General features: G+C 70.9%; 40 protein-coding genes, 1 rRNA gene and 1 other annotated feature (2 of these 42 cut by a window edge). Of the genes, 17 read left to right on the forward strand and 24 right to left on the reverse strand.

Annotated features, from left to right (window positions below):
* Positions 1-1,395: a sequence feature (mutual gap in cmsearch alignment for this rRNA model is longer than 100), on the forward strand; it begins 1,619 nt to the left of the window's first position.
* 86 nt (positions 1,396-1,481) lie between these two features.
* Positions 1,482-1,598: ribosomal RNA gene (rrf, locus tag ABZ823_RS00010) — 5S ribosomal RNA — on the forward strand.
* A 119-nt stretch (positions 1,599-1,717) separates the two neighbouring features.
* Here the strand turns inward: rrf and ABZ823_RS00015 are convergent.
* The 5 genes from ABZ823_RS00015 to ABZ823_RS00035 are packed head-to-tail and all read right to left on the reverse strand — an operon-like array spanning position 1,718 to position 7,262.
* Complete coding sequence (locus ABZ823_RS00015) at positions 1,718-3,028, reverse strand: DUF58 domain-containing protein (RefSeq protein ID WP_361651931.1); 1,311 nt, start codon at positions 3,026-3,028, stop codon at positions 1,718-1,720.
* Positions 3,028-4,017, reverse strand: coding sequence for a MoxR family ATPase (locus ABZ823_RS00020; RefSeq protein ID WP_361651933.1), 990 nt, complete (start codon positions 4,015-4,017; stop codon positions 3,028-3,030). Before ABZ823_RS00020 ends, ABZ823_RS00015 begins: the two co-directional genes overlap by 1 nt.
* The gene (locus ABZ823_RS00025) at positions 4,017-5,210 is read right to left on the reverse strand and encodes a DUF4350 domain-containing protein (protein WP_361651935.1); all 1,194 of its coding nucleotides are present in this window, start codon (positions 5,208-5,210) and stop codon (positions 4,017-4,019) included. Before ABZ823_RS00025 ends, ABZ823_RS00020 begins: the two co-directional genes overlap by 1 nt.
* On the reverse strand, positions 5,207-5,923 hold the full coding sequence (locus ABZ823_RS00030) for a DUF4129 domain-containing protein (RefSeq protein WP_361651937.1): 717 nt from the start codon (positions 5,921-5,923) through the stop codon (positions 5,207-5,209). Before ABZ823_RS00030 ends, ABZ823_RS00025 begins: the two co-directional genes overlap by 4 nt.
* A 4-nt stretch (positions 5,924-5,927) precedes the next feature.
* Positions 5,928-7,262, reverse strand: coding sequence for a hypothetical protein (locus ABZ823_RS00035; protein ID WP_361651939.1), 1,335 nt, complete (start codon positions 7,260-7,262; stop codon positions 5,928-5,930).
* Positions 7,263-7,403: 141 nt separating this feature from the next.
* Between ABZ823_RS00035 and mtnA the strand changes: the two genes are divergently transcribed.
* From mtnA to ABZ823_RS00070, 7 genes are all read left to right on the forward strand, one after another.
* Positions 7,404-8,549, forward strand: coding sequence for an S-methyl-5-thioribose-1-phosphate isomerase (gene mtnA, locus ABZ823_RS00040; RefSeq protein WP_361651941.1), 1,146 nt, complete (start codon positions 7,404-7,406; stop codon positions 8,547-8,549).
* Between the two features lie 8 nt (positions 8,550-8,557).
* Positions 8,558-9,247: a two-component system response regulator MtrA gene (gene mtrA / locus ABZ823_RS00045; RefSeq protein ID WP_361651943.1), complete on the forward strand. Its 690-nt coding sequence runs from the start codon at positions 8,558-8,560 to the stop codon at positions 9,245-9,247.
* 1 nt (position 9,248) lies between these two features.
* Positions 9,249-11,261 carry an MtrAB system histidine kinase MtrB gene (mtrB, locus tag ABZ823_RS00050; protein WP_361651945.1) on the forward strand — a complete coding sequence of 671 codons (2,013 nt, stop codon included), beginning with the start codon at positions 9,249-9,251 and terminating at the stop codon, positions 11,259-11,261.
* A gap of 22 nt (positions 11,262-11,283) precedes the next feature.
* On the forward strand, positions 11,284-13,116 hold the full coding sequence (locus ABZ823_RS00055) for an LpqB family beta-propeller domain-containing protein (protein ID WP_361651947.1): 1,833 nt from the start codon (positions 11,284-11,286) through the stop codon (positions 13,114-13,116).
* Positions 13,117-13,193: 77 nt separating this feature from the next.
* Positions 13,194-14,051, forward strand: a complete 858-nt coding sequence (locus ABZ823_RS00060; RefSeq protein WP_361651949.1) for a ComF family protein — start codon at positions 13,194-13,196, stop codon at positions 14,049-14,051.
* A gap of 286 nt (positions 14,052-14,337) precedes the next feature.
* Positions 14,338-15,054, forward strand: coding sequence for a ribosome-associated translation inhibitor RaiA (raiA, locus tag ABZ823_RS00065; RefSeq protein WP_361651951.1), 717 nt, complete (start codon positions 14,338-14,340; stop codon positions 15,052-15,054).
* 206 nt (positions 15,055-15,260) lie between these two features.
* On the forward strand, positions 15,261-16,007 hold the full coding sequence (locus tag ABZ823_RS00070; protein WP_361651953.1) for a response regulator transcription factor: 747 nt from the start codon (positions 15,261-15,263) through the stop codon (positions 16,005-16,007).
* Between the two features lie 33 nt (positions 16,008-16,040).
* Here ABZ823_RS00070 and ABZ823_RS00075 read toward each other — a convergent pair whose 3' ends face one another.
* Complete coding sequence (locus ABZ823_RS00075; RefSeq protein WP_361651955.1) at positions 16,041-17,243, reverse strand: crosslink repair DNA glycosylase YcaQ family protein; 1,203 nt, start codon at positions 17,241-17,243, stop codon at positions 16,041-16,043.
* A 96-nt stretch (positions 17,244-17,339) separates the two neighbouring features.
* Complete coding sequence (locus tag ABZ823_RS00080; protein WP_361651957.1) at positions 17,340-17,918, reverse strand: GNAT family N-acetyltransferase; 579 nt, start codon at positions 17,916-17,918, stop codon at positions 17,340-17,342.
* Positions 17,919-18,215: 297 nt separating this feature from the next.
* Between ABZ823_RS00080 and secA the strand changes: the two genes are divergently transcribed.
* Positions 18,216-21,029, forward strand: coding sequence for a preprotein translocase subunit SecA (gene secA, locus ABZ823_RS00085; protein WP_361651959.1), 2,814 nt, complete (start codon positions 18,216-18,218; stop codon positions 21,027-21,029).
* A gap of 162 nt (positions 21,030-21,191) precedes the next feature.
* Here secA and ABZ823_RS00090 read toward each other — a convergent pair whose 3' ends face one another.
* A complete protein-coding gene (locus ABZ823_RS00090) occupies positions 21,192-21,800 on the reverse strand; it encodes an Rv3235 family protein (protein ID WP_361651961.1) in 609 nt (202 codons plus the stop codon).
* Positions 21,801-22,141: 341 nt separating this feature from the next.
* On the opposite strand from ABZ823_RS00090, the gene ABZ823_RS00095 reads away from it, so the two are divergent.
* Together ABZ823_RS00095 and ABZ823_RS00100 are read left to right on the forward strand one after the other, a co-directional pair.
* Positions 22,142-22,657, forward strand: coding sequence for a hypothetical protein (locus tag ABZ823_RS00095; RefSeq protein WP_361651963.1), 516 nt, complete (start codon positions 22,142-22,144; stop codon positions 22,655-22,657).
* A gap of 69 nt (positions 22,658-22,726) precedes the next feature.
* A complete protein-coding gene (locus tag ABZ823_RS00100) occupies positions 22,727-23,392 on the forward strand; it encodes an HAD family hydrolase (protein ID WP_361651965.1) in 666 nt (221 codons plus the stop codon).
* Positions 23,393-23,478: 86 nt separating this feature from the next.
* On the opposite strand, the gene ABZ823_RS00105 is transcribed toward ABZ823_RS00100, so the two are convergent.
* Positions 23,479-24,045 carry a DJ-1/PfpI family protein gene (locus ABZ823_RS00105; RefSeq protein WP_361651967.1) on the reverse strand — a complete coding sequence of 189 codons (567 nt, stop codon included), beginning with the start codon at positions 24,043-24,045 and terminating at the stop codon, positions 23,479-23,481.
* Positions 24,046-24,636: 591 nt separating this feature from the next.
* Between ABZ823_RS00105 and ABZ823_RS00110 the strand changes: the two genes are divergently transcribed.
* From ABZ823_RS00110 to ABZ823_RS00120, 3 genes are all read left to right on the forward strand, one after another.
* Positions 24,637-29,577 (forward strand): NAD-glutamate dehydrogenase, encoded by a 4,941-nt coding sequence (locus ABZ823_RS00110; protein ID WP_361651969.1) that lies wholly within the window; start codon positions 24,637-24,639, stop codon positions 29,575-29,577.
* Positions 29,578-29,797: 220 nt separating this feature from the next.
* The gene (locus tag ABZ823_RS00115) at positions 29,798-30,322 is read left to right on the forward strand and encodes a GtrA family protein (protein ID WP_361651971.1); all 525 of its coding nucleotides are present in this window, start codon (positions 29,798-29,800) and stop codon (positions 30,320-30,322) included.
* Complete coding sequence (locus ABZ823_RS00120; protein WP_361651973.1) at positions 30,319-31,878, forward strand: hypothetical protein; 1,560 nt, start codon at positions 30,319-30,321, stop codon at positions 31,876-31,878. The genes ABZ823_RS00115 and ABZ823_RS00120 overlap by 4 nt, the downstream gene beginning before the upstream one ends.
* Before the next feature lie 160 nt (positions 31,879-32,038).
* Here the strand turns inward: ABZ823_RS00120 and ABZ823_RS00125 are convergent, their stop codons facing one another.
* The 4 genes from ABZ823_RS00125 to ABZ823_RS00140 all read right to left on the reverse strand — a co-directional run bounded on the left by ABZ823_RS00125 (position 32,039) and on the right by ABZ823_RS00140 (position 37,828).
* On the reverse strand, positions 32,039-33,700 hold the full coding sequence (locus ABZ823_RS00125) for a glycosyltransferase family 2 protein (RefSeq protein WP_361651975.1): 1,662 nt from the start codon (positions 33,698-33,700) through the stop codon (positions 32,039-32,041).
* On the reverse strand, positions 33,697-35,931 hold the full coding sequence (locus tag ABZ823_RS00130) for a CDP-glycerol glycerophosphotransferase family protein (RefSeq protein ID WP_361651977.1): 2,235 nt from the start codon (positions 35,929-35,931) through the stop codon (positions 33,697-33,699). Before ABZ823_RS00130 ends, ABZ823_RS00125 begins: the two co-directional genes overlap by 4 nt.
* Before the next feature lie 138 nt (positions 35,932-36,069).
* Positions 36,070-36,921, reverse strand: coding sequence for an ABC transporter ATP-binding protein (locus ABZ823_RS00135; protein ID WP_361651979.1), 852 nt, complete (start codon positions 36,919-36,921; stop codon positions 36,070-36,072).
* Complete coding sequence (locus tag ABZ823_RS00140; RefSeq protein ID WP_361651981.1) at positions 36,914-37,828, reverse strand: ABC transporter permease; 915 nt, start codon at positions 37,826-37,828, stop codon at positions 36,914-36,916. Before ABZ823_RS00140 ends, ABZ823_RS00135 begins: the two co-directional genes overlap by 8 nt.
* Positions 37,829-38,075: 247 nt before the next feature.
* On the opposite strand from ABZ823_RS00140, the gene ABZ823_RS00145 reads away from it, so the two are divergent.
* A complete protein-coding gene (locus tag ABZ823_RS00145) occupies positions 38,076-38,714 on the forward strand; it encodes a TetR/AcrR family transcriptional regulator (protein ID WP_361651983.1) in 639 nt (212 codons plus the stop codon).
* A 32-nt stretch (positions 38,715-38,746) separates the two neighbouring features.
* On the opposite strand, the gene galE is transcribed toward ABZ823_RS00145, so the two are convergent.
* From galE to ABZ823_RS00160, 3 genes are read right to left on the reverse strand one after another with little or no spacing between them, the layout of a single operon-like run.
* Positions 38,747-39,727: a UDP-glucose 4-epimerase GalE gene (galE, locus tag ABZ823_RS00150; RefSeq protein ID WP_361651985.1), complete on the reverse strand. Its 981-nt coding sequence runs from the start codon at positions 39,725-39,727 to the stop codon at positions 38,747-38,749.
* Positions 39,728-39,770: 43 nt separating this feature from the next.
* Complete coding sequence (locus ABZ823_RS00155) at positions 39,771-41,372, reverse strand: glycosyltransferase family 2 protein (protein WP_361651987.1); 1,602 nt, start codon at positions 41,370-41,372, stop codon at positions 39,771-39,773.
* A 54-nt stretch (positions 41,373-41,426) separates the two neighbouring features.
* Positions 41,427-42,623 carry a glycosyltransferase family 87 protein gene (locus ABZ823_RS00160; protein ID WP_361652809.1) on the reverse strand — a complete coding sequence of 399 codons (1,197 nt, stop codon included), beginning with the start codon at positions 42,621-42,623 and terminating at the stop codon, positions 41,427-41,429.
* Between the two features lie 245 nt (positions 42,624-42,868).
* Here ABZ823_RS00160 and ABZ823_RS00165 point away from each other — a divergent pair, with 245 nt between their 5' ends.
* Positions 42,869-44,548 (forward strand): glycosyltransferase family 39 protein, encoded by a 1,680-nt coding sequence (locus tag ABZ823_RS00165; RefSeq protein WP_361651989.1) that lies wholly within the window; start codon positions 42,869-42,871, stop codon positions 44,546-44,548.
* Here the strand turns inward: ABZ823_RS00165 and ABZ823_RS00170 are convergent.
* The gene (locus ABZ823_RS00170) at positions 44,545-45,051 is read right to left on the reverse strand and encodes a MarR family transcriptional regulator (protein WP_361651991.1); all 507 of its coding nucleotides are present in this window, start codon (positions 45,049-45,051) and stop codon (positions 44,545-44,547) included. The genes ABZ823_RS00165 and ABZ823_RS00170 overlap by 4 nt on opposite strands.
* A 132-nt stretch (positions 45,052-45,183) precedes the next feature.
* On the opposite strand from ABZ823_RS00170, the gene ABZ823_RS00175 reads away from it, so the two are divergent.
* The gene (locus ABZ823_RS00175; RefSeq protein WP_361651993.1) at positions 45,184-45,597 is read left to right on the forward strand and encodes an organic hydroperoxide resistance protein; all 414 of its coding nucleotides are present in this window, start codon (positions 45,184-45,186) and stop codon (positions 45,595-45,597) included.
* A gap of 94 nt (positions 45,598-45,691) precedes the next feature.
* Here the strand turns inward: ABZ823_RS00175 and ABZ823_RS00180 are convergent, their stop codons facing one another.
* The 7 genes from ABZ823_RS00180 to ABZ823_RS00210 all read right to left on the reverse strand — a co-directional run.
* Positions 45,692-47,896, reverse strand: coding sequence for a CDP-glycerol glycerophosphotransferase family protein (locus ABZ823_RS00180; protein ID WP_361651995.1), 2,205 nt, complete (start codon positions 47,894-47,896; stop codon positions 45,692-45,694).
* A gap of 5 nt (positions 47,897-47,901) precedes the next feature.
* On the reverse strand, positions 47,902-50,094 hold the full coding sequence (locus ABZ823_RS00185; protein ID WP_361651997.1) for a CDP-glycerol glycerophosphotransferase family protein: 2,193 nt from the start codon (positions 50,092-50,094) through the stop codon (positions 47,902-47,904).
* Between the two features lie 158 nt (positions 50,095-50,252).
* Positions 50,253-52,508 (reverse strand): bifunctional glycosyltransferase family 2 protein/CDP-glycerol:glycerophosphate glycerophosphotransferase, encoded by a 2,256-nt coding sequence (locus ABZ823_RS00190; RefSeq protein ID WP_361651999.1) that lies wholly within the window; start codon positions 52,506-52,508, stop codon positions 50,253-50,255.
* Positions 52,509-52,673: 165 nt separating this feature from the next.
* Positions 52,674-53,582: a carbohydrate ABC transporter permease gene (locus ABZ823_RS00195; RefSeq protein WP_361652001.1), complete on the reverse strand. Its 909-nt coding sequence runs from the start codon at positions 53,580-53,582 to the stop codon at positions 52,674-52,676.
* Positions 53,579-54,922 (reverse strand): sugar ABC transporter permease, encoded by a 1,344-nt coding sequence (locus ABZ823_RS00200; RefSeq protein ID WP_361652003.1) that lies wholly within the window; start codon positions 54,920-54,922, stop codon positions 53,579-53,581. Before ABZ823_RS00200 ends, ABZ823_RS00195 begins: the two co-directional genes overlap by 4 nt.
* A 7-nt stretch (positions 54,923-54,929) precedes the next feature.
* Complete coding sequence (locus ABZ823_RS00205) at positions 54,930-56,318, reverse strand: ABC transporter substrate-binding protein (protein ID WP_361652004.1); 1,389 nt, start codon at positions 56,316-56,318, stop codon at positions 54,930-54,932.
* 159 nt (positions 56,319-56,477) lie between these two features.
* On the reverse strand, positions 56,478-57,671 hold the end of the coding sequence (locus tag ABZ823_RS00210; RefSeq protein WP_361652006.1) for an FHA domain-containing protein. 2,316 nt of this gene lie beyond the right edge of the window; only the last 1,194 of its 3,510 coding nucleotides appear in the window; its start codon lies beyond the right edge, outside the window — the gene reads right to left on this strand; its stop codon occupies positions 56,478-56,480.

Below are 57,671 nucleotides of genomic sequence, written 5' to 3' on the forward strand. Positions count from 1 at the left end.
CGGCTGAGACCTGATGCCGAGCCGATTGTGGCGAAGTGGATGATCCTATGCTGTCGAGAAAAGCCTCTAGCGAGTTTCATGGCGGCCCGTACCCTAAACCGACTCAGGTGGTCAGGTAGAGAATACCGAGGCGTTCGGGTGAACTATGGTTAAGGAACTCGGCAAAATGCCCCCGTAACTTCGGGAGAAGGGGGGCCATTCCTGGTGAGAGCACTTGCTGCTTGAGCTGGGGGTGGCCGCAGAGACCAGCGAGAAGCGACTGTTTACTAAAAACACAGGTCCGTGCGAAGCCGTAAGGCGATGTATACGGACTGACGCCTGCCCGGTGCTGGAACGTTAAGGGGACCGGTTAGCTCACTTTCGGGTGGGCGAAGCTGAGAACTTAAGCGCCAGTAAACGGCGGTGGTAACTATAACCATCCTAAGGTAGCGAAATTCCTTGTCGGGTAAGTTCCGACCTGCACGAATGGCGTAACGACTTCTCGACTGTCTCAACCATAGGCCCGGTGAAATTGCACTACGAGTAAAGATGCTCGTTTCGCGCAGCAGGACGGAAAGACCCCGGGACCTTTACTACAGTTTGATATTGGTGTTCGGTTCGGCTTGTGTAGGATAGCTGGGAGACTGTGAAGCTCGGACGCCAGTTCGGGTGGAGTCGTCGTTGAAATACCAGTCTGGTCGTGCTGGATGTCTAACCCGGGTCCGTGATCCGGATCGGGGACAGTGTCTGATGGGTAGTTTAACTGGGGCGGTTGCCTCCTAAAGGGTAACGGAGGCGCCCAAAGGTTCCCTCAGCCTGGTTGGCAATCAGGTGTTGAGTGTAAGTGCACAAGGGAGCTTGACTGTGAGACCGACGGGTCGAGCAGGGACGAAAGTCGGGACTAGTGATCCGGCGGTGGCTTGTGGAAGCGCCGTCGCTCAACGGATAAAAGGTACCCCGGGGATAACAGGCTGATCTTCCCCAAGAGTCCATATCGACGGGATGGTTTGGCACCTCGATGTCGGCTCGTCGCATCCTGGGGCTGGAGTCGGTCCCAAGGGTTGGGCTGTTCGCCCATTAAAGCGGTACGCGAGCTGGGTTTAGAACGTCGTGAGACAGTTCGGTCCCTATCCGCTGTGCGCGTAGGAGTCTTGAGAAGGGCTGTCCCTAGTACGAGAGGACCGGGACGGACGAACCTCTGGTGTGCCAGTTGTTCTGCCAAGGGCATGGCTGGTTGGCTACGTTCGGGAGGGATAACCGCTGAAAGCATCTAAGCGGGAAGCCTGCTTCGAGATGAGGACTCCCACCCACTTGATGGGGTAAGGCTCCCAGTAGACGACTGGGTTGATAGGCCAGATCTGGAAGCCCGGTAACGGGTGGAGGTGACTGGTACTAATAGGCCGAGGGCTTGTCCTCAGTTGCTCGCGTCCACTGTGTTGGTTCTGAAACCACGAACAACCTCGTGCAGGTTTCTGTGCGGCTGGTTGTGTGTTTCGTAGTGTTTCGGTGGTCATAGCGTGAGGGAAACGCCCGGTTACATTCCGAACCCGGAAGCTAAGCCTTACAGCGCCGATGGTACTGCAGGGGGGACCCTGTGGGAGAGTAGGACGCCGCCGAACAAAATTTGAGAAAGCCCCCGTGCCATTCGGCACGGGGGCTTTCTGCGTTCAGGGGCCTTGAAGCAAGGGCTCAGGAGTCGACCTGAGCCCTTGGATGATGGGCGCCTATCCGGCCCGGATCAGAGACGACCCGCCGCCTTGAGAGCCAGGTAGGCATCCGCCAGTGCAGGCGCCAGATCCTCCGGCGTCGCGTCCACGACGGTGACGCCGTGGCGGCGTAGCCGTTCCGCTGTGCGGGTGCGCTCCGCCTGGGCCCGCGCGGCCGCTGCGGCCTCGTACACCGCATCGGTGCTTCCTCGCGCTGTCGCCATGCGGGCGATGTGTGGATCGGCGACCGAGGCGAGCAGCACAGTATGGCGCTGGGTGAGGCGGGACAGTACCGGCAGCAGTTCCTCCTCCACGGGTGCCGTTTCCAGAGTGGTCAGCAGGACGATCAGGGAACGGCGCGGTGCGGTGCGCAGCGCTGCGGCCGTCAGCCCTCGTGCGTCCGTTTCGATGAGCTCCGGTTCCAGTGTCGCCATCGCGTCGACCAGGGCCGGCAGGACCTCACGTGCGGCGCGGCCCTGGACCAAGGCGCGCATCCGGCGGTCGTAGGCCAGCAGGTCCACCCGGTCACCGGCCCGGGAAGCCAGGGCGGCCAGCAGCAGCGCCGCGTCCATGGAAGCATCCAGGCGTGGCGCGTCACCGACCCGCCCGGCGGAAGTCCTCCCCGTGTCCAGTACCAGCAGGATGTGGCGGTCGCGTTCGGGCCGCCAGGTGCGTACGGCGACCGTGGTCTGGCGGGCGGTGGCGCGCCAGTCGATGGAACGGGTGTCGTCGCCGGGTACGTAGTCGCGCAGACTGTCGAACTCCGTGCCCTCACCGCGGGTCAACACGCTGGTCCTGCCGTCCAGTTCGCGGAGCCGTGCCAGCTTGGAGGGAAGGTGTTTGCGGCTGGCGAAGGGAGGCAGGACCCGTACCGTCCACGGGACCTGGTGGGTGCCCTGGCGGGCGAAGAGACCGAGAGGGCCGTAGGAACGGATCGTGACGCGGTCGGCGTGGCGGTCCCCTCGGCGGGTGGGAGTGAGACGGGTCGTGATCCGGCGCCGTTCGCCCGGAGGGACCGTCAGAATGTGGCGGGACGAGGCACCTTCGGTGCCCGGCCGCCAGCTGCTGGGCGGCCAGGCGTCGCGGAGGCGGGCACGCAGGGTACGGCCGGAAGGGTTGGCGACGGTGAGCGTCACGTCGGCGGCTTCGCCCAGACGCACGGAGGTGTCGCCGGACCGGGTCAGACCGAGGCGGCGTACGGGGGCGGCCAGGGCGAAGTCACAGGCGCAGGCCAGGGCGAGAGAGCCGTCGACGGCGAGGATGCCCGTCCAGTCGGGCGCCCAGATGCCGACGGGGAGGGTGCCGAGTGCCGCGAGGAGCGCGGCTCGTCCGGTGAGCGGCATCAGCGGGGCACGGGGACGTGGGCGAGGATCGCGTTGATGACGGAGTCCGCGGTCACGCCTTCCATCTCTGTCTCCGGGCGGAGTTGGACCCGGTGGCGGAGTGTCGGAAGAGCCAAGGCCTTCACGTCGTCGGGAGTGACGTAGTCACGGCCCGTCAGCCAGGCCCAGGCGCGGGAGGTGGCCAGGAGAGCGGTTGCGCCACGGGGCGAGACGCCCAGAGTGAGCGAGGGTGATTCACGGGTGGCGCGGCAGATGTCCACCACGTAGGCGGTGATTTCCGGAGACACGGTCGTCTTGGCGACTGCGGCGCGTGCCGCCTCGAGGTCTGCGGCGCTCGCCACCGGGCGTAGGCCGGCGGCGCGCAGGTCGCGAGGATTGAAGCCGGCGGCGTGCCGGGTGAGGACGTCGATCTCGTTTTGCCGGGACGGCAGAGGGATCGTCAGTTTGAGGAGAAAGCGGTCCAGTTGGGCTTCCGGCAGGGGATAGGTGCCCTCGTACTCGACCGGGTTCTGGGTCGCGGCGACCAGGAACGGCTCGGGGAGCGGGCGCGGAGTGCCGTCGACCGTGACCTGGCGCTCCTCCATGGCCTCGAGGAGGGACGACTGCGTCTTCGGCGGAGTTCGGTTGATCTCGTCCGCGAGGAGGAGGTTCGTGAAGACCGGGCCGGGCTGGAAGGAGAACTCTGCGGTCCGCGCGTCGTAGACGAGGGAGCCGGTGACATCGCTCGGCATCAGGTCCGGGGTGAACTGGACGCGCTTGGTGTCGAGTTCGAGGGCCGCGGAAAGGGCGCGGACCAGCAGGGTCTTGGCGACCCCGGGGACTCCTTCGAGGAGCACGTGTCCGCGGCACAGGAGGGCGACGACGAGACCGGTGACTGCCCCGTCCTGGCCGACCACGGCCTTGGCGATCTCGGCGCGCAGGGCCTCCAGGGAGTTCCGGACGGTGCCCGGTTCTCCGGTGTGCCCGGCGTTGTCAGTGGTCGGGTCCATCATGGACGGCGTACCTCTCTTTCGAGGGCGTCGAGTTGGTCGGCGAGTGCGATCAGGGCCGCGTCGTCGCCGGGCGGCGGGCCGAAAAGGAGGGAGTGCAGGGACTGTCCGTCGCCGTGGAGGTGGGCGGACAGTGCGGGAAGCAGGGCTTCGGGCGCATGCGCCTGGGCGAGGGGGATTCCTACGAGGGCGGCGAGGCGGGTGCGGGTGGTGGAGCGCAGAGCGGAGGCCGCGCGGTCGCGGGCGCGCGCCTTGCGGTAGAGGCGGGCGCGGCCTTCGACGGTTTCGGAGGCGCGGATCGCTACGGGAAGTTTTTCGGGGACGAGGGGGCCCAGTCGGCGTGCCCGCCACAGGGCGGCCAGCGCCGCGGCGATGAAGAGCTGGAGTGTGCCCCACAGCCAGCCCGAGGGGAGCAGGTCGAGGAAGCTGCGGCTGCCGGAGTCGGTGGCCGAGGTGTCGGAGAGCGAGGGGAGGTACCAGACCACATGGGAGCGGGAACCGAGCAGTTGCAGGGCGAGGGAGGCGTTGCCCTGCTCGTCGAGACGGTCGTTGTAGAGGATGTCGGGCGCGCCCAGGACGAGGGTGTCGCCGTTTCCGGATGCGGACGGCAGCCGCAGCAGGCTGGGCAGGCCCTCGCTGGGGTAGCAGCGGTCGGCGCGGACGTCGGCCGTGAGGTAGCGGATGCCGCCCATGTGGGCTCTGCCCGCGCGCCGGGCGGCGGGCAGCGTGCAGCGGGGACCGAGCAGCGAGTCCAAGCTGGATGCGGGGTCCGCCGAGACACCCGGGGCGAGGCCGTCGACGGAGGTTTCGGGCGCGATCAGGACCGTCCGCCCACCGGAGTCCTGCACCGCTTGCTGAAGACGGCCCTGTTGAGGGCGCGTCAGAAGATCGGGTGCTGCGATAAGAAGCGTGGTGTCGGGGCCGGCGGCTGTGCGCGCCGCGTCCAGGGTGGTGACCACTCGGGTGGACACACCCCGTTCGGCGAGGAGGGCGGCGACGGCGTGGCTGCCGTGGGGGTCGGCCGAGCGCGGGTCGAGGCGGCCGTGTTCGGAGCCGGAGCGCACGACGGCGATCACGACTGCGCCGATCAGCAGGAGCACGACGGCGAGCAGCACGCCGCGCGACCGCGTCCACAGCTGGCGGGCGGTGGGCGAAACGGAGGTAGTGAGGGGGAGCGTGGCCTCGGACGTCATCCGGCGGCTCCCTTACGGGCGTTGGGTGCCATGGTGGACGCGCCGGCGGTGAGCTGGGGTTTGCTGCGCTCGAGGTCGTCGTCGAGGTCGGCGAGCCGACGGTACGTTCCTTCGCCCGTGGTCCGGCCACCGTATGTGACGTCGTCGAAGTCCCGTGCGGCGGCTCGCAGCCGGCCCGCGTGGTCGGGGAGTGCGCGGCCGGCCTCGGTGGCGGCCTCGTCGGCGGTGCGGCCGGGGCGTACATCGAGAAGGGCACGTTCCTCCAGGGAGCGCACGACGGCGCGCATGCGTTCCTGGACGGCCGGGTTCCAGTGGCTCTGGGCGGCGTGCGCCTCGGCGGCCGCGCGGTGCTCGGCGGAGCTCTTGGGGCGATCCTCGAAGAGGGCGGCGGACGAGGTGGGAGTGCGGCGCGGGGTGCCCAGGCGCCACCACAGGGCCCCGGCGAGTGCCAGGGCCGCCAGCACGATGACGAGCAGGCCCACAGAGCCGCCCGGCGCGGCGGACGAGGCGGTCTCGAGGAGGCCGCCGACCCAGTCCCAGAAGGCGTTCAGGGCGCGCTGGAGCAGGCTGGGGTCGTTCTCGTGGTACATCCCCTTCGACAGCTCACGCCGAGCCGCCTCCCGCGCCGGGTCGCGCGGGATCGTGACCGGTGGCCGGTCGCCCGAACGCCACAGCACCGGCACGGCGTTCCACACTCCCCCCGTCGGGCTCACCCCGTCAGCTCCCCGGGGTGGGGCCGGTGACGTCGGCGCCGTGGCCCTGGACGCCGGCGGCGCGGGCCAGGTCGAGGTCGAGGGCTTCGCGGCGGATGCGCTGGTCGATGTAGAGCAGCACGGTGACTCCGGCGCTGATCGGGAGAGTGAGCGTGCTCCCGATCACCGAGCCGACACCGCTGATGATCAGGAACGCCCAGCCGGGGCCGCCGCTGCTGTTGACCAGGGTGCTGATGCCCTCACCGCTGAGGATGCCGGCGAGGACGGCGAAGGGAACAACGACGAGCGCTCCCACGATGCCGGCGATGATCTGCGCGAGCGCCTGGATGCTGGAGACGCGCCACCACGAGCCGCGCATCAGCTTGACGGAGCGCCTCATCGACGTGCGGATGCTCTGCTTCTCGAGCATCAACGCGGGCGAGGCGAGCGAGAAGCGCATCGTGATCCATATGGCGACCACCGCGGCGCCGAGGCAGCCGAGGATGGCCAGCGAGACGCCCGCGGCGGTCGCACCGGCCGCCGCGACGACAATGCCGGGTACCGTGCCGACGGCCAGGATCGCGAGGGCGATGAGCGGCAGCAGAACCGTGAGGCCGGACAGCTTGAGCAGCTGCGGGCGGGCGTCGCGCCAGGCCTCCGTGACGGTCACCGACCTGCCGAGCACCGCCCGGCTGGTGACGGTCGTGAGCAGTGCGGTCGCGACGATGGTGCCGATCAGGGTCAGCAGGAAGACCACACCGGAACTCAGCAGAACCCCGCCCAGGGCGCGGCCCACCTCGCTCGCGGAGGAGCTGGGGTCGCTGAGGGTGTCCGCGGTGGCGCGGTCGTCGAGGACGAGCTTCTGGAACAGGATGGAGACGATCTCCGTGAAGACCGAGACGCCCAGCGCGATGCCGAGGACCGCGCGCCAGTGGGTGCGCATGGTGGAGACCGCGCCGTCGAGGATCTCGCCGACCCCGAGGGGGCGCAGCGGGATCACACCGGGTTTGGCGGCGGCCGGCGGGCCCCAGGCTCCTGCCCAGCCGCCGTTGCCGCGGCCGGGGCCGCCCCAGCCGCCGTACCCGCCGGAGGGAGCCCCGTAGCCGCCGGGGCCGGTGGGCGGGCCACCGCCCCAGCCCGCTCCGGGCGGAGGCGGCGGGGCCTGACCGGGAACCTGAGGGTGGGGAGCGCTCCATTGCCCGGGCGGGGGCTGCTCCTTGGACCACTGCGTCGGCGGCTGCGGCTGATGGCCACCGCCCTGGTCCGAGGGCTGCTCCGGGGTCTGCGCGCCGCTGGTGGGCGGCTGCTCCCCCTCGGAGGGGGCAGATCCGGGCGATGCCCAGCCCGGAGTGTCATTCATCGTCGCTCCTTCACGGTGCCCGCTCCGCGGACGCGGCGGCGAGTTGGCAGACATCGTGCCACGCTGTGCCCGGCGAGGGACCAGAGGTGGTGTCGGCTGTACACCTTCAATTGTCGGCCGGGTACGGGGCAGACTGACCGCATGGCTGATCAGTACGCGCGACCAGGTGAGGACAACCAGTCGGCGGAGATACCCGTGATCCGCTGGGGCGAGCCGCCCGAAGGACCCGTAGTGGTCCTTCTCGACCAGAGGAGACTGCCGGCCGAGGAGGTCGAGCTCGTATGCACGGACGCGTCCGCGCTGGTGGACGCGATCCGGACGCTCGCCGTGCGGGGTGCGCCGGTGCTCGGGATCGCCGGGGCGTACGGTGTCGCGCTCGCCGCTGCGCGCGGCTTCGACGTGGACGAGGCCGCCGTGGCGCTGGCGGGTGCCCGGCCGACCGCGGTGAACCTTGGCGTCGGCGTGCGCAGGGCCCAGGCCGCTTACCGGGCCGCGGTCGCCGGTGGCGGCGACGGGCGGCAGGCCGCCGCGGCGGCGCTGGCCGCGGCGCGTGCTCTGCACCAGGAGGACGCCGAGGCCAGCGCGCGGATGGCGGGGCACGGTCTGGCGCTGCTGGACGAGCTGCTGCCGGGCGGCGGGCACCGGGTGCTGACCCACTGCAACTCGGGGGCGCTGGTGTCCGGCGGTGAGGGTACGGCGTTCGCGGTGGCGCTGGCGGCGCACCGGGCGGGGCGGCTGCGCAGGCTGTGGGTGGACGAGACGCGGCCTTTGCTGCAGGGTGCTCGCTTGACGGCATACGAGGCGGCCCGCAAGGGGATGGCGTACACCTTGCTCACCGACAACGCGGCCGGTTCCCTGTTCGCGGCGGGTGAGGTGGATGCCGTACTGATCGGTGCGGACCGGATCGCGGCCGACGGTTCGGTGGCGAACAAGGTGGGGAGCTATCCGCTCGCTGTCCTGGCCAGGTACCACCATGTGCCGTTCATCGTGGTGGCGCCGGTGACGACGGTGGATCCGGACACGCCCGACGGGGCGTCCATCGAGGTGGAGCAGCGGCCCGGGCACGAGGTGACGGAGGTCACCGCGCCCCGGGTGCCGGTGGCGGGAGTGGAAGCGGGAGGCGGGATACCGGTGGCACCCCTGGGGACCCAGGCGTACAACCCGGCGTTCGACGTGACGCCGCCCGAGCTGGTGACGGCGATCGTCACCGAGGAGGGCGTCGTGTCACCGGTGACGGCCGATGCACTCGCTGCGCTGTGTGACAGGTCACGCCAGGTAACGATTTAGCTAATGGGATGATGTGGTCCATGAAGGGACGAGTCCTTGTCGTCGACGACGACACCGCACTGGCCGAGATGCTCGGCATTGTGCTGCGTGGTGAAGGTTTTGAGCCGTCTTTCGTAGCCGACGGCGACAAGGCGCTGGCCGCCTTCCGTGAGACCAAGCCCGACCTGGTGCTGCTCGATCTGATGCTGCCGGGGCGGGACGGCATCGAGGTGTGCCGCCTGATCAGGGCGGAGTCCGGGGTGCCGATCGTGATGCTCACGGCCAAGAGCGACACCGTGGACGTGGTGGTCGGCCTGGAGTCGGGCGCGGACGACTACATCGTGAAGCCGTTCAAGCCGAAGGAGCTGGTGGCCCGGATCCGGGCACGGCTGCGCAGGTCCGAGGAGCCGGCGCCGGAGCAGCTCGCCATCGGCGACCTCGTCATCGACGTGGCCGGTCACTCGGTGAAGCGGGACGGGCATTCGATCGCGCTGACGCCGCTGGAGTTCGACCTGCTGGTGGCGCTGGCGCGCAAGCCGTGGCAGGTGTTCACCCGGGAGGTCCTGCTCGAGCAGGTCTGGGGCTACCGCCACGCGGCGGACACCCGTCTGGTGAACGTGCACGTCCAGCGGCTGCGCTCCAAGGTCGAGAAGGACCCTGAGCGGCCGGAAATCGTGGTGACCGTCCGTGGCGTCGGTTACAAGGCCGGACCGAGCTGACGTGTCGCGGGACAGTGCCGCTTCGGCTCCCGGTCGGCCGGGGGCCCGTCCGGAGCGGCCTGTCGGACGGCGCACGGCGGGCTCCGGGTGGGAACGGTTCTTCGAGGGCGGGCTGCTCCAGGGCGGTGTCCAGGGCAGCCCGGTCCTCCGGCTCGTCATGCGCTGGGTGCGCCGTCCGCTGCTGCCGGTGATGCGGCTGTGGCGGCGCAACATCCAGCTCAAGATCGTGGTGACGACGCTGCTGATGTCCCTGGGCGTCGTGCTGCTGCTGGGCTTCGTCGTCATCGGGCAGGTGCGCAACGGTCTGCTGGACGCCAAGGTGAAGGCGTCCCAGAGCCAGGCCGTCGGCGGCTTCACGGTCGCCGGGCAGAAGGCGGACAGCGCGGCCAGCGCGAGCGGCGACGACAACTCGGGCACGGGCGACAACCCGGTGCAGAACGTCAGCGGGTGGATGAGCGACCTCGTCGAGTCGCTGTCCAGTGGTGGCCAGGGCGCCTTCGACGTGGTCACGCTCAGCACCACGACCGTGGACAGCGGCGACAACCGTGGCCTCGGGCCGCGCGCGTCGGGTGACGTGGACCCGAGCCAGAGCGTGCCCGAGGATCTGCGCCGGCGCGTCGGTTCGGGCATGGGTGTGGCCCAGAGCTACACCCGCATCGTCTACACCGACAGCGACCGCGATCCACAGCCGGCGCTCATCATCGGCAAGCAGATCAACGACCCCAACGGACACCCCTATCAGCTGTACTACCTCTTCCCGCTCACCCAGGAGGAGAAGTCGCTCAGCCTGGTCAAGGGGACGCTGGCGACCGCCGGGCTGTTCGTCGTCGTACTTCTCGGAGCCATCGCCTGGCTCGTGGTGCGCCAGGTCGTCACCCCCGTACGGATGGCGGCGGGCATCGCCGAGCGGCTGTCCGCCGGGCGCCTCCAGGAACGTATGAAGGTCAGCGGCGAGGACGACATCGCGCGTCTGGGCGAGGCCTTCAACAAGATGGCGCAGAACCTCCAGCTGAAGATCCAGCAGCTGGAGGACCTGTCGAGGATGCAGCGGCGGTTCGTGTCGGACGTGTCGCACGAGCTGCGTACGCCGTTGACGACGGTGCGGATGGCGGCCGATGTCATCCATGAGGCGCGCGTCGACTTCGACCCGGTGACCGCGCGTTCGGCGGAGCTGCTCGCGGACCAGCTGGACCGTTTCGAGTCGCTCCTCGCGGATCTGCTGGAGATCAGCCGTTTCGACGCGGGGGCGGCGGCCCTGGAGGCCGAGCCGATCGACCTGCGCGAGGTCGTGCGACGGGTGGTGAGCGGGGCCGAGCCGCTTGCCGAGCGCAAGGGGACGCGGATACGCGTCGTCGGCGACCAGCAGCCCGTGGTCGCGGAGGCCGACGCGCGGCGTGTCGAGCGGGTGCTGCGCAACCTCGTCGTCAACGCGGTCGAGCACGGCGAGGGCAAGGACGTCATCGTCAAGCTCGCCGCGGCGGGCGGCGCGGTCGCGCTCGCGGTGCGGGACTACGGTGTGGGGCTCAAGCCGGGCGAGGCGACGCGGGTGTTCAGCCGGTTCTGGCGGGCGGACCCGGCCCGTGCCCGTACCACCGGTGGTACGGGCCTGGGGTTGTCCATCGCCCTGGAGGACGCCCGGCTGCACGGTGGCTGGCTCCAGGCGTGGGGCGAGCCGGGAGGCGGTTCTCAGTTCCGGCTGACGTTGCCGCGGACCGCGGACGAGCCGCTGCGGGGCTCACCGATACCCCTGGAGCCCAAGGACTCGCGGCGCAACCGGGGGCTGAGCGAAGCCGGGCTGCCCCACGGCGGCTCGGGCAAGCTCGCCACGGTGCCCGCGCAGTCCGCGGGCGAGCGGGCCCCGATCGCGCCGAGAATGGCCGCCGTGACGCCCACGGCCGACCCGACCGCGCTGCCGGGCAACGGCGCGCGGGTGGTGTCGCGGCCCGGCGGGGCCGTGCGGCACCGGGAGGACAGCACACAGGACCCGTCGCTGGGCGACGGGCCGCACGAGTGAAGTGAGCAAGGGGAGGCATTTCGTGGGCGCTGAGGGGGGCGGGCGGCGGCGTGCGCCGCGCATGGGCGTGTTCGTCGGCTGTGGTGCCGTACTGCTGGCCGGGTGCGCCTCGATGCCGGACAGCGGGGACCTGCGTGGCGTGGAGTCGACGCCCCGGCAGGACGCCCAGGTCCGCGTCTTCGCGATGCCGCCGCGCGAGAACGCCGGGCCCGCGGAGATCGTGCAGGGCTTCCTGGAGGCGCTGACGAGTGACGACCCGCAGTACGAGACGGCTCGCAAGTATCTGACCGGCGGCGCGTCGCGCAGATGGCGCCCGGACCAGTCCACCACGGTGCTGTCCGACGGGCCGAACACCGTGCCCCAGCACAACAGGAGCCGGGAGGCGAACGACGACTACTCCTACACGCTGACGGGCAGCAGGTTCGCCGTCGTGGACGCCCAGCACGCGTACACGCCCGCCTCGGGGTCGTACAGCAGGACGGTGCACCTCACGCTGGAGAAGAAGACCGACCAGTGGCGCATCGACTCGCTGCCGCAGGGTGTGGTCATGGGCAGGTCAGACTTCCAGCGCAACTACGTGTCGGTCAACAAGTACTACTACGCCTCGAACGTTCCCGCCGCGGAGGGCGGACAGCTGAGCACGGTCGCCGACCCGGTGTATGTGCGCAGCAAGGTGGACGCCGTCACCTCGACGGTCCGGGCGCTGCTGAAGGGCCCCACGCGCTGGCTGGACCCCGCTGCGACGTCGAGCTTTCCCTCCGGAACCGCGCTCGGGAAGGGCGTCACCTCGCTGTCGCCCGACGACCAGAACAAGCTGACGGTGCCGCTCAACGACAAGGCCGACCGGGTCGGGCGGACGCAGTGCTCGCGGATGGCGGCGCAGCTGCTGTTCACGCTCCAGGACCTGACACCGACGGGCGTCAACCAGGTCGAGCTGGAGCGTTCCGACGGCAGGAAGCTGTGCGAGCTGAACGAGGGCCGGGCCGAGATCATCGCCTCGCACGGCACGGCCCAGCCGCCCGAGTACGAGTACTTCGTCGACGGCAAGCAGCGGCTGGTCCGCATGCCGAGCGGCAGCGGCTCCCATCAGTTCGAACCGGTGCCGGGCGCGCTGGGCGAGGGTGACAGGAAGCTGCGCGCGGCCGCCGTCTCCCGTGACGAGGACACGGCGGCCGGGGTCTCGTTCGACGGGCAGTATCTGTACGTCACGTCGCTGGTGGCGGGTGCCCCGCTCGGGGACGCGGTGCTGACCAGCCAGGGCGTGTCGGAGGACGACCGGCTGACGACGCCGAGCTGGGACGGCGCGGAAGATCTGTGGGTGGCCGACCGCGACCCGAGGAACTCCCGGCTCGTGATGCTGGAGAAGGGCGCCGGCCAGCCGATCGAGGTGCGCACGCCGGACCTCGACGGGCGCGTCGAGGCGGTGCGGGTGGCGGCCGACGGTGAGCGGATCGCGCTGATCGTGAAGAAGGACGGCAAGACGTCCCTCCAGATCGGGCGCGTCGATCGGGAGAGCGGGGCGGATGGGCGGCCCGCCGTGTCGATCCTCCAACTGCACTCCGTGACTCCTCAGCTGGAGGAGGTCACGGCCATGTCATGGGCCGGGGACAGCCGGCTGGTGGTGGTCGGACGCGAGTCGGGCGGGGTGCAGCAGATGCGCTATGTGCAGGTCGACGGCTCGGTGCCCGCGGGCAACGCGCCGCCCTCGCTGACGGGCGTGAAGCAGATCGCGGCGTCCGAGGACGAGCGGCTGCCGCTGGTGGCGTACTCGGAGGACGGGATCGTGCGGCTGTCGGCCGGGGCGCAGTGGCAGAAGGTGGTCAAGACGGGGATGGCCCCGGTCTATCCCGGGTGATCCGTGCCCCCCGGTCGTCCGCAGGGAGTTTTCCACAGGCCTGGCAGGCCGCTTTCGGCCTTGGCACAGTGGAGGCCATGCGGGGGTGGTGGCACGACCTCACCGATCTGGTGCTGCCGGCCGAGTGCGGAGGCTGTGGAAGGCCGCGCACGGTGCTCTGCCCGGAGTGCCGAGCGGCCCTTCACGGGCGCGCACCACGGCGGGTGCGCCCGGTGCCGGAGCCAGCGGGGCTGCCCGTGGTGCACGCGGCGGCCGCTTACGAGGGTGCGGCGCGCGCCATGCTCCTGGCCCACAAGGAGCGGGGCGTCCTGGCGCTCGCGAGGCCGCTGGGTACGGCGCTGGCCGGGGCTGTACGGGCGGGGAGCCGCTCCTCGGCGGTGCCGTCCGGCGGCGGTCGGGCGTCCCTGCTGCTGGTGCCCGTGCCGTCCTCGCGCCGGGCCGTGCGGGCGAGGGGGCACGACCCCGCGCGGCGGATCGCGCTCGCGGCCGCGGGGGAGCTGCGGCGGACGGGGACGGCGGCCCGGATGGTGGCCGTGCTGCGGCAGCGACGGGCGGTGGCCGACCAGTCGGGGCTGGGCTCCCGGGAGCGGCTGGCCAACCTCGCGGGCGCGCTGGAGGTGGCCGAAGGGGGTGCGCGGCTGCTGGCCGGCGGGCCGGTGGTCCTCGTCGACGACCTGATGACGACGGGAGCGTCGCTGGCGGAGGCGGCGCGCGCGGTACGGGCGGTGCTCGGGCATTCACGAATGAGGGAACCGGAGGTGTACGGGCGCGCGGCGGGGGAAGCAAGGGGGGAACGAAGAACAGCGGATGCGACGGCGGTGGCGGCCCGGATCCGGTTGCCCTCGGAAATGGCCGCCGCTCATGGCGCCGAGGGGGGGATCCGCGCCGCGGTGATCGCTGCCTCACCGGATTCTTTCGAAATAAATCGGAACTGACTGGCAACTTACGTCGTTGCAGGTAATGAGCAGGTCAATACACCGGAACGGAGGTACGCCGCAGTAGAGGGTGACGACATCCGGCCGGGCGAGATATGTTCGGGTTGTGAGAGAAAGGCGCAGGCCATCCCTCACTTATCCGAATGCCGTGCCGCGGGCTTTCTGCAATCACTCGCGGCGGTGGGATGGAGATCTCGCCCACGGGGGAGGAGGAGGTGGAAGTCACCGAGTCCGCGGCTCCGGAACTCGCCGGAGCCTGGTGCACAAGGGAGATGCTCCGCCGGGAATGCGGAGCGATCCGGGAACGGAGTTCTGCGTGGACATCGTCGTCAAGGGCCGCAAGACCGAGGTGCCCGAGCGGTTCCGGAAGCACGTGGCCGAGAAGCTGAAGCTGGACAAGATCCAGAAGCTGGATGCCAAGGTGATCAGCCTCGACGTCGAGGTGTCCAAGGAGCCCAACCCCCGACAGGCCGACCGTTCCGACCGAGTGGAGATCACCCTCCACTCCCGCGGTCCGGTGATCCGGGCAGAAGCAGCAGCCAGCGATCCTTACGCGGCGCTCGACCTGGCGGCGGAGAAGCTCGAGGCGCGGCTGCGCAAGCAGCACGACAAGCGCCACACTCGCCGGGGGGTCCGCAGGCTCACGGCAGCCGAGGTGCCCGACCACGTCCCGGGCGCGGCGACCCTCAACGGCAACGGCCTCGTCGTGGAGGAGGAGCCGGACGTGCCGACCAAGAGGATCGGATCGCTCGAAGTGAAGGGTGAAGGCCCCCTCGTCGTCCGCGAGAAGACACATGCCGCGTCTCCGATGTCGCTCGACCAGGCCCTCTACGAGATGGAGTTGGTCGGGCACGACTTCTATCTGTTCGTCGACTCCGAGACCAAGCAACCCAGCGTGGTCTACCGCCGTCACGCCTATGACTACGGCGTCATCCACCTGAGCTCCGACGAGATGGTGACTCAGGCGCACTCGGCGGCGGCAGGCGGAGCGCTCGGCGGCTGACCGCCGGGTGACGGCTGTACCGGTGTGCCCCTGGGGGAGCCCGTGCGCCCCCAGGGGCATCGGTGTGCGGCCATTTCTCGCCGCGCTCTGTCACCTGGCGGTCGCCCGGGCATGGAATCATGGCCGCAACGGCTCAACCGGTGGGCCGTTGCCTTGGGTTGGCGATGGCACAGGACCACAGGCCACAGCCTTCAGGGGGAGGAACGATGGCGGACAGCTTCGGACCGATGCAGGAGGAGGATGCCGACGACGGCGTCGTCGGCATGGGCCCGGAGGCGGGCTCTGCGGGCAACGAGCCCATCCGCGTCCTCGTCGTGGACGACCACGCGCTCTTCCGCCGTGGCCTGGAGATCGTGCTGGCCGCCGAGGAGGACATCCAGGTCGTCGGTGAGGCCGGCGACGGGGCCGAGGCGGTCGACAAGGCAGCGGATCTGCTGCCCGACATCGTCCTGATGGATGTGCGGATGCCCAAGCGGGGCGGGATCGAGGCCTGCACCTCCATCAAGGAGGTGGCACCCAGCGCCAAGATCATCATGCTGACGATCAGCGACGAAGAGGCCGATCTGTACGACGCCATCAAGGCCGGCGCGACCGGCTACCTCCTCAAGGAGATCTCCACGGACGAGGTGGCCACGGCCATTCGCGCGGTCGCCGACGGACAGTCGCAGATCAGCCCCTCCATGGCGTCGAAACTCCTCACCGAGTTCAAGTCGATGATCCAGCGGACCGACGAGCGCCGACTGGTCCCGGCACCGCGGCTCACCGACCGCGAGCTGGAGGTCCTCAAGCTCGTCGCCACCGGAATGAACAACCGGGACATCGCCAAGGAACTGTTCATTTCCGAGAACACCGTGAAGAACCACGTGCGCAACATTCTGGAGAAGTTGCAGCTGCACTCCAGGATGGAAGCCGTGGTCTACGCGATGCGGGAGAAGATCCTCGAGATCCGCTAGCGGGAGGAACACCGCCCGCCGACGGCTGCCGCGTCAGTCCAGGGACCGGGCCAGCTCCCGGATCAGCGGCTCACGCAGCGCCGGAGCGGCCACCCGCTCCACGCGTACGTGCGTGCAGTTCACCCATGACGCCGCCTCCAGCAGGGCCTGGGCCACCGACGGGACCGCCCTGGGGTCTTCCAGCGTGACCTGCTTCGCGACCAGTGTGCTCCCCTCGCGCGCCGGGTCCACCCGGCCGACCAGCCGGCCGCCGGCGAGCACCGGCATCGCGAAGTAGCCGTAGACCCGCTTCGGCTTGGGGACGTAGGCCTCCAGGCGGTGCGTGAAGCCGAAGATCCGCTCCGTGCGTGCCCGCTCCCAGATCAGGGAGTCGAACGGCGACAGAAGCGTCGTACGGTGGCGGCCGCGCGGCGGGGCCGCGAGCGCCGCCGGATCCGCCCATGCCGGTCTGCCCCAGCCCTCGACCGTCACCGGGACCAGGCCCGAATCCGCGATCACCGCGTCTACCTGCTCGCCCTTGAGGCGGTGGTAGTCCGCGATGTCCGCGCGCGTGCCGACGCCGAGGGACTGGCCGGCGAGGCGCACCAGACGGCGCAGGCACTCGGAGTCCTCCAGCTCGTCGTGCAGCAGATCCGACGGGACGGCGCGCTCGGCGAGGTCGTACACACGCTTCCAGCCGTGGCGTTCGACACACACCACCTCGCCGTACATCAGCGCGCGCTCCACGGCGACCTTCGTGCCGGACCAGTCCCACCACTCGCTGGTCCGCTTCGCACCGCCCAGCTCCGTCGCGGTCAGCGGGCCCTCGGCGCGCAGCTGCTTGATCACCTGGTCGTAGGCGCCGTCCGGGAGCGCGTGGCTCCAGTGCGGGCGGGAGCGGTAGGCGCGGCGGCGGAAGGCGAAGTGGGGCCACTCCTCGATGGGGAGGATGCAGGCGGCGTGGGACCAGTACTCGAAGGCGTGGGGGCTGGGCGCGGCCGGTCCGGCCGGCGACGGCGTCCAGTACGCCGCGTCGACCGCCTTGCGGCCTATCGCTCCCAGGCGGGCGTACGCAATGAGTTCGTGGGAGCGGGCGAGGACCGAGATGGTGTCGAGCTGGACCGCGCCGAGGTGGCGCAGGACCCCGCGGACACCGGCCCTGCGGTCGGGGGCGCCAAGGAAGCCCTGAGCCCGCAGGGCGATACGGCGGGCTTCGTCGGCGGTCAGTTCGGCGGTGGGGCGCGGCAGACTCGGCATGGTCACACCGTAGGGCGTGCCACTGACAACGCCGGGTGGGCCTGCGTCCCGGCCATGCGGTGCGGCAGGCGGCCCGCCGGCCGGCGCGGCCCGCGGCTATGCCGACCGGGCCGGTGACGGCAGATACGGCACCGCCGACGGCAGGCCCACATCGGACGGCAGGAGCGAACCCACCCAGCAGTCCCGGCGGACTCCCTTGTTGTTGATCGCGGCGCGCAGGGTGCCCTCGATAAGGAAGCCCGCGCGTTCCGCGACCGCGCGGGAGCCCGCGTTGCCGACCTCGGCACGCCACTCCACGCGGTCGATCGACAGATCGGTGAAGGCCCAGCGTGCCGCGGCGAGCGTGGCCTCCGTGATGTAGCCGTTGCCCCGGTGTTCCTTCGCCGTCCAGAAGCCCACCTCGGCGACGCCCAGGGAGCGCATCGTCAGGCTCAGCATGCTCACCAGTTCCCCGGAGAGAAGGAAGACGCCGAACGTGAACATCGAGCCGTCGGCCCAGCCGTCGGGAGCCATGCGTCCGACGAAGACTTCCGCGTGCTCGCGCAGGTACGGCGACGGGATGGTGGTCCAGCGCTGGATGTCCGGGTCCTGGGCGGCCGCGAACACCGCATCGGTGTCCTGCGGGCCCACGGTCCGCAGCAGGAGGCGTTCGGTGGTCAGGGTGACGGGGTCCATCGCCCGATTCTGCTCGGCCCCCCGTGCCGCCGCCACGACATTTCGTGCCACGCCCGGGTCCGCCGGGTGGTCGTGGCCTCCGCCACGCCGTCGCGTCTCCTCCTCCCACATGAGGTGAGGGGCCGGTTACTTTTCGTGGGACGGATGCGGCACCTTCCGTCGCGCCCGTCCGTTGTCCTAGTGGCTGTCGGCGACAGACCTCCCGGCGTGGCGGGGTCCTCGCTTACGATGGCCGTTGCTCAAGCTGTCCTACGTAACCGACCGTCCCAGGCCCGACCGGCAAGGAGACAAGCCCCCGTGTCCGTCCTCTCGAAGATCATGCGTGCAGGCGAAGGCAAGATCCTGCGCAAGCTGCACCGCATCGCGGACCAGGTCAACTCCATCGAAGAGGACTTCATCAACCTCTCCGACGCCGAGCTGAGGGCCCTCACCGACGAGTACAAGCAGCGATACGCCGACGGTGAGAGCCTTGATGACCTGCTGCCCGAGGCGTTCGCCACCGTGCGCGAGGCCGCCAAGCGCGTCCTCGGCCAGCGGCACTACGACGTGCAGATGATGGGTGGTGCCGCGCTCCACCTCGGCTATGTGGCCGAGATGAAGACCGGTGAGGGCAAGACCCTGGTCGGCACGCTGCCCGCCTACCTCAACGCCCTGTCCGGAGACGGCGTCCACATCGTCACGGTCAACGACTACCTGGCCGAGCGCGACTCCGAGATGATGGGCCGCGTCCACAAGTTCCTGGGGCTCAGCGTCGGCTGCATCCTGGCGAACATGACCCCGGCCCAGCGCCGCGAGCAGTACGCGTGCGACATCACCTACGGCACGAACAACGAATTCGGCTTCGACTACCTGCGTGACAACATGGCGTGGTCGAAGGACGAACTGGTACAGCGTGGCCACAACTTCGCCATCGTCGACGAGGTCGACTCCATCCTCATCGACGAGGCCCGGACGCCGCTGATCATCTCCGGCCCCGCCGACCAGGCCACCAAGTGGTACGGCGACTTCGCCAAGCTGGTCACGCGCCTGAAGCGCGGCGAGGCGGGCAACCCGCTGAAGGGCGTCGAGGAGACCGGCGACTACGACGTCGACGAGAAGAAGCGGACGGTCGCCATCCACGAGTCCGGCGTCAGCAAGGTCGAGGACTGGCTGGGCATCGACAATCTCTACGAGTCGGTGAACACCCCGCTCGTGGGCTACCTGAACAACGCCATCAAGGCCAAGGAGCTCTTCAAGCGCGACAAGGACTACGTCGTCATCGACGGCGAGGTCATGATCGTCGACGAGCACACGGGCCGTATCCTCGCCGGCCGCCGCTACAACGAGGGCATGCACCAGGCGATCGAGGCGAAGGAAGGGGTGGACATCAAGGACGAGAACCAGACGCTCGCCACGATCACCCTCCAGAACTTCTTCCGCCTCTACAAGAAGCTCTCCGGCATGACCGGTACGGCCATGACCGAGGCCGCCGAGTTCCACCAGATCTACAAGCTCGGCGTGGTCCCGATCCCGACGAACAGGCCGATGGTCCGCAAGGACCAGTCGGACCTGATCTACCGCACCGAGGTCGCGAAGTTCGAGGCGGTCGTCGACGACATCGCCGAGAAGCACGAGAAGGGCCAGCCGATCCTGGTCGGCACCACCTCGGTCGAGAAGTCCGAGTACCTCTCGCAGCAGCTCAGCAAGCGCGGCATCCAGCACGAGGTGCTGAACGCCAAGCAGCACGAGCGCGAGGCGGCGATCGTCGCCCAGGCCGGGCGCAGGGGCGCTGTGACCGTGGCCACCAACATGGCCGGCCGTGGCACGGACATCAAGCTCGGCGGCAACCCCGAGGACCTTGCCGAGGCCGAGCTGCGCCAGCGCGGGCTCGACCCCGAGGAGCACATCGAGGAGTGGGCGCACGCCCTGCCGGCCGCCCTGGAGCGGGCCGAGCAGGCGGTCAAGGCCGAGAAGGACGAGGTCGAGGAGCTGGGTGGCCTGTATGTGCTGGGCACCGAGCGCCACGAGTCCCGCCGCATCGACAACCAGCTGCGCGGCCGTAGCGGCCGTCAGGGCGACCCCGGCGAGTCGCGTTTCTACCTCTCCCTGGGTGACGACCTGATGCGCCTGTTCAAGGCCCAGATGGTCGAGCGCGTCATGTCGATGGCGAACGTCCCCGACGACGTGCCGATCGAGAACAAGATGGTCACGCGCGCGATCGCGTCCGCACAGTCGCAGGTCGAGACGCAGAACTTCGAGACCCGCAAGAACGTCCTCAAGTACGACGAGGTGCTCAACCGTCAGCGTGAGGTCATCTACGGCGAGCGGCGCCGCGTCCTGGAGGGCGAGGACCTGCACGAGCAGATCCAGCACTTCATGGACGACACGATCGACGCCTACGTCGCCGCGGAGACCGCCGAGGGCTTCGCCGAGGAGTGGGACCTGGACCGGCTGTGGGGCGCCTTCAGGCAGCTCTACCCCGTGAAGGTCACCATCGAGGAGCTGGAGGAGGCCGCGGGCGACCGTGCCGGGCTGACCGCCGAGTTCATCGCCGAGTCGATCAAGGACGACATCCGCGAGCAGTACGAGCAGCGTGAGGCGCAGCTCGGCTCCGAGATCATGCGTGAGCTGGAGCGCCGGGTCGTGCTGTCGGTCCTGGACCGCAAGTGGCGCGAGCACCTCTACGAGATGGACTACCTCCAGGAGGGCATCGGCCTGCGCGCGATGGCGCAGAAGGACCCGCTGGTCGAGTACCAGCGGGAGGGCTTCGACATGTTCACCGCCATGATGGAGGGCATCAAGGAGGAGTCCGTCGGCTATCTGTTCAACCTGGAGGTCCAGGTCGAGCAGCAGGTCGAGGAGGTGCCCGTCGAGGACGCCAAGCCCTCCCTGGAGAAGGAGGAGGCCGTGGCGGCCCAGGCGGCCCGCCCGGAGATCCGCGCCAAGGGCCTGGAAGCCCCGCAGCGCCGCGAGCGGCTGCACTTCTCCGCGCCCACCGTGGACGGTGAGGGTGGCATCGTCGAGGGCGACTTCGTCGGCGACGACGGCGAGCCGGTGCGCTCGGAGGCGGACGGCCTCACGCGCGCGGAGCGCCGCAAGCAGGCGAAGGGCGGACGCCGCCGCAAGAAGTGACGCCGCCTCCCGCGGGAAGCGGCCGGCCTCCGCCGGAGCGGAGGCCGGATAGCGGCGCCACGCCGGCGGGACCGTGGCAGCGCCACGAGCGTCGTCGTCCGGCGGATACGGCCGAATGAGGGGCCGGGCACCCGAGGGTGCCCGGCCCCTGTGCCGTTGCGCTCAGTCGTCGTCCGGCCGTGGCCCGCGGGGCCCGCCCAGTTCCACCGCCGTGCAGCGCCAGCGGCGGTCCGAGCCGCACTCGAGACGGAACGCCATGGCGCGCACCTGGTCGCCCGCGCCGATCCGGGCGAAGGCCTCGATGGCCCCCGGGCGCGGGACGTAGTAGCCGATGTCGCGGACGACCGGACGGGTGCCGCGGGTGCGCAGCGGGCCGCGCTCGGCGAGCCGGGCCAGCTCGTCGTAGGCCCGGCCGACGGTGTGGCGGAGCATGCTGTGCACCGGGCGCTGACCGCTCAGCACCGACAGGAGGCGGTCGGCGAAGAGGTCGGTCGGACGGGGCTGGGGGACCGTCGCCACCCGGCCCGCGGCGACGGGCGGCGCCGTCACCGGGGCGCCTTGCCCCGCTGCCATGGCGGGTGCGCGGTGGGCCGGTGCCGTATCGAGGGCCACAGCCTGTCCCGGTGCCGTGCCGCGGGTCATGTCCTGGCCCCGTGCCGTGCGGCGCGGAGTGCCGCCGGGGCGGCGGGTGTCGTGGCGGACCGGCGGGCGCCCGCCCGGCCGGGTCTTCACCCGGGGCGTCGTGCTGTTCCTGGTCATCACCTTGTTCATACGGGATCCCCGTTTCGCGGGACCGGCGGATACCGGTCGGTAACTTCTCGGTGGGGATCCTGTACGAGACGAGCCGGCCTCGCAGCGATTCCGTCGCAGCCCGGGGGCCGCAGGAAGGTTCACCCATCAGGATGAGAGGCGGGGCGGGAGCCCCGGCGCGGCCGGGAGGGACCGGGTGATCCGCAAGCGCCCTGGTTGACGGCACGGAACGGTGCCGGCGGGGCCCGAAGGGGGACGCCCGCACGTATCCTGGGGTGACTCGCCGGAGGCGCGGAACGATCTCCGCGGGGCCCCTGCCCGGGCCGTCCGGCGTCCCTGACCGACTACGAAAGCGGCTCGTCATGCGCGTCTACGTCCCTCTGACCCTCTCCGGTCTCGCCGAGGCGTACAAGACGGGCGAGCTGGCCGCCGGGCCGGTTGTGGCGTACGCCGTCACGCCCGCCCTGCGCGAGTGGTACCTCTCCGACGACATCGAGGAGCTGGAGTACGCCGCGCTCAGCCGGGCCGCGCTGGCCTCCCTGCGGCTGCTGGCGGCGGACCCGGGGGCGCCGCGGCGGCGGGTCGTCGTCGCGGTCGATGTGCCGGACGGCGCGGCGGCGGCCGACCCGGACCGTGGCCTCGATCCCACGGCGCTCGGCGAGGTGCGGGTCGCGGGGGCCGTGCCGCTGGCCAAGGCGGCCGCGGTGCACGTCGACGCGGCCGACGCGGAGGCGGATGTGACCGAGGCGGCCCGGATGCTTCCGGCGGCGGAGGGCGGGGACGACGAGGCGCAGTTCGTCGTGGACGGGGCGGAGGACCACGAACTGCTCTGGTATGCGACGCAGGAAATTCCGAATCTCCTGGGGCTGGGCCGCTGACCTTGCGTTTCCCGGCCCTCGTGGCCGGGGCACCGGTGATTGTCAGTGGCACCGGGTACGTTTTCCGGCATGGGGACGTACGGAAGCGCGCACATCGTGTGGGACTGGAACGGGACACTGTTCCACGACAATGACGCGATCATCGGGGCGACGAACGCGGCGTTCGTCGAGCTGGGCCTGGAGCCGATCACGCTGGAGAAGTACCGGGCGCTGTACTGCGTGCCGGTGCCGAAGTTCTACGAGCGGCTGATGGGGCGGCTGCCCACAGACACCGAGTGGGAGGTCATGGACGAGATCTTCCACCGCTACTACGCGGAGCACCGGGTGCGGTGCGGGCTCACCGAAGGCGCGGTGGAGCTGCTCGCGGGCTGGCGGTCGGCGGGCCGCAGCCAGTCCCTCCTGAGCATGTATGTGCACGAGGAACTCGTGCCGCTCGTCCGGGGATTCGGGATCGAGGGGCACTTCGTACGGGTGGAGGGGCGCACCGGCCCCTCCGGGGGCAGCAAGGCCGAGCACATGGTCCGCCACATACGGGCCCTGGACGCCATCGACACCTCCCGCACGGTGGTGATCGGGGACGCCGCCGACGACGCGGTCGCCGCCCGGCACGTCGGAGCGCGGGCCGTTCTGTACACCGGGGGCTCGCACGGCCGCGCCAGCCTGGAGGCGGCCGGTGTGCCGGTGGTCGACACACTGGAGGAGGCGGTCGCGGAGGCCGAGCGCCTCGCCGCGTGAACGGCCGCGGCGCCCAACCGGGCGCCGTACCGTCACGTGCCGGATCCCCACGCCCGGTACCACCGGGCGCCGCCCGGCGTACCGGCTCAGCCGATCGGCGCCTTCGCTCGCAGTACTGTCAGGAACTCACGCATCCAGCTCGGGTTGTCCGGCCAGGCGCGGGACGAGACGAGCGTGCCGTCGACCACCGCCTCGGTGTCCTGGAAGGTGGCACCGGCTGCCTGCATGTCGAGCTCCAGCGCCGGGTAGGCCGTGACGCGCCGTCCGCGCAGGGCGTCGACCGCCGCGGTGAGCAGCGGACCGTGGCAGATCTGGGCGACGGGCTTGTCGGTGTCGAAGAACGACTTGAGGATCTTGCGGAGCTCGGCATCGTTGCGGAGGTACTCCGGGGCGCGCCCGCCGGGGAGGACGAGGGCGACGTAGTCCCCGGGGTCGACGTCGGAGAAGGCGAGGTCGGCGGGCCAGGTGTAGCCGGGTTTCTCGGTGTACGTGTCGAAGCCGGGTTCGAAGTCGTGGACGACGAAGCGGAGGGTCTTCCGGGTCGGCGCCGCGATATGGACCTCGTACCCCTCCTCGCGCAGGCGTTGGTAGGGGTACATGACCTCCAGTGACTCCGCCGCGTCGCCGGTGACGATCAGGATCTTCTGCGTCATGTCCGCTCTGCTCCCCTCGGTCGTGCGGGCGGCCCGTCGGGTGCCTTCGGGCAACGTGCCTCAAGCCGAGGGCGCTGCCAAGGGGGCCCGTACGGTCTACCGCCATGCTCGCACCGAAGGCACTGCACGGCAGCGCCCCCTTCGCCCCTGTGCAGAACGTCAAACTTCGACCCCCTCTTTTGTACACATACGGCTCATGACGTGCCCCCCGTGAGGAGCGATAGCCTGGTGGCGTGATCAGCGCGATACCTCGCGGGGACGTTGTCGTCCCTGCCTTGCGCCCGGTGAGCACGGACGACATCCGTGACCGGGCGGCGGTCGCTGGTCTTCGCAGGCGGGGCCGGTCGGACAGGGCGCCGCAGGCGCCCGGCACGGCAACCGGAGCGCCGAGGACGCGAGGGGCGCGGAGTGCGCCGAGAGCAGCGTCACAGTCGCCGAGGGCGCCGGAAATGGCCGATAACCCCCCACCTATCTCTCCAAGCGGCATAGCGTCGAACCAGACCGGACACCCCGCGTCACGGCGTTACGTCGGAGAAGAAACCGTACTTCCTTCTACGTCACGCAACGGCGCGCGACAGGAGCCAGAGGACAATGCAGACCAAGCTGGACGAAGCCAAGGCCGAGCTGCTCGAGAGGGCCGCCCGGGTAGCTGAGAACAGCCCGGTCGGGGGGCACCTACCGACTGGGACGACGGGCGCGGGAACCCCTGACCGGGACACCGTGCTCGCGTTCCTCCAGCGCTACTACCTGCACACCGCCCCGGAGGACCTTGCCGACCGAGACCCGGTCGACGTTCTGGGAGCCGCGTTCTCGCACTACAGACTGGCCGAAACACGTCCTCAGGGCACGGCCAACGTGCGGGTCCACACCCCCACCGTCGAGGAGAACGGCTGGACCTGCAGCCACTCCGTGGTGGAGGTCGTGACCGACGACATGCCCTTCCTGGTCGACTCCGTGACCAACGAGCTGTCCCGGCAGGGCCGCGGTATCCATGTCGTCGTCCACCCGCAGTTCGTGGTCCGCCGTGACCTGACCGGCAAGCTGCTCGAGGTGCTGCCCGAGGGGCCCGGCGGCGAGCTGCCGCACGACACGCACGTGGAGTCCTGGATCCACGTCGAGATCGACCGGGAGACCGACCGTTCCGATCTGAAGCAGATCACCGCCGATCTGCTGCGCGTCCTGTCCGACGTCCGCGAGGCCGTCGAGGACTGGGAGAAGATGCGCGAATGCGCGCTGCGCGTCGCGGAGGGGATCCAGAAGGAGCCCGTGCCCGGCGACCTGCCCCAGGGCGAGCTCGAGGAGGCCGGAGAGCTGCTGCGCTGGCTGTCCGCCGACCACTTCACCTTCCTCGGCTACCGCGAGTACGAGCTGGGGGAGGACGACTCGCTGGCGGCCGTGCCCGGCACCGGACTCGGCATACTGCGATCGGACCCGCACCACGCGAGTGGTGAAAGGCACCCGGTCAGCCCGTCCTTCGAGCGGCTGCCCGCCGACGCCCGTGCCAAGGCACGCGAGCACAAGCTGCTGATCCTCACCAAGGCCAACAGCCGCGCGACCGTGCACCGGCCGTCGTATCTCGACTACGTCGGCGTCAAGAAGTTCGACGAGGACGGCAACGTCATCGGCGAACGCCGGTTCCTCGGTCTGTTCTCGTCCGCCGCCTACACCGAGTCCGTGCGCCGTGTGCCCGTCATCCGGCGCAAGGTCGACGAGGTCCTCGAGGGCGCCGGATTCTCGCCCAACAGCCACGACGGCCGCGACCTGATCCAGATCCTGGAGACGTACCCGCGCGACGAGCTGTTCCAGACGCCGGTCGACGAGCTGCGCTCCATCGTCACCTCCGTCCTCTACCTCCAGGAGCGCCGCCGGCTGCGGCTCTACCTGCGCCAGGACGAGTACGGGCGCTACTACTCGGCCCTCGTGTACCTGCCGCGCGACCGCTACACCACGGGTGTGCGGCTGCGGATCATCGACATCCTCAAGGAGGAGCTCGGCGGCACCAGCGTCGACTTCACGGCCTGGAACACCGAGTCGATCCTGTCCCGGCTGCACTTCGTGGTGCGCGTCCCGCAGGGCACCGAGCTGCCGCAGTTGTCGGACGCCGACAAGGAGCGCATCGAGGCGCGGCTGGCGGAGGCCGCCCGTTCCTGGGCGGACTCGTTCGCCGAGGCGATGAACGCCGAACTCGGCGAGGAGCGCGCCGCCGAGCTTCAGCGCCGCTATGCCAACGCCTTCCCCGAGGGCTACAAGGCCGACCACACCCCGCGTGCCGCGGTCGCCGACCTGGTGCATCTCGAGCAGCTCGGCACCGAGGAGGGCGGCCGGGACTTCGCGCTCAGCCTGTACGAGCCGGTGGGCCTCGGCCCCGGCGAGCGCCGCTTCAAGATCTACCGCAGGGGCGAGTCCGTCTCCCTGTCCGCCGTGCTGCCGGTGCTCCAGCGACTCGGCGTCGAGGTCATCGACGAGCGCCCCTACGAGCTGCGCTGTGCGGACCGTACGACCGCGTGGATCTACGACTTCGGTCTGCGCCTGCCGAAGTCCCTGGCCGGCAACGGCGACTACCTCGGCGACGACGCCCGTGACCGCTTCCAGGACGCGTTCGCCGCCACCTGGACCGGGCAGGCCGAGAACGACGGCTTCAACGCCCTGGTGCTGAGCGCCGGGCTCACCTGGCGGCAGGCGATGGTGCTGCGCGCGTACGCCAAGTACCTGCGACAGGCCGGCTCCACCTTCAGCCAGGACTACATGGAGGACACCCTCCGCAACAATGTCCACACCACCCGGCTGCTGGTCTCGCTGTTCGAGGCGCGGATGTCGCCGGAGCGGCAGCGGGCCGGGCTGGAGCTGACCGACGCCCTGCTGGAGGAACTGGACGCCGCGCTCGACCAGGTCGCCTCGCTGGACGAGGACCGGATCCTGCGTTCGTTCCTCACCCTGATCAAGGCGACCCTGCGCACCAACTTCTTCCAGGAGGCGCCCGGCGGCAAGCCGCACGACTACGTCTCCATGAAGTTCGACCCGCAGGCCATCCCGGACCTGCCGGCGCCGCGCCCGGCGTACGAGATCTGGGTGTACTCACCGCGGGTGGAGGGCGTACACCTGCGCTTCGGCAAGGTCGCGCGCGGTGGTCTGCGCTGGTCCGACCGGCGTGAGGACTTCCGCACCGAGATCCTCGGCCTGGTCAAGGCGCAGATGGTGAAGAACACCGTCATCGTGCCGGTGGGCGCCAAGGGCGGGTTCGTCGCCAAGCAGCTGCCCGATCCGGCCGTGGACCGCGACGCCTGGCTCGCGGAGGGCATCCGCAGCTACCGCACCTTCATCTCGGCGCTGCTCGACATCACCGACAACCTGGTGGCGGGCGAGGTGGTGCCACCCGCGGACGTGGTCCGGCACGACTCGGACGACACCTACCTGGTGGTCGCGGCGGACAAGGGCACGGCGACGTTCTCGGACATCGCCAACGAGGTCGCCGAGAGCTACGGCTTCTGGCTCGGTGACGCCTTCGCCTCCGGCGGCTCGGCGGGCTACGACCACAAGAAGATGGGCATCACCGCCCGCGGCGCCTGGGAGTCCGTGAAGCGGCACTTCCGGGAGCTGGGCGTCAACACCCAGGCCGAGGACTTCACCGTGGTGGGCATCGGTGACATGTCCGGTGACGTGTTCGGCAACGGCATGCTGCTGTCCGAGCACATCCGCCTGGTCGCGGCCTTCGACCACCGGCACATCTTCATCGACCCGACCCCGGACGCGGCGGCCTCGTACGCGGAGCGCCGCCGGCTGTTCGAGCTGCCGCGCTCGTCGTGGGCCGACTACAACACCGAGCTGCTGTCGGCGGGCGGCGGGGTGTTCCCGCGGTCGGCGAAGTCGATCCCGGTCAACGCGCACATCCGCGAGGCGCTCGGCATCGAGGGCTCGGTCACCAAGATGACCCCGGCCGACCTGATGAAGGCGATCCTGCAGGCGCCGGTGGACCTGCTGTGGAACGGCGGCATCGGCACGTACGTCAAGTCCTCCACGGAGTCGAACGCGGACGTCGGCGACAAGGCCAACGACGCCATCCGCGTGGACGGCAGGGAGCTTCGGGTCAAGGTCGTGGGCGAGGGCGGCAACCTGGGTCTGACCCAGCTCGGCCGGATCGAGTTCGCCCAGCTCGGTGGCAAGATCAACACGGATGCCATCGACAACAGCGCGGGTGTGGACACCTCCGACCACGAGGTGAACATCAAGATCCTGCTCAACGCGGTCGTGGCCAACGGCGATCTGACGGTCAAGCAGCGCAACCAGCTGCTCGCCGAGATGACCGACGAGGTCGGCGCTCTGGTGCTGCGCAACAACTACGCGCAGAACGTGGCGATCGCCAACGCCCTGTTCCAGTCGAAGGACATGCTGCACGCGCAGCAGCGCTTCCTCCGCCACCTGGTGCGCGAGGGCCACCTCGACAGGGCGCTGGAGTTCCTGCCCACCGACCGGCAGATCCGCGAGCGGCTGAACGCCGGCCAGGGCCTGACCGGCCCGGAGACGGCCGTCCTGCTGGCCTACACCAAGATCACGGTCGCCAAGGAGCTGCTGGAGACGCCCCTGCCCGACGACCCGTATCTGCGCCGTCTGCTGCACGAGTACTTCCCGACGGCGCTGCGCCAGAAGTTCCCCGAGCAGATCGACGGCCACGCGCTGAGTCGCGAGATCGTGACGACGCTGCTGGTCAACGACACGGTCAACACGGGCGGCACGAGCTTCCTGCACCGTATGCGCGAGGAGACGGGCGCGTCGCTGGAGGAGATCGTCAGGGCACAGACGGCGTCCCGCGCGATCTTCCACTCCGGCGCGGTGTGGGACGCGGTGGAGGCCCTCGACAACCAGGTCGACGCCGATGTCCAGACCCGTATCCGCCTGCACTCCCGCCGGCTGGTCGAGCGCGGCACGCGCTGGCTGCTCAACAACAGGCCGCAGCCGCTCGAACTGACCGAGACCATCGCGTTCTTCAAGGACCGCGTCGAGCAGGTCTGGAGCGAACTGCCCAAGCTGCTGCGCGGCGCGGACCTCGAGTGGTGGCAGAAGATCTACGACGAGCTGACGAGCGTCGGCGTCCCGGACGAAGTCGCCACGCGTGTCGCCGGGTTCTCCTCCGCTTTCCCGGCGCTCGACATCGTGTCGGTGGCCGACCGCATGGGCAAGGACCCGATGGCCGTCGCCGAGGTCTACTACGACCTCGCCGACCGCCTGCGGATCACCCAGCTCATGGACCGCATCATCGAACTGCCGCGTGCCGACCGGTGGCACTCGATGGCACGCGCGGCGATCCGTGAGGACCTGTACGCGGCCCACGCGGGTCTGACGGCCGAGGTCCTGGCCGTGGGCAACGGCGCTTCGACGCCGGAACAGCGGTTCGAGGCCTGGCGGGAGAGGAACGGGGCGATTCTGACGCGGGCTCGGACGACCCTCGACGAGATCGCGGGCTCGGACTCGTTCGACCTCGCGAACCTCTCGGTCGCGATGCGCACGATGCGGACGCTGCTGAGGACGCACAGCTAGCCGGTACGGATCGGTTGTTCCGGTGCGAAGGCGGGGGTGCCCCCTGGGTGGGGCGCCCCCGCCGGCGTGATCCACGGAGCGTTCCGCATCCGCCCGTCCCGCACCGCTTTCTTGCCGAGACCTAGGGCAATTCCGGCAGTTACTTTACTCTGCCTCGCTAAACAGGACATTTGCACTAGGTTTGGCGTGATCGTCCGACGACTGTGGAGGACCCGTACCCGTGACTGTGAACCTCTCCGAGCAGCGGCCCCAGGTCGCTCGCCCGGTTGCCGAGACCGTCGCCCCCACGCCCGTGGCCGCCCCCGTACCGGTATTCGTCCGGGGGCGGCGGATCGCGGTCGAGGTGGCCAAGTTCGGGGTCGTCGGCGGCAGCGGTGTCGCGGTCAACTTCCTTGTCTTCAACGCCCTGCTGCACGGCCTGAAGTGGGCCCCGATGACGGCGACCGTGCTCGCCAGCGTCATCGCCATGAGCACCAACTACCTCGGCTTCCGCTTCTTCGCCTACCGTGACCGGGCCTCGCGCACCCGGCAGCAGATCATGCTGTTCTTCGTCTTCAGCGGGGTCGGGGTGGTCATGGAGAGCGTGTTGTTCTACGCCGGTTACCACGGCCTCGGCATGAACGGGCCGTTCGGCTCCAACGTGGCGAAGGCGCTGTCGATCGTGCTGGCGTCGGCGTTCCGCTTCCTGGTCTACCGAAGCTGGGTGTTCCAGCACGGGGCGAAGCGACGTCCCGGCGCCCGATGAGCGTCACCGCACAGGACACCGGCGGAGGGCAGGGCACCGGGAGGCGGCTCGGGGGGCCCGGGGGGCCGTTCGCGGCCGCCGGGACACCGCGCGGTGCCGTGGGTGTCGCGCTGTGGGCGGCCGTGGCGCTGTTCGTCGTGCTGATCCTGCTCGTGATCGTGCGGCTGCCCTGGGCCGGCGATCTCGGTATGCACGCGGCGACCGTGGAACGGCTGCGGCACCGGCTGCTCGACCCCGGCAATCCCCTGGTCGACGCGGACACCCCGAGCCCGTACTACTCGCCGTGGACCGTCTTCCTCGGCGTGATCGCCCGCCTCACCGGGCTGTCCGTCTGGGTCGTGCTGCGCATCGGCGCGCTGATCGGCCTGACGCTGCTGGTGACGGGCGTGTGGCGGTATGTCCGGGGGCTGACCGCCCACCGTCTCGCGCCGCCGCTCGCCCTGCTGTGTGTGGTGTTGCTGTGGGGCACCCAGGTTTTCAACTGGAGCGGCTTCCTGGGGCTCAACTCACTGGCGCTGACGGTGGCGTATCCCAGCGTGTTCGCGCTCGGGCTCGCCTTCCACTTCTGGGCCCTTCTGACGCGGGCGTTGAGGGGCGGGTCCGCGGGGTGGACCGTCTTCCTCGGGCTCGGTGCGCTGTGGGCGGTGATCCTGCTCAGCCACCAGTTCACCGGCGTGGTGGCCACGTTGGGGGCGCTGGGGACGGTGGTCGGTGCGCGCGCCGGACACCGGGAGTGGCTGCGGCTCGGCGCAGGGCTCCTGCTCGGCGTGCTGATCCTCGCCCTGTGGCCCTACTACGACTTCTTCGCGCTGTTCCGGGTGGGCGGCCTGGAGGCGATCCACCGGCCGCTGTACCAGCATCTGTTCGCCCGGTTCTGCCTCGTCCTGGTCGGGGTGGCGGCGCTCGGCGTCCGGGCCCGGCGTGATCCGCGGGATCCGCTGGTGGTGTTCTTCCTGCTCGGTGCGCTGATGTTCGCGGCGGGCGGGCTGACCGGGCACTACTCCTGGGGGCGGGCACTGCCGGCGGTGCTGATCCCGGCGCAGGTCGCGGCGGCCGTGGAGGTGGCAGGTGCGGCGCGCGGCATCCGCCGGAACGCGGGGGCGTGGGTGCTGGCGGCCGCGCTCGGGGTGGGCGCGTGGACGCAGGTGCAGACCGTCGGGTACGTGGTGGGGCGAAGCGCCCTGCCCGCGCCGGTCGCCGCGAAGTACCGGGTGCCGTGGGTGGGGTACCACTGGATCACGCCGTGGGTGCGGTACGGGGACGTGGTGATGGCGACGACGTATCCCGCACGGCAGATCCCGGCGTACGGGGCGTACACCGTGGCCCCGGGATATCCGGACTTCTTCCTGCCGGACGAGACGAAACGGGAGGCGGCGATACGGACGTACTTCGCGGCGGGGTCGTCTCGGAGCGCGCGTCTGGACGTACTGCGGTCGTACGGCGTGCGGTGGGTCGTCCAGCGTCCGTCCGACGGCGGACTGCGGCCGGGGGACCGGGCGTTGCGGCGGGTGGCTTCGGGGCCGGGGGGTCAGGTGCTGTACGAGGTGGTGCGCTGAGGCCCGGTCGCCGGGAATCCCCGGCGACCGGGCCTTCGCGTTCGCGGGCCCTCGCCGCAGGCCTCCCGGGTCGTCGCCCTTGCCGGCCCCGGGCCTTGAATGATCCGGACGAAACCCCCTGAGCCATGGGGGGGACCGGGTCGGTCCGGCCCCACGCCGGTCACCGCAGTACGCTGCGGACCAGTTGTGCCGCCTCTCGCACTCGTGGGCCCGCCACCCTGCGGACCACCGGGCCCACCCGGGCCGTGAGCCCCACCGGGCGCCACCGGATCTGGAGGCGGCCCGCGCCGCGGCCCTCCGGCTCGACCGTCACCTCGTGCGGCAGTCTGCCGACCTGGGTGGCCGTGAGCGTCGGGAAGGTCAGCGGGGCCAGCAGGACGCCCGAGTTGGACAGGCCCTGCTGGTCCAGGCGCAGCACCGGGTGGCGGATGCCGTCGAAGCCCTGCACGGGCAGCTGCGCCGCCGCGAGGTCCATCCGGACCCGCCCCTCGAAGACTCCGGGGCGCACCGGGTCCAGGCGGAAGGCCGTCACCAGCTGGCGCCGGCCGGGCGTGAGGACGATGTTCGCCCGCTGCGGTCCCACGGGCAGCCGCAGGCCGGGGTCGTACGTCCGGATCGAGAGGTCGACCGAGACGCCCGGCCCCGGCGCCACGGAGGTGATCTCGTGGCGGAACTGCGCGCTCGAGAAGGGCCGGTACTCCAGCTCCAGGTCGGTGATGTCGAGTTCCCGGCGCGCCCAGGAGGAGGACGGGATCTCCGCGCCCCAGTAGGTCGTGCCCGATTCGTCCGTCACCGTCGTGCGGGGGGCCACCCCGTGGCCCAGTCCCCGAGCCGCCAGCTGCGCCTCCGCCGTCCGCCGGTCGCGCACCAGCTGGATCACCACCCGCTCGGCACGCGGCAGCCGCGCGTAGGCGGCGGGGGCCAGCGTCTCCAGGTACGGCGTCACCAGTTCCGCGAAGCCCTCGATCCACTCGTCGTCACGGAAGGGCAGGTCACCCGAGTACATCCGGAAGTCGTGCTTGAGGAACTTGTAGTCCTTGTCCGCCCGGAGGGACTCATGGCCGCTCTCGGCCAGGAACGCGTCGATCAGCGTCTGCACATGGATGCGGTCGCGGACGTTGGAGAGCTTGTGCCGCTGGTTGGAGATCGACGCCGCCTCCGCCGCCACGAACGGGGCTATGTACCAGCGGTAGACCGGCTCCGGGATGACGGTGAAGGCGCGGGCCAGGCAGTACGCCTGCGCCGAGAACAGCTGGTCCTCGTAGTGGATGCCCTCGGGGAAGCGCAGCTTGTGCCGGTCGAGGAACTCCCGGCGGTACATCTTGCTCGTCGACAGGTGCTCGAAGAGCAGGCCCGGTTCGGACTCGATGCCCTCGACCGTGCGCCGCTCGGCGACCAGATGCGGCATCCAGGTCGAGCGCCGGCCGGTGTCGACACGGACTCGCTCCACCGCGCCCATGACGAAGTCGACGTCACGCTCCCGGTGCGCGTTCAGCAGCAACTCGACGGCGCTCTCGGGTAGTTCGTCGTCGCTGTCCAGGAACATCAGAAACGGTGCCCGGGCGATGCCGATCGCCCGGTTGCGCGGGGCGCTGCAACCGCCGCTGTTCTCGGGCAGGCGCAGGTAGCGCACCCGCTCGTCCATCGCTTCCAGCCGGCGTGCCACCGCCGGGGTGTCGTCCGTCGAGTGATCGTCGCTGATGATCACCTCGATGTTCGTGTACGTCTGCCGCAGCAGCGAGGCCACCGCGCGCGGCAGGCGTTCCGCGTCGTTGTAGACGATGACCGTGATCGTCACATCGGGTGTGGGGGTCGTCGTCACGCCGTCGCCTCCTCGGGGGCCGGGGCCGGGGTCCGTTCGTCCACCGGAACCACGGGCGGCAGCGACTCCTCGCTCTCGCCCAGGAAGACCCGGCGCACCACCCGCTCCGCCGCCCGCCCGTCGTCGAACTCGCAGAACCTGCGCCGGAAGGCGGTCAGCGCCTTGCGCGCGGCCTCGTCCCGCCATGCGTCCGTCTCGAAGACGGCGGCCAGCTCCTCCTGTGTGCGCGCCACCTGGCCCGGAGCCTCGGCCATCAGATCGAAGTAGACGCCGCGCGTCTTCGCGTACGTCTCCCAGTCGTCGGCGTAGATCACGATCGGGCGGTTCAGATTGGCGTAGTCGAACATGATCGACGAGTAGTCCGTGACCAGGGCGTCCGCCGCCAGGGAGAGCTCCTCGACCGGGTCGTACGACGACACGTCGATCACCCGGCCCGAGCGACGCAGACCGGCCAGCGGGGAGGCCGCGCCGCCGTAGAAGTAGTGGCCGCGGACCAGCAGGACCGTGTCCTTACCGAGGCGGTCGGCCAGGGAGGCGAGGTCGAGGCGGGGCGTCCAGCCCGCCTCGTAGTCGCGGTGCGTGGGGGCGTACAGGATGGCCCGGCGGCCCGGGGCTATGCCCAGGCGGTCGCGTATCGCGCGGACGTCCTCGGCCGTCGCCGAGTAGAAGACGTCGTTGCGGGGATAGCCGTAGTCCAGCGAGGTGTAGCGCGAGGGGTAGGCGCGTTCCCACATCCGGGTCGAGTGGCTGTTCGCCGAGACGCTGTAGTCCCACTTGTCGATGCGCGCCAGCAGGGCGTCGAAGTCCAGCCCCTTGGAGGCGGCGGGGAAGTCCACCTGGTCCAGGCCCATGCGCTTGAGCGGGGTTCCGTGGTGGGTCTGCACATGGATCGCGTCCGGGCGCTTGACCACCGCGTTGGGGAAGTTGACGTTGTTGACCAGGTACTTGGCTCTCGCCATCACGTCCCAGTAGCGGCGTGTGCCGGGGACGATGTGGTCGGTGCCCGGAGGCAGCAGCGCGGCATTGTGCCGGGAGACCACCCACACCGGGTGGATGTGCGGGGCGAGTTCGGCGAGCGTCGCGGCGATCGCGGCGGGGTTGCAGGCCACGCCCCGGTCCCAGTACGCCGAGAAGACGGCCAGATGGGGGTCGACGGGCTCGCTCAGGGCGCGGCGGTAGCGGTGGTCGCGCAGCTTCGCGCCGACCTGCCGCTTGCCCGACGCGACCGCCGACCGCACCTGGCGGCGCTTGTGGTTGGCGGTCTGGAAGAGGCGGTACCTGGTGTACGCGTTCTCCTCCAGGAAGGCGTGGCGGACACCCTCGAAGCCGGCCGGGCGCCGGTGGTGCTCCGGCCGCCACCGTACGGCGGCCTGGGAGGCGCGGCCGAAGAACTCCCGTGCCTCGGGCTCCGGCATCGCGCTGCGGCTGAAGACGCGCAGCAGGTCGCGGACCATCAGGTCGTACAGGACCGCCCGAGGTCCCTCGGACGTCCCGCGCGCGGCGAGCAGCCGGTGCAGCCGCTCGTATCGCTCGAGGGCCTGGTACCGCTGTGCGGTGGTCACCGGCGGCAGGCTCTGCTCGCGCAGCTGACGTATCTCGTAGGCCACCTCGTCGAGCGCGGCGATCTCCTCGGCGTGCAGGAGCACGGCGAGGGCGGCGTACGTCTCGTCGTCGCCGAAGCCGGCATCTGCCAGGTCGTCACGGACAGCCCGGGAGCGCCAGAAGTCCGCGCGGATGATCCGGTTGCCCAGGACCGGTGTCAGCCAGAGCAGTTGGGGGAAGTCGGCGAGCGGGGCGGCGCGCCGTCCCGCACGGGCCAGGAACCGGCCGTCCTCGCCGGGCCTGCCGGCGGACTGCCAGGTGGAGTGGACGTGGTTGACGACCAGGACGTCCGCCGAGTCGGCCAGTTCGGCGGTGCGGTCGGCGATCGCTCGCAGGGCCCCGGCGGGCAGTCCGTCCTTGGCGTGCACGAAGTGCAGCCAGCGGCCGGTGGCCCGGTCGGCGCCCGCGGCCCGGGCCGCGCCGTCGCTCGTGCCGTCCGGCAGCGGCAGCACCACCATCCTGGGGTCGTCGGCCGCGCGCTGCTCGGCCTGTTGCCTGGCCCAGTCGCCCACCGCCGCCACGATCACCTCGGCTCCGGTGAACGGCTGGGCGGTGAGGGAATCCAGAAGTTCTCCCAGATGGCCCTGGCGATCGGGGCCGTGGACGATGACGCTCAGCCCTGGTTGCACGTGGTCTCCTTGCTCTTCAGGCGCCCACGGCGGCACTGCTGCTGATGGACAACATGAATAAGGCGTATACGAGACAGGTAAGACGCATGTACGAGACGTGAACGAGCACTGTCGTGTGCGCCTCGGTGAAGGAAGATGCTATTTCGCGGTCGCCGGTTCCTTCTGCTGCGGCTTCGGCGGCGGGGTGCCCTGCTTTGGCTTCTCGCCGCCCGTGAAGGCCTCGTACGCCGCGAGGACCTCCTCGGTCGGGCCGTCCATGCGCAGCTCGCCGCGCTCCAGCCACAGCACCCGGTCGCAGGTGTCGCGGATCGACTTGTTGTTGTGGCTGACCAGGAAGACGGTGCCCGCGTGCCGGCGCAGCTCGCGGATGCGCTCCTCGGACCGCCTCTGGAAGGAGCGGTCACCGGTGGCGAGGGCCTCGTCGATGAGGAGGACGTCGTGGTCCTTGGCGGCGGCGATGGAGAAGCGCAGACGGGCGGCCATGCCCGAGGAGTAGGTCCGCATGGGAAGCGTGATGAAGTCGCCCTTCTCGTTGATGCCGGAGAAGTCGACGATCTCCTGGTAGCGCTCCTTGACCTGCTCCCGGGACATGCCCATGGCGAGACCGCCGAGGTGGACGTTCCGCTCGCCGGTGAGGTCGTTCATCAGGGCCGCGTTCACGCCCAGAAGGGAGGGCTGGCCGTTGGTGTAGATCCTGCCGTTCTCCACGGGCAGCAGTCCGGCGACGGCCTTGAGCAGCGTCGACTTGCCGGAGCCGTTGGTGCCGATCAGGCCGATGGCCTCGCCCTTGTAGGCGGTGAACGACACGTTCTTGACGGCGTGCACCCGGCGTACGCCCGCCGCCTTCTCCGCCTGCTTGCGGCGCACGATGCGGTTGAGCGCGGCGGTGGCGGAACCGCGGCCGGCGCCCGTGCCGTTGACGCGGTAGACGATGTCGACGCCGTCGCAGATGACGGTCGGGATGGGCTGGTCGCTGATCGGGTTAGCCACGGCCGTAGGTCTCCTCAGCCTTCCAGAAGTAGATGAAGCCTCCGACGCCGGCGAGCAGGGCCCAGCCCGTCGCCGCCGCCCACACGTGCGGGGGCAGCTGGGAGGCGTGGAAGCTGTCGATCAGCGCGAAGCGCATGAGGTCGATGTAGACGGCGGCCGGATTGGTCTTCAGGGCGACGATCAACAGATACGGCAGGTGGTCCTTCTTGGTGAGCTTGTCGATGCTCCACATGACGCCCGACACATACATCCACGTCCGCAGCAGGAACGGCATCAGCTGGGCGATGTCCGGCGTCTTCGAGCCCATCCGGGCCATGATCATCGACACACCGGCGTTGAACAGGAACTGGAGGACCAGGACCGGGATCGCCAGCAGCCAGGAGGCGGTGACCGGTACGCCGAAGCAGAGCAGGATGACGACCAGGGCGGCCATCGAGAACAGCAGCTGCTGGAGCTGCTGGAGGCAGAAGGAGATGGGGAGGGCGGCGCGCGGGAAGTGCAGCGCGCGCACGAGCCCCAGGTTCCCGGAGATCGCGCGGGTGCCCGCCATGATCGAGCTCTGGGTGAAGGTCCAGATGAACACGCCCGTGACCAGGAACGGGACGTAGTCCGGTACGCCGTGCTTGGTGTTCATCAGCACACCGAAGATGAAGTAGTACACCGCCGCGTTCAGCAGCGGCGTCATGACCTGCCAGATCTGGCCGAGCTTCGCCTGGCTGTACTGGGCGGTGAGCTTGGCCGTGGCGAAGGCCGTGATGAAGTGGCGGCGCGCCCACAGTTGGCGGACGTACTCGGGCAGGGAGGGACGGGCGCCGCTGACCGAGAGGCCGTACCGGGCGGCGAGCCGGGCCGGGGTCTCGGCCGCTTCGGCTGCCGTGGGGGGCGGTGTGTGGAGGACCTGGCTCACATCCGCTGCTTTCGCTCGGGGGGTCGGTTGCGCGAACCGGTCCGCAGTGTCCCGCCGTGGCGCCCCGTGCCGCACCGCTGCCCGGCTTTTCTCACGTTTCCTGCCGGGGTCTTGCCGTGCTCCGGGGCTTTTTTGCTGCGCTTGGGACTTTGGACTACTGCTCTTTACGTCGGGACGGGACCGTATCGTCGCAACGGAGCGTAAGTCGTTACGACGTCGGAACGCAACCGTTTCGTCGTCACGTCCTATGCTGGTCCGCATGAGCACGAACGCCGACACTCCCCAGGTGAAACGGGGCCGCAGGGCGCCCGCGGGTGCGGCCGTGCTGCGCGAGGACGTGACGGAGGCCATTCGCGCGGCCGTCTTCGAGGAGCTCGCGGCCGTCGGCTATGCCCGTATGTCCATCGAGGGCATCGCGCGCCGGGCGGGTGTCGGCAAGACGGCGGTGTACCGCCGGTGGCGCTCCAAGCTGCACCTCGTCCTCGACCTGGTCTCGGCGGTCGCGGTCCAGGGCCTGCCGGCCCCCGACACGGGATCGCTGGAGGGGGATCTGCGTCTGCTCTACGAGGTGACCTCACGCGCCCTGCGCCACCCGGTGGCCGGGCAGATCATCCCGGACCTCCAGGCGGAGGCGGCCCGCAACCCCGAGATCGCGGAGGCCATGCAGAAGGCGCTGCGGGAGGGTCAGCAGACCGTGGCCAACGGTATCGTCGCGGCGGCCGCGGCCCGCGGGGAGATCGGCGAGGGCATCGACCAGGATCTGGCCCTCGACCTGATCTCGGGACCGCTGTACTGGCGAGCGGTGGTGGTACGGGGCCCGAAGCTGCCGAAGGGGTATCTGGCGGGGCTGGCCCGGGCCACGGCAGGGGCGTTGAAGGCGTTGTGAGCGGCTCGGCCAGGCTCCCGCCCGCCAGGGCGCTACCCCCGTGCCGCACCCGGATGCCTGCGTACCCAGCCCTCCCAGGCGGACGCGATCATGTCCTCCACGCCGTGCTTCGCCGTCCAGCCCAGGCGGTCGGCGATACGGTCGGCCGAGGCGACGACGCGGGCGGGGTCGCCGGGGCGGCGAGGGGTGACGGTCGGCGGGGTGTCGTAGCCCGTGATCGCGTTGACGCGGTCGATCATCTCGCGCACCGACACACCTTCCCCGCGCCCGATGTTGAGGGTCAGGTCCGTGCCGGGGGCGGCCCGGAGCGCACGGGCCGCCGCCACATGGGCCTCCGCGAGGTCGACGACGTGGATGTAGTCGCGTACACACGTACCGTCGGGGGTCGGGTAGTCGTCGCCGAAGATGCGCGGAGCCGCGTGCTGCGTCAGCCTCTCGAAGACCATGGGCACGAGGTTGAAGACGCCGACGTCGGCCAGCTCCGGGGCCGCCGCCCCCGCCACGTTGAAGTAGCGCAGGGACGCCGTCGCCAGGCCCGTGGCGCGGTTTGTCGCACGGACCAGCCACTCGCCGGCCAGCTTCGTCTCGCCGTACGGCGACATCGGGACGCACGGCGTCTCCTCCGTCACCAGATCGAGGTCCGGCATGCCGTACACCGCGGCTGAGGAGGAGAACACGAAAGAGGGAACCTCCGAGGCCGTCACCGCCTCCAGCAGGACCCGCAGACCCTCCACGTTCTCCCGGTAGTAGTGCAGGGGCAGCTCGACCGACTCGCCCACCTGTTTCTTCGCCGCCAGGTGCACGACCCCGCTCACCGTGTGCTCCTCCAGCGTGCGGCGCAACAGTTCGCCGTCCAGCGTGGAGCCCACCACCAGCGGCACCTCGGCGGGCACACGCTCGGCGATGCCCGTGGACAGGTCGTCGTACACCACGGCGCGCTCGCCCGCCTCGGTCATCGCGCGGACGACGTGCGCCCCGATGTAACCGGCGCCGCCGGTGATCAGCCAAGTCATGTGCGGCCGTCCCCTCGTCAGTTGGCCAAGTCCCCGTGTGTGGTCATGTCCAGTGAACCAGGCGCCGGAGCCTGCGGCCCACGACCGTCGTCACTCCTCGCAGGCCCGACGCCACGCGCAGGGCCAGTGCCCCGGAGTGCGTCGCGTACGGCTGCACCAGCAGCACCCCGTGCCGCACACTCGGCACCGCGCGGCGGCCCAGCAGGCCAGGGCCGTCCAGGGCGTGGGCCGTGGTCTCGCGGCTCGTGCCGTCGTCGAAGCGGAGCGTCAGCCTCAGATCCCAGGTACCGGCGCCGAGCGCCGCGAGGTCCACGGGCGTCTCGGCCGTCCAGCCGCCGCGGTCCGCGTCCGGCCTGAGGGCGGCCGTGGTGGTGAGCCCCACCCGGGTGTCGTCCTCCCGCCGCACGAACTCCACATCCACCCGGTGGGGGCGCGCGTTCTCCACCCGCCCGTACAGCTCGTGCAGGCGCAGCCGCAGCCGGGTGGCACGCGCGCGTGGACGCAGTTCCGCGTCGACGGCGACCGGCAGGTGCCCCATGGGCCGGTGCAGCAGGTGTTCCAGCCGGACCTGCGGCAGATCCGCCGACCAGACCGGAGTGCCGTCCTCGGTCCGTGCGTAGGGCGGGGTCAGCCGCGCCGGGCGGGCCGCCAGCTCCTTGAGCCGGTGCAGATCGCGGGGCTGCTCGGCGGCGAGCACCACCTGCGCCACGACCCGTCCCGGCACGGACGCCTGCGCGAGGTCGGCGGCCTCGAAATCCGCCAGGTACGCGCGCGTGAGCTTCCACCACTCTGCCTGGTACTCGGCGTCGCGCAACGGAAGTTCGCGCGCGTACATGCGCAGCCCGCGGTCCAGGAAGGCGGCGCGCGCCGCCCGTGCGAGCCGTTTCTCACCGGCGCCCAGCAGGATCTCGTACGCCTGCCGGCTGGCCTCCATGCGCGCCTTCCAGTTGCCGCTGTCGGCGCGGTCGAGGGAGATCGACAGCCGGCGCGCCGAGCGGCGCACGTGCCAGACGTACACGGTGTCCGGCACCAGGGCGATACTCGGCCCGGCGGCCAGTACGCGCGCGGTGAACACGAAGTCCTCGTAGGGGAACCGGCCCTCGGGGAAGCGGATGCCGTGCTCGCGCAGGAAGTCGGTGCGGTACAGCTTGTTGACGCACAGCGTGTCGTGCACCAGGCGGGGCCGCCGGGAGGGGCGGGAGACCAGCGCGGGCCGCTCGTACAGCTCCGGCCGCCAGGGCGTCTCGCGGCCCGACGGCAGCTCGCGGCGCACACACAGGCCCGACGCGAGCGGGGTCCCGTGGGCGACGGCCGCCATGAGCAGCGCGTCGACCGCGCCGGGCGGCAGCACGTCGTCGCTGTCCAGGAACATCAGATACGGGGCGCTCGCCGCGTCGATCCCGTCGTTGCGCGGGGTACCGCAGCCACCGCTGTTGGCGGTTCTGCGCACCACTTTGACCCGCGTGTCCTGCGCCGCGAGGGCCTCCAGCAGCTCGGGGCTGCCGTCCGTCGAGCAGTCGTCGACCGCGATCACCTCGCGGACGATTCCCCCCTGGTCCAGGGCCGAACGCACCGCGTCCGTCACATGAGTGGCGTCGTCGTAACCGATGACGACGACGCTGACCTGTGCATCGTGAGGGTGCATCGAATCCACGGTCCGCAGCCTAGGCAAGCCTGGTAATCATCTGTTAAGAGCCAATTAACCGCCTGTGTGGAAGAGGGCAGGAATACGGTCGGGGTTCCCTGGCGGCAGGTCCGATTCCGGGGCGTCCGGGCCGACGCGTCCCGAGCGCCACAGACGGATGAAGGACAGCCCCGCCGCGGACGCCAGCAGCCCGTTGCGTACGACCATCAGCAGACAGCCCACCCAGGTGCTGTGGATGACTTCCCCGTAGAGCGCGGGGTACTCCACCGTGCTCACCGCGCTCGCCGCCAGGACGAGCGGGGCCACCGCGCGCTGGGTGGTGTGCCGTGACGTCAGGCAGACCGCGGTCAGCCCGATCAGCCACACCATGTACTGGGGGCTGATCACCCGGCTCGTCACGGTGAACAGCAGGACGGCCGTGAGCGCCGCGTCGTAGGGGGTCGCGGGCGTCCAGTGGCGGGCCCGTACCCGCCACAGCAGCAGAAGGGCGAAAGCGACCGCGGTCAGCGCGAGCGAGCAGACGGCGACGGCGTGCACATGCGGGCCCACGAACTCGACGGCCCCGTACTGGTAGCGGGTGCGTCCCGGCCAGCCGGCCCGGCGCGCGAGCATGAGCACCGTGCCGCCCAGCGACTCGATCTGCACGCCCCGGCCGCCCTGTTGGCGCAGGAAGTCGAACGGGTTGCGGAACAGGGCCGCGAGCAGGGCGAGCAGCGAGACTGCGGTGACCGCCGCCGCCGTCCACGCCTCGCGGGTGCCGCGGCCTCGCGGGGTGCCTAGGAGCGCCAGCGCCGGCCACACCTTCACCAGGGCGCCGAGCGCCGCGAACACACCGCCCACGCGCGGCGAGCGTGACACCGTCAGCAGCGAGATGACCGCGAAGGCGGTGACCTGGACGTCGTAGCGGGCGAGCGGGATGTGCAGCAGCAGTGGCAGGCCCGCCGTCCACAGGGCCGCGCCGCGCAGCGAGCGGCCCGGGCGGGTGCCCGCGCGGGCGAGGGCGAGCGTGATCACGGCGTCGGTGAGGAGGGTGAGGGTGACGAACGCCTGAAAGTACGTCAGGCCCGGCAACACCGCGGGTGACAGCAGGACCGCGCCCGCTCCCGGCGGGTACTGCCACAGCCGGTCGCCCGACGGGAAGCCCCCGTGGGCAAGGACGCCGTACCAGTGGAAGTACAGCTTCCACACCTCGCGTGCGACCCCGCCCCGGCCGAGCAGGGGGTAGTGGTCGTGGGCCAGCAGCCACAGCATCAGCGCCCGGGTGGTGAGCCAGCCGCCGGCGAGGAGAAGCAACCGATGTGTCGTGCGGCCCCTCTTCCGGAACGGTGGCGGCGACGCCTGCGCGGACGGGGGTGCGGGGGGCTCCATGGCACTCTTCAAGGCACTCATCAAGCCCGGATGGTAAGCCGCGTCGAGGTCGTGAGTGTGCAGATACGCCGTCAATACACGACAAAGGTTGGTTAATAGTACTAAGTCGGCACCTATTGAATACCTCCATGAGTCGGTCACCGTTGAGGCGCTCGGAGCGCGTGGCCGTCCTCGTGCCCGTGGCGGTCATGTTCGTGCTCGGGCTGTGGGGACTGGACCGCGACGGCATGTGGCGCGACGAGGCGGCCACCTTCCAGGTCGCGCGCCGTTCGCTGCCGCAGATCTGGCGGCTGCTGCACCATGTGGACGCGGTGCACGGCCTGTACTACCTGCTGATGCACGGGGTCCTGGCCGTCCGCCCCGGTGAGGTGCTGCTGCGGCTGCCCTCGGTCTGCGGGGCGGCCGCGGCGGCGGGCCTGGTCGCCGCGCTGGGCACGCGGCTGTGCCGGCCGCGCGTGGGGTTGTGGGCGGGGCTGCTGTACGCGGTCACGCCCATGGTCGGGCACTACGCCCAGGAGGGGCGCAGCTACGCCCTGGTCGCGGCGGGGGTCGCGGGTGCGACGCTGCTGCTCGTGCGAGCGGTGGAGAGCGGCAGGTGGTGGCCCTACGGGGGCGTCCTCGCCGTCACCTGTGTGCTGCACGAGTTCGCGGTGCTGGTGCTCCTCGCCCACGCCTGCACGCTGGCACTCGCACGGGTGCCGGGCCGGGTGTGGCGGGGGTGGGCCCGCGCGGCCGGGGCCGCGGTCGTGATCCTGCTGCCGCTGGCGCTGGTGTCGCGGGGGCAGTCGGCGCAGGTGGCGTGGCTGACCTCGCCGAACGGGCGGAGCGTGGAGCGGCTGCTGAGGGAGTTCGCGGGGCCGTCATGGGCGGTTGTGGTGCCGTACCTGGTGCTGATGGCCCTGGCGGTAGGCGAGTCCGGGGCGCGGCGGGGGCTTTCGCCGGCCGAAGTGGCGTTACCGCTGATGCTCGTCCCGCCGGCGGTGCTGATGGCGGCGTCCCAGGTCAGCCCGCTCTACGACGACCGGTACGTGCTCTATTCGCTGGCCGGGGCGCCCCTGCTGGCCGCGGCCGGTGCCGAGCGGGTGGCCGGGATGTTCCGCCGACCGCCCGGGGAGGGTGCGGCCGCGGTGCGGAACGGCTGCCCGTACCCCGGCGGCGTGGTCGTGCGCGGCCCCCTGCGGTTCGCGCCACGCCGGCCGCTGCCGGAAGGAGCGGGGGTGGCGCTGCGGGAGCGGCCACCGCTCTCCGCGTCCGGCATCCACCCGGTCCCGCGGCGGCCCGCCCGGGTGCGTCGGCATGTCGGGGCCCTGGTCGGGGTGCTGCTCGTGTGCGGGGTGCTGGTCGTGCAGTTCCCCCTGCTCAGGGCCGACCGGAGGGCCGCCAACCGGCCCGACGACCTCGCAGCCGTCTCCGCCGCGGTGGGCCGCACGGTCCGGCCCGGAGACCCCGTGCTGTTCCTGCCCTCGCTTCAGCGGCGCTCGGCGCTGGCCTATCCCGCGGGCTTCCGGGGGGTCCGGGACGTGGCACTGGACGTGCCCGCGGCCGTCGACGGGACGCTGTACGGGCGGGAGGTCGGCCCCCGGGAGCTGCGGCGGCGGCTCGCCGGGCTGGAGTACCTCTGGGTGGTCGGCGAGGCGTATGCGCTGCGGCCCTCCTGGACCCCCTGGAACTCCACCGACCGCACCAAACTGGCGGTGGTGAACAAGGAGTTCGTCACCCGCGCGGAGTACGTGCACCGCGGCGTCACCCTTCGACTTTACGTGCGCCGCGAGAAGGCGCGGACCGCCCCGGACGGACCGGTGTCCTAGAGGCAGTCCGGAGTCTCCTCCAGTGCCGCCGCGTCCAGGGCCCGGGTCAGCCGGTCGAGGCGGGTCCGCAGGTCCGTGATCTCCGCCAGGTCGAAGCCCGTCGCCGCGGCGATCCGGCGGGGCACCAGCAGGGCCCGCTCCTTCAGCGCGGTGCCGTCGTCCGTGAGGTGGACGTGCACGGACCGCTCGTCCCGCGTGCTGCGCTCGCGCCGCACCAGGCCCGCGGCCTCCAGCCGCTTCAGAAGCGGCGACAGCGTCCCGGAGTCCAGCCGCAGATGCTCGCCGAGCTTCTTCACCGGCAGCTCTCCTTGCTCCCACAGCACCAGCATCACCAGGTACTGGGGGTAGGTGAGGCCCAGCTCCTTGAGCACGACGCGGTAGACGCCGGTGAAGGCGCGGGAGGCGGCGTGCAGCGAGAAGCAGATCTGGTGCTCGAGGCGCAGGTACTCCTCGGCCGCGGGGGCGGCGGTGGCCGCCGTGCTGGGGGTCGGCGTGGTCGTCATGACTCCAGAGTAGCTCTGGTGGGCCATTCAGTTGTGCACAACTGAATCGTGTGCTCTACTTGTATGTGTGAGGCGGCGCGGACGCAAGGAAGGGCCGGCCGCCGGAACAGACTTCGAGAGGGATGGTTTTCCATGGACGCGCTCTACACCGCCGTCGCCACCGCCACCCACGGCCGCGACGGGCGCGCCGTCAGCTCCGACGGCAGGCTCGACCTTCAGCTGGCCATCCCGGTGGAGATGGGTGGCGGCGGCCAGGGCACCAACCCCGAGCAGCTGTTCGCCGCGGGTTACGCCGCCTGCTTCGCCAGCGCCCTCGGCCTCGTCGGCCGCCAGGCCAAGGTCGACGTGAGCGACGCCGCGGTGACCGGCGAGGTGAGCATCGGCAAGCAGGGCGAGGGCTTCGGCCTCGCGGTCATCCTGCGCGTCGAGCTGCCGGACTCGGTCGACCAGGAGACCGGCCGCAAGCTGGTCGAGCAGGCCCACCAGGTCTGCCCCTACTCCAACGCGACCCGCGGCAACATCCCGGTCGAGCTGGTCGTCGAGTAAGCCACCACAGGGGTCTGCGCCGCCGGCGGCGCAGGCCCCTGCGCAAGCCCGCGCCCGGCGCCGGCGAGACTCTCTCCCGGCCCCGGGCGCGTCGTCACCTCGTGGTCAGCACGTCGCGGTCGCCCGCCGCCGGAGCCGGGATCGACGCCGGGACGTCCGGTTCGCCGAGCATCAGCGTCCGCACCACCCGCCGGGCCGCCTGCCCGTCGTCGAACTCGCAGAACCGCGCCCGGAAGCGGGCCCGCAGCCGCGCCGACTCCTGATCCCGCCAGTTCCCCGAGGCGAACAGCCACGCCAGCTCCCGGTACGAACGCGAGACATGACCCGGCGCGTCCGCCGTGATGTCGAAGTACGCGCCCCGCGCCGCAGCGAACGCACCCCAGTCGTCGGCGTGCACGACGATCGGCCGGTCCAGGTTGGCGTAGTCGAACATCAGCGCGGAATAGTCCGTGACCAGGACGTCCGAGGCGAGCATCACCTCCTCGACGTGCGCCTCGTCGGTGGCGTCGACCAGCACGCCGCGCCGGTCCAGCTCGGCCAGGCCGAGTCCGCGGGCAGGGCCCTCCGCGAGTGAGGGGTGCAGACGGACGACCAGAGTGCGGCCCGCCCCCAGGTCCTCGGCGAACCGGGCCAGATCGAAGCGGTCGGCGTGCCCGCCCCGGATGTGATCCCGGCGGGTCGGCGCGTACAGCACGACCGTGTGGTCCTCGGGGATGCCGTGCCGGGAACGGAACGCGGCCCCGTCGCCGGGCTGTGCCCCCACCAGGACGTCGTTGCGGGGGCTGCCGGTGCGGACCGAGGCGAAGCGGCAGGGGTAGGCGCGGTCCCAGACCAGCTCGGAGTGGCGGTTGGCGACCAGGCTGTAGTCCCAGCGGTCGGCGCGGCGCAGCATCTGCGGCACGTCCACCCCGTACCGGGCGCCCGGCCTGCCCAGCAGATCGGCGCCCATGTACTTCAGCGGGGTGCCCTGATGGGTGTGGATGTGGATGCTGCCGGGGCGCTTGACCAGGTTGCCGGGCCAGTTGACGTTGTTGACGAAGTACGTGGCCCGCGCCGTGACCCGGTGGTAGCCCAGGGAGCCCGGCAGCACGTACTCGATGTCCGGCGGAAGGTGCTCCACCTGGTCCTCGCGCACCACCCACACGCCCCGGACATGCGGGGCGAGCTCATGTGCCGCGCGGTGGATGGCGGCCGGGTCACCGAGGACACCCCGGTGTGAGAACGCCGAGTAGACGGCCAGGTCCGGGTCTAGGGGCCGCAGCGCGTGCGCCCGGGACCAGCCGCTCTTGACCCGCCCGGCCGCCGCCGCACGGGCCTGTTCTCCCCGCCGGCCGAGCGCGCCGCCGAGCGCGGCGGCCCGCTGCCGGGCCCGGTAGCGGACGTAGCCGCTCTGAAGGGCGCGCAGCTGGTCCGGGACCGGCTCCTGTGTGCGGTACCGGCGGAACAGCTCGGCGGTGCGGCGGAAGAACTCGCCCTTGTCGGACGCGGGCAGCCGGTCCGGCTTCGCGAGGATGTCCAGGCAGTGCTCGCCCATCTTGCGGTGCAGATAGGGACGCCAGCGGGCCAGCTCGGGGTGGCTGTCGACATACGCGAAGACCCGCTCGTACTGGTCGTGGATGTCGAAGTGCTTGCGGCTGGTGGTGGACAGGATGTTTCCCTGGCGGCGCTGCCGGTAGTTCACGCAGATCCGGTCGAGGGCCCCGATCCGCCCGGCGCTCAGCAGCGCGGGAAAGGTCCAGGGCGTGTCCTCGTAGTAGCCGGGCGGGAAGCTGAGGCCGTGAGCGGTGACGTACTCCCGGCGGTAGACCTTGTTCCACACCACCATCAGCAGTTCGAGGATCTCCGGGTGTTCCGCCGCCGTGAAGGTGCCCTCGCCCGCCTCGGCGAGCACCCGGGCCAGGACGTTGCGACGCGTCCCGCCCCACCAGTAGGTGCGGGCGTAGTCGAAGACGAGGACGTCCGGGTCGCGAGTCTCCTCCAGCCGGTCGGCGATCGCGCGCAGCGCCCCGGGGGTGAGTGTGTCGTCGCTGTCGAGGAAGAACAGGTAGTCCCCGGTGGCGTACGGCATTCCGGCGTTGCGGGCCCGGCCGAGACCGACGTTCTCGGGCAGGTGCAGTACCCGTACACGCGGATCGCGCTCGGCGTACTCGTCGAGGATCGCTCCGCAGCCGTCGGGCGAGCGGTCGTCGACGGCGATCACCTCGAAGTCGGCGTACGACTGCCCGAGCACCGAGTCGAGGCACTCACCGAGGAAGCCCTGCACCTTGAAGACGGGGACGATGACGCTGAAGCGGGGCACGAAGGTCAGCTCCTCACGAGGGAGTGGGCCGGGGCCGGAACGCGCTCGGCGAGCGGGACGACGGGCGGGATCGACTCGGGCGGCTCGCCCAGCAGCACCCGGCGCACCACGCGCTCGGCGGCGCGCCCGTCGTCGAACCGGCAGAACCGCTGCCGGAAGGCGGCCCGCAGGGCGGCGGCGGAGGAGTCCGCGTACGCGCCCTCGCGGACGACGACCGCCAGCTCCTCGGGCGTGCGCGCCACCCGGCCCGGAGGCGCCTCCATCAGGTCGAAGTAGACGCCCCGGACCTCCCGGTAGACGTCCCAGTCGTCCGCGTACACGACGATCGGCCGGTCCAGGTTGGCGTAGTCGAACATGATCGACGAGTAGTCCGTGATCAGCGCGTCGGCGGCCAGGCAGACGTCCTCGGAGGAGCGGTGCCCGGTGACGTCGATGATCCGGCCGTCGCCGCGTGCCGAGCCGCGGTCGTAGAAGTAGTGGGCGCGCAGCAGCACCACGTACCCGTCGCCGATCGCCTCGCAGAACGCCTCCAGGTCGAGGCGCGCGTCGAAGCCGGTGTCGTGGTCGCGGTGCGTGGGCGCGTACAGCAGGGCCGTCCTCCCCTCGGGGACGCCCAGCTCCCGGCGGACGCGGGCCACGTCGTCGGCGGTCGCCGTGGAGTAGACGTCGTTGCGTGGATATCCGTACTCGAGGGTCTCGTACGAGCCCGGGTACGCCCGCTCCCACATGCGGGTGGAGTGCGGGTTGGAGGAGAGGTTGAAGTCCCAGCGGTCCACCCGCGTCAGCAACTTGGCGAAGCTCCCGGAGGCGGCCGCGACCACGGGGTACGTCGACTGGTCGACGCCCATCTTCTTCAGCGGCGTGCCGTGCTGGGTCTGAAGGTGCACGCTGCCGGGGCGCTTGACGACGCCGTCCGCGAAGTTGGCGTTGTTGATGAGGAACTTGGCGCGGGCGAGCACGTCCCAGTAGGCGCGGCTGCCGATCACCGCGTGGTCCACGTCCTCCGGCAGGCTGCCCACCGCGCCCGGCTCGACCAGGAACACCGAGCGGATGTGCGGGGCCAGTTCACGGGCCTTGGCGTGGATCGCGGCCGGGTTGCAGGCGTAGCCGCGGCCCCAGTACGCGCAGTACACGGCGAGGTCGTCGTCGATCGGGCGGCGCAGGTGCAGCGCGTACCGGGCGCGGGTGCGCAGCGCCCGGGGCCGGGGCGCCCGCCGCGCCGCCTGCGCCGCGCCCTGGTTGACGGCCCGCAGCGCATGGAACGCGTCGTAGGCGCCGGACGCGAGCAGCCGGTGCTGCACCCCGACGCTGCCCGCCGGCGGCCGGAACCCGGCCGGGCGGTGACGGCGGTACAGACCGGCCGCCCGCCGGAAGAACGCACGCCGTAGATGTGCCGGCAGCCGCTCCGGATGCGCGGCGGTCCGCAGGACGGCGGAGAAGAGCTGCTCGAACAGCGGGCCGAACCGGGAGGCGGGCAGTGCGAGTTCACCGGCCCGGGTGAGGACCAGCTCCACCTGGTCGAGCAGGTCGAGCTGATGGGCGCCGGGACTGTGGAGCCGGCTGCCCTGCCGGCGCACCAGATGCCGTACGCAGACCGAGCGCAACACCGCCATCCGCTCGGCGGTGAGCGTGACCAGACCGCCCCAGCCGATGTCGGTGAAGTGGCTCGCCGGGAACGTGAGCCGGTGCCCGGTGACGAACGCGCGGCGGTACGCGGCACTCCACGCGGGCACGGACACCCCGGTCAGCTCCGGCGCCCGGCCGGGCACGAACGGCCCGTCGGGCGCCGGGCCCAGCGGGGGCGTGGACGTCTCGGCGTCCCACCAGTGCACCCGCTCGTGGTCGAAGAAGAGGACGTCCACCTCACCGGTGCCCGTCAGGCGGGCGTCGATCGCGGCCAGCGCGCCGGGCGTGAGGACGTCGTCGCCGTCGAGGAACAGCAGATACGTCCCGGTCGCCGCCGCCATCCCCGTCGTACGGGCCACGCCCAGGCCGCCCGAGGGCGGCGAGGTGAGCGGGACGACCCTGGTGTGCCGCTCGGCGTACGCGGCGGCGACCGAGCCCGCGGGCGAGTCGGGGGCGTCACAGACCGGGATCAGCTCGAAGTCGCCGAAGGACTGGCCGAGGACGGAGTCCAGCGCCTGGGACAGTCGGCCTGCGACCCCGAAGGTGGGGACGATGATGCTGAAGCGGGGCATTCTGGTCTTTCTCCCGGGCTCCCGGTTCCGTGTGCCGGGGCCTGTTACGTCGAGGGGGTGTGGGTACGTCAGCGCCCGGGCCGTCCGGCGGGTCGCCAGGTGAACGGCCGGGTGGGGGTGGGTCTGCGCGGCATGCGGAAACTCCGGTGCTCAAGGGGTCACAGGCGCTCGGCGACCGGGACGGGACCTCCGGGCGCCGGGATCGTGGCAAGCGGTACGGCGGGCAGGCCCGCGGCGGCGGAGGGGACCGGGTGCCGACCCGCCGGAGGGACGACCGACGGCAGCCCGGCGCTCTCCCCGAGCACGACCCGGCGCACGATCCGCTCGGCGGCGCGCCCGTCGTCGTAGGGGCAGAAGCGCTCGCGGAACGCGGCCCGCAGCCGCGACGAGCGTGAGCCGCACCAGTGGCCCGTCGCGAAGATGTCGATCAGCTCGTCCTCGCTGTGCGCGACCGCGCCCGGCGGGAAGGCACGCACGTCGAAGCAGGTGCCGCGGGCCGCCTCGTAGGCCTCCCAGTCGTCCGCGTACACCACGATGGGCCGGTCGAGGTTGGCGTAGTCGACCATCAGGGAGGAGAAGTCGGTGACCAGCGCGTCCGAGGCCAGGCACACCGACTCGACGCTGGGATGGTCGCTGACGTCGATCAGCCGGCCGCCGGTGGCCCGCGTCAGCGGCTCGCCGTACGAGGGATGCGCGCGGGTCAGCAGCACGAAGCGCGGGCCGAGCCTGCTCAGGAAGCGCTCCAGGTCGAGGCCGGGGCGCGGGCCGCGGCGGTAGTCGCGGCAGGTCGGCGCGTACAGGATCGCCACTGCGTCCGCGGGGATGCCGAACGTCTCACGCAGCCGGGTCACGTCCGCCGAGGTCGCCCGCGCGAAGATGTCGTTGCGCGGAAGTCCGTACTCCAGTGTGGTGAAGCGGGACGGGAACACCCGCTCCCACACCAGGGTGGAGTGGCGGTTGCCGGATACGACGTAGTCCCAGGTGTCGGCGGAACGCAGCATCCGTGAGAAGTCGGTGTCGCGGGCTGCGGCCGGACGGTCCTGGAGGTCCAGGCCCATGCGCTTGAGCGGGGTGCCCTGCCGGGTCTGGACCAGGACCTGACCGCGCCGCTTGACCAGCCGCGGGTCGAAGTCGGCGTTGTGCACGAGGTACCGGGAGCGGGCCAGCGCCGTCCAGTACGCGGCCGAGCCGGGCCGCAGCGGGCGGGTGGCCGCGGGAATCGTGTGGTGGTGCTCGGGGAGGGCGATCCACGCGGTGCGGATCCGGGGGAACAGCCTGCGGAACGCGGACTCCAGGGCGGCCGGATTGCAGCCGTACCCGCCCGAGGCGTCACGGGCGAAGACGGCCCGGTCGGCGCGCACCGGGAGGCTGAGCTGGACGCGGTAGTGCGCCCGCAGCGCGGCCCGGACCCACCACCGTCCCGCCCGGGCGGCCAGACGCCGGGCGCCGCGCGCGAGCCGGGAGGCCAGGGACAGCAGACGGAAGGTGCGGTGCGCGCCGAGGCGGACCAGCAGCCGGCGCGGGCCCAAGGGGGTGCCCGGGACGCGGTGGCGGCGGCAGTGGTCTCGGGCCAGCCGCAGAAACTCGGCGTGGCTGCCCCGGGGCAGACGGCCGCGCCGGACGAAGACCGTGGCCAGGTGGTCGACCATGCGGCGCAGCAGCACGGGCCGCCAGCGCTCGAGTTCCGGATGCGCGTCCAGGTGCGCGAAGACCCGGTCGTACTGGTCGAACACGTCGAAGTGCTCACGGCTGGTCGAGCCGAGGATGCTGCCCTGGCGGCGCTGGCGGTAGTGGACGCAGACCCGGTCGAGGGTCGCGATGGTCTCCGCGGTCAGCAGCACCGGGAACGTCCAGGGCGTGTCCTCGTAGTAGCCCGGCGGGAAGGTGAAGCCCTCACGCTCCACGAACTCCCGGCGGTACGCCTTGTTCCACGCCACCATCAGCAGCGAGAGCAGACCGGGCCGGTCGTCGAGGCGGAAGGGTGCCGGGCCCTGCTCGGTCAGCAGGCCGGAAAGCCGGTTGCGGACCGTCCTTCCCGTCCAGTACGTGCGGGCGTAGTCGAAGACGAGGACGTCCGGTGCGGAGGTCTGCTCGAGCCGGTCAGCGATGTCCTGGAGGGCGTCCGGGGTCAGGCTGTCGTCGCCGTCCAGGAAGAGCACGTAGTCGCCCCTCGCCTGCGCGAGCCCCGCGTTGCGGGCACGGCCGAGTCCCACGTTCTTGGGCAGGTGCAGCGGGCGGACGCGGGCGTCGCGGGCGGCGAACTCGTCGATGACGGCGCCGCAGGCATCCGGCGAGCAGTCGTCGACGGCGATCACCTCGAGATCGGGATACGACTGGTCCAGCACGGATGTCAGGCATTCCTCCAGGTACGCCTGAACCTTGTACGCGGGAACGATGACACTGAACCTGGGCAAGGGGCATCCATGGGTCGGCGCGGGCATACTGCCCTAAAACGGCCGATGGAGTGGTTTGGTTACGCCCGGTTGTGACGTGCGGGGGAACGGCGAAGGAAACCCCAGGTGAACGGTGTGGGGTGGACCGCGGTGCGGTCCACCCCGTGAACTGCCGTACGGGTGACGCTATTTGACGGCACCCGCCATCACACCCGACACGAACTGGCGCTGGAAAGCGAAGAACACGGCCAGCGGGATCACCATCGAGATGAACGCGCCCGGCGCCAGGACGTCGATGTTGTTGCCGAACTGCCGTACCTGTGTCTGCAGGGCCACCGTGATCGGCTGGGTGCCCGACTTGGTGAACACCAATGCGACCAGCATGTCGTTCCACACCCACAGGAACTGGAAGATGCCGAGGCTCGCGATCGCCGGGCCGCCCAGCGGCAGCACGACCCTCGCGAACAGCCGCAGTTCGCCCGCGCCGTCCAGGCGGGCCGCCTCCAGCAGCTCCCGGGGGATCTCCGCGAAGAAGTTGCGCAGCAGGAACACCGCGAAGGGCAGCCCGAAGCCCGTATGGAAGAGGATCACCCCGAACACCGTTCCGAACAGGCCAATTCTGCCGAAGAGTTCGGCGATCGGGATCAGTGCCACCTGCACGGGTACCACCAGCAGACCGACCACGCCGAGGAACCACCAGTCGCGGCCCGGGAACTCCATCCAGGCGAAGGCGTAGCCCGCCAGGGAGCCGATCACCACCACCAGAACGGTCGCCGGGACGGTGATCAGGACCGTGTTCACCAGGGAGTGGGTGATGTCACCGTTCTCCAGCAGCTTGCGATAGCTCTCGACGGTCAGCTGCGAGGGCTTGCCGAAGACGGTCCACCAGCCGGACGCGCTCATCTCCGAGGGGGAGCGCAACGAGGACAGCAGCAGGCCGATCGTCGGCACCAGCCAGAACAGGCCGACGACGATCAGGAACACACGGACCAGACCGCCGCCGACGCCCTCCACGAGCCGCGCGCCGAGGGAGCGCCTCGCCCGGACGACGGTGACGGGCGCCGCCTTCGGCAGACTTCGGACCTGCGTCGTCATCGCCTGACCTCCCGTCGCAGCCGACGGATGTTGAACAGCATCACCGGAATCACGAGCAGCAGCAGGAACACCGCGATCGCGCTCGCGATGCCCGGCTGGTCCTCCGAGAAGCCCTTGCGGTACAGCTCCAGGGCCAGGACGTCCGCGTCGTCCTGGGACGAGCCCGGCGGGACGATGAAGACCAGGTCGAAGATCTTCAGCACATTGATCATCAGCGTGACCGTGACCACGGCGAGCACCGGCGCGAGCAGCGGCACGGTGACCCGGCGGAACACCTGCCACTCGTTCGCGCCGTCCACCCGCGCCGCCTCCAGCAGTTCCCGGGGCAGCCCCGCGAGCCCGGCGGCGATCAGCACCATCGCGAAGCCGGCCCACATCCAGACATAAGCGCCGATGATGGCGGGCGTGACCAGCGACGGGCCCAGCCAGTCCACACCGTTGTACGGCTCCTTGAAGTTGCCCGCCGGAAGCCGCAGCCGGGCGCCGTCGGCCCGGGCGGGCAGCGTGAACGTGCCGTCGGCGGAGGCCTTCGTCGAGGCCACCACCCTGCCGTCCTTGACCGCCTCGATCCTCATCCCGGCGTAGCCGAGCTCCGACGGGTCCACCGCGCCGAGCCTGCCGACGCCCTTGCCCCGCGTGAAGTCCTGCCAGGTGGTGCCGGTGATCCTCCCCGGCTCGGACCCGGCCGACGCTGCCTTCTTCGCGCCGCTGGGCATCTGGTCGGGGGCGACACCGACGAGAGGCAGAGCGACCGGGCGGCCGGTGTGGACGGTGCTCCTGGTGATGAAGCCGCCGCCCTGTGCCACGAGGGGCGACTCGCGGCCGGGGTGTGCCTTGGGGAACGCGGACGACTGGGCGAAGGTGTCGTGGATCCCGACCCACGCCGCGTTCGCGACGCCCTTGTCCGGATCCTGGTCGTACACCAGCCGGAAGATGATCCCCGCGGCGAGCATCGAGATCGCCATCGGCATGAAGACCACCAGCTTGAACGCCGTGCCCCAGCGGACCCGTTCGGTGAGCACCGCGAAGACCAGACCCAGCGCCGTCGAGACGGCCGGTGCGAACACCACCCAGATGATGTTGTTCTTCAGGGCGGTGCGGATGCCGTCGTCCGTGAACAGCGCCTTGTAGTTGTCGAATCCGGCGAAGCCGCCCCCTGAGGTGTCCGCGAAACTGCGGACGACCGAGTACCCGATCGGGTAGACCACGAGCGCGCCGAGCAGCACCAGGGCGGGCAGCAGGAACAGGGCCGCCACGGTCTTCCGGGTGCCGGTCACGCTCTTGCGACTCTTCGGTGCGGCGGGGGCCGCGGAGGCCCCCGCCGACGGGGCCGATGTCATCGCCGGGTCAGCTCCCGCTCCCGTACGCCGCCGCCGCGTCCTTCTCCAGCTTCGCCTGTGTGCCCGCGATGTCCGACGGGTTCTTCAGGAAGTCCTGGAGGTCCTTCCACTCGCCCTTGCCGGGCGTGCCGCCGAAGGCCTGCGGGGCCTGGTCGGACATGTCGAAGCGGAAGTCGTCGCCGGCCGCGATCAGCGCCCTGGCCATCTTCCGCTGCACCGCGTTGGGATACGCGGACAGCGGGACCGCCTTGTTCGGCGAGAGATAGCCGCCGAGCCGGGCCTGGATGGACGCCGCGTCCGGGGAGGCCAGGAAGGTGACCAGTGCCTGCGCCGCCTGCGAGTCCTTCAGGACGACCGCCGCGTCACCGCCGGAGACCACGGGTGCCTGGCCCCCCACCGCCGGGAACGGGAACACCTTCGCGTCCGTGCCCACCTTCGCCTTGGTCTCGCCGATGTTGACCTGCGCGAAGTCGCCCTCGAACACCATGCCCGCCTTCGGCTGGGTGCCTCCGGTGAAGGTCTGGGTGACCGAGACGGGGAACTCGGTCTGCAACGCGCCGTCGGGGCCGCCCGCGATGTAGTCCTTCCTGCCCCAGATCTGCGCCAGCGTGGTCAGCGCGTCCTTCACGGACGGGTCCGTCCACTTGATCTTGTGCTGGGCGAGCTGGTCGTACTTGTCCGGGCCCGCCTGGGAGAGATAGACGTTCTCGAACCAGTCGGTGAGGGTCCACCCGTCGGCGCCGCCGACGGAGAAGGGGGTGACCCCGGAGTCGTAGACGTCCCGGGCCACCTTCAGCAGGTCATTCCAGCGGGTCGGCTCCTTGGTTGCCGCGCTCTCGAGAACCTGTGCGTTGTACCAGATCAGGGACTTGTTGGCGGCCTTGTAGTACGCCGCGTACTGGGTGCTGCCGACCTTGCCGATGTCCTGCCAGCCCTGGGAGTAGTTCTTGCCGATCTGCGCCCGCGCCTCGGGGCCGAGGGGCTTGGCCCAGTTCTTCCGCACGGCCTGCTTGATGGCGCCGGGCTGGGGGAGCAGGGCGACGTCCGGTGGCTGGCCGCCTGCGATCTTCGAGCCGAGGAAGTTGATGATCGGGTCCTGGGCGGGCACGAAGGTGACCTTGGCGCCGGTGCGTTTCTCGAACTCGGCGAGCACCTTTTTGAAGTTGGCCTGCTCGCCGCCGGTCCAGACGGCGGCGACCTCCAGGCTCCGGCCGTTCAGCTTGGGGAGGGTGACGGTGGTAGCGGTCTGCGTACCTCCGCTGCTCTTGTCGCCGCCGCTCTTGCCGTCGTCGCCTCCGCCGCAGGCGGTGAGCGAGAGCGCCAGCGCTCCCGCGACGACGGCGGCCGCGGTCCTGGCGGCCCGGTGTGTCCGGATGGTGCTGCTCGTACTGCGCATCACTGCCCCGTTCTTCGTTCCTCGTCGAACGTCGAGCGCTGTCCCGTGCGCTCTGGTGTACGCGGGGTCGATCGGGGCGGCAAGAGCGCCTGCGCCGTCAACGGGGCGATCGTGACCGCCTCGTGACGTGGGGTCAGCATGCCCTCCGGGCGGCGCGACCTACAACAGCGAGGGCACCTCCGTCGCCGACACCGAGCGGGCCGCCCTCTCCAGCGCGCTGGCGAGCAGTGCCAAGTCCGTGGGCCCGTTGCCCAGTTCGCGGACCGGGCGGCGCGCGGGCGGGTCGCCCATGCGGTGCCACTCCAGGGGTACGACCGTGGGGCGCAGGGTCGCCGTACGGGGAATGCGTCCGGTGATCCGGCCCCCCTGGAAGGGGGTCACTCTGCCGTCCGCGGCCGTCAACCGGCCACGTCCCGGCGCCGGTTCGTCCGGCCCGGGCGTCACCTCGTCCAGGACGATCCGCAGGGAGGCCGTGCGGGCCGGCTCCCACTCCGCCGTCCGCCCGCCCGGGCCCGCGGCGGCCACGAGATGCACCCCGAGCCGCTCCCCGTCCCGGGCCACCGCCTCCAGGGCCCGCACGACCGACCCGGCCGCCTGGCGACCCGGTGCGCCGAGCGCGGGGGACAGCAGCGCGTCCAGGTCGTCCACCAGCACGACGAGACGGGCCATCGGCGGCCCGGGCTCCGACCCCTGCCGCGTTGCCGCCGGCCGCAGGCGCAGGGTCGTGCTCGGCGGAGAGTCGAGATCGCCCGAGGCGGAAGCACCCGTGCGCTGCGGGCCGATCCGTCCCGACAGCTGCCGCTGGGTGTGCCACTCGGCGAAGCCGAGCCGCCCCAGCAGCTCGGCGCGGCGCTTCAGCTCGGCGCTGAGCGACTGTGCGAACTCCCGCATGCGGACGGGTTCGTTGGCCGCCAGGTAGGTGGTGACGTGCGGCAGGTCCGTACAGACCCGAAGGCCCTCGCCGTCGGCCGCGCCACTCGGCCCGCAGCCGCCGCCCTCGACGAGCACGATCCCCAGCCGGTCCGGACGCTCGGCCGCCGCGAGCGACGCGGCGATCGAGCGCAGCAGCTCCGTACGCCCGCTGCCGGACGGCCCCTCCACCAGCAGGTGCGGTCCGTCGGCGGCCAGGTCCACGCTCACCGGGCCCCGGGGCCCCGCTCCGAGCACCGCCCAGGCACGTCCGCCCGGCGAGCTCGTGTCGTCCAGCGCGTCGGCCCAACGCGCCATCAGAGAAGCCGGGGTGGCCCGCGCGAGGCCCAACTCGTCCAGCAGCCGCGCCGACTGGGGCAACGGCGCCGACACCCGCGGGTGCCGGTCCCCGCCGCCGTCGGTCCGCAGCGGGGCGAGCGCCCG

It is taken from the genome of Streptomyces sp. NPDC047079, from assembly GCF_040643755.1.
Lineage (GTDB): Bacteria > Actinomycetota > Actinomycetes > Streptomycetales > Streptomycetaceae > Streptomyces.

What these genes read in the sequence shown, in the direction of transcription:
- ABZ823_RS00015 (WP_361651931.1), bottom strand. Translation starts at nt 3,028, where the DNA reads ATGCCGCTCACCGGACGAGCCGCGCTCCTCGCGGCACTCGGCACCCTC.
- ABZ823_RS00020 (WP_361651933.1), bottom strand. Translation starts at nt 4,017, where the DNA reads ATGGACCCGACCACTGACAACGCCGGGCACACCGGAGAACCGGGCACC.
- ABZ823_RS00025 (WP_361651935.1), bottom strand. Translation starts at nt 5,210, where the DNA reads ATGACGTCCGAGGCCACGCTCCCCCTCACTACCTCCGTTTCGCCCACC.
- ABZ823_RS00035 (WP_361651939.1), bottom strand. Translation starts at nt 7,262, where the DNA reads ATGAATGACACTCCGGGCTGGGCATCGCCCGGATCTGCCCCCTCCGAG.
- mtnA (WP_361651941.1), top strand. Translation starts at nt 7,404, where the DNA reads ATGGCTGATCAGTACGCGCGACCAGGTGAGGACAACCAGTCGGCGGAG.
- mtrA (WP_361651943.1), top strand. Translation starts at nt 8,558, where the DNA reads ATGATGTGGTCCATGAAGGGACGAGTCCTTGTCGTCGACGACGACACC.
- ABZ823_RS00060 (WP_361651949.1), top strand. Translation starts at nt 13,194, where the DNA reads ATGCGGGGGTGGTGGCACGACCTCACCGATCTGGTGCTGCCGGCCGAG.
- raiA (WP_361651951.1), top strand. Translation starts at nt 14,338, where the DNA reads ATGCGGAGCGATCCGGGAACGGAGTTCTGCGTGGACATCGTCGTCAAG.
- ABZ823_RS00070 (WP_361651953.1), top strand. Translation starts at nt 15,261, where the DNA reads ATGGCGGACAGCTTCGGACCGATGCAGGAGGAGGATGCCGACGACGGC.
- ABZ823_RS00075 (WP_361651955.1), bottom strand. Translation starts at nt 17,243, where the DNA reads ATGCCGAGTCTGCCGCGCCCCACCGCCGAACTGACCGCCGACGAAGCC.
- ABZ823_RS00080 (WP_361651957.1), bottom strand. Translation starts at nt 17,918, where the DNA reads ATGGACCCCGTCACCCTGACCACCGAACGCCTCCTGCTGCGGACCGTG.
- ABZ823_RS00090 (WP_361651961.1), bottom strand. Translation starts at nt 21,800, where the DNA reads ATGAACAAGGTGATGACCAGGAACAGCACGACGCCCCGGGTGAAGACC.
- ABZ823_RS00095 (WP_361651963.1), top strand. Translation starts at nt 22,142, where the DNA reads ATGCGCGTCTACGTCCCTCTGACCCTCTCCGGTCTCGCCGAGGCGTAC.
- ABZ823_RS00100 (WP_361651965.1), top strand. Translation starts at nt 22,727, where the DNA reads ATGGGGACGTACGGAAGCGCGCACATCGTGTGGGACTGGAACGGGACA.
- ABZ823_RS00105 (WP_361651967.1), bottom strand. Translation starts at nt 24,045, where the DNA reads ATGACGCAGAAGATCCTGATCGTCACCGGCGACGCGGCGGAGTCACTG.
- ABZ823_RS00110 (WP_361651969.1), top strand. Translation starts at nt 24,637, where the DNA reads ATGCAGACCAAGCTGGACGAAGCCAAGGCCGAGCTGCTCGAGAGGGCC.
- ABZ823_RS00120 (WP_361651973.1), top strand. Translation starts at nt 30,319, where the DNA reads ATGAGCGTCACCGCACAGGACACCGGCGGAGGGCAGGGCACCGGGAGG.
- ABZ823_RS00145 (WP_361651983.1), top strand. Translation starts at nt 38,076, where the DNA reads ATGCTGGTCCGCATGAGCACGAACGCCGACACTCCCCAGGTGAAACGG.
- galE (WP_361651985.1), bottom strand. Translation starts at nt 39,727, where the DNA reads ATGACTTGGCTGATCACCGGCGGCGCCGGTTACATCGGGGCGCACGTC.
- ABZ823_RS00155 (WP_361651987.1), bottom strand. Translation starts at nt 41,372, where the DNA reads ATGCACCCTCACGATGCACAGGTCAGCGTCGTCGTCATCGGTTACGAC.
- ABZ823_RS00160 (WP_361652809.1), bottom strand. Translation starts at nt 42,623, where the DNA reads ATGCTGTGGCTGCTGGCCCACGACCACTACCCCCTGCTCGGCCGGGGC.
- ABZ823_RS00165 (WP_361651989.1), top strand. Translation starts at nt 42,869, where the DNA reads ATGAGTCGGTCACCGTTGAGGCGCTCGGAGCGCGTGGCCGTCCTCGTG.
- ABZ823_RS00170 (WP_361651991.1), bottom strand. Translation starts at nt 45,051, where the DNA reads ATGACGACCACGCCGACCCCCAGCACGGCGGCCACCGCCGCCCCCGCG.
- ABZ823_RS00175 (WP_361651993.1), top strand. Translation starts at nt 45,184, where the DNA reads ATGGACGCGCTCTACACCGCCGTCGCCACCGCCACCCACGGCCGCGAC.
- ABZ823_RS00185 (WP_361651997.1), bottom strand. Translation starts at nt 50,094, where the DNA reads ATGCCCCGCTTCAGCATCATCGTCCCCACCTTCGGGGTCGCAGGCCGA.
- ABZ823_RS00195 (WP_361652001.1), bottom strand. Translation starts at nt 53,582, where the DNA reads ATGACGACGCAGGTCCGAAGTCTGCCGAAGGCGGCGCCCGTCACCGTC.
- ABZ823_RS00200 (WP_361652003.1), bottom strand. Translation starts at nt 54,922, where the DNA reads ATGACATCGGCCCCGTCGGCGGGGGCCTCCGCGGCCCCCGCCGCACCG.
- ABZ823_RS00205 (WP_361652004.1), bottom strand. Translation starts at nt 56,318, where the DNA reads ATGCGCAGTACGAGCAGCACCATCCGGACACACCGGGCCGCCAGGACC.